Raw genomic sequence first — 55802 nt, 5'->3', positions numbered from 1 at the left:
GCGCATGCCGCGGTTCTTGGGGAAGCAGAGCTGGCGGTAGTCCCAGTACGTGAAGGGGTGGTCGTACTTGAGCGGGCGGGGCACCACGTCGCTCAGCCCGAGCTCGCGCAGTCCGGCCAGCGCGGCCCGCTCGGGCGCGGTGACGTGGGTGAGGCCCTCGAAGGCGGCGGCGTTCCAGACGTCGTCGTCGGTCGGCGCGATGTTGAAGTCACCGAGCACGGCGAACGGGCGCTCACCGGCCGCGTCCCCGGCGACCGCGTCCTGGAGCGCCTCCAGCCAGTTCAGCTTGTACGCGTAGTGCTCATGGGCGACCTCGCGGCCGTTGGGCACGTAGACCGACCAGACGCGCACGGGGCCGCAGGTGGCGGAGATGGCCCGGGGCTCCTGGACGCCGTCGTACTCGGGGCCGCCGGGCAGGCCGCCCACGACGTCGTCGAGGCCGACGCGGGAGACCACCGCCACGCCGTTCCACCGGCCGTCGGCGTGGACCGCGGACTCGTAGCCCAGCTCCCGCAGCTGGTCGGTGGGGAACTGCTCGGCGGTGCACTTGGTCTCCTGGATGCACAGCACGTCCGTGCCGCTGCTCTCCAGCCAGGCGAGCAGCCGGGGCAGCCGGGCGGTGATCGAATTGACGTTCCAGGTGGCGATGCGCATGTCCGCCAGCCTAACGGTGGGGTGTGACAGTCACAGACTCGTCGAGTCGCCGGGCGCCAGCCTGCCGTGCTCGGTGCCGCCCAGGGCGCCGATCTGGTTGTCGTAGATCGGGCGCGCCAGATCGGTGAGGAGCGCGTCGTGGATGTCGATCGCGCGCTTCGGCTTGACCTCGCGGATGTAGTCGATGACCTCGGAGATCTTGTTCCAGGGGGCGTGGACGGGGAGCATCAGCGTGTCCACGGGGTGCTCGGGGACGGTCAGGGCGTCGCCCGGGTGGAAGACCGATCCGTCGACCAGGAAGCCGATGTTGGTGATCCGGGGGATGTCCGGGTGGATGACGGCGTGCAGTTCGCCGTGGACCTGGACGTCGAACCCGGCGGCGGTGAAGGTGTCGCCGTGGCCGACCGTGTGGACACGGCCGGGGAAGGCGGCGGAGAGCTTCTCCGCCACGCTCCTCAGCGTCCAGATCTCCGCGCCGGGGTTGGACTCCAGACCGGCCCGCAGCCGCTCCTCGTTGAAGTGGTCGATGTGCTCGTGCGTGACCAGAAGGGCGTCGGCGCCGACGGCGGCGTCCTCCTCGCTGAAGGTGCCGGGGTCGATGACGAGCGTCCGCCCGTCCTTCTCCAGCCGGACGCACGCGTGCGACTTCTTGGTCAGCTTCATGGAATCCCACCTCTGACGCCGGTACGGGCGTCACCCTACCCTCGCGGGGTGGTCTCCTCCCTGATCACCTGCTGGACCACGCGGAAGGCGCTGTTCGCCGCCGGCACCCCGCAGTAGACGGCCGTCTGCATCAGCACTTCCTTGATCTCGGCGGGGGCGAGGCCGTTGCGCAGGGCGGCGCGGGTGTGCAGGGCGAGCTCCTCCAGATGGCCGCCGGCGATCAGGGCGGTGAGGGTGATGCAGCTGCGCGTACGGCGGTCGAGGCCGTCGCGCGTCCACACCTCGCCCCAGGCGTAGCGGGTGATCAGTTCCTGGAAGTCGGCGGTGAAACCGTCGCCGGTGCCGAGGGCGGCGTCGACATGGGCGTCGCCGAGGACTTCGCGGCGCAGCTTGAGCCCGGCGTCGTACGGGTCGGGGCGGCCGCCGGCGGCGTCGTGCGGGACGGGCTCCGGGGCGGGCGCGATCTCGGCGACGGGGGCGGCGGGGGCCGAGAGGGCGGGCATCGGCGGGGGCGCGGGGATCGCGGGCAGGGTGTCCACCCACGCCGTCGCGAAGTGGCTGACCAGCAGGTCGGTTACGGCCGCGGGCTGCTCCACGGGGGCGAGGTGGGAGGCGCCCGGGACGACGGCGAGAGGGGCGTCCGGGATCCCGGCCACGAGCGTGCGGGCCTCGGCGGGGCCGGTGACCTGGTCCTCGGAGCCGACCAGGACGAGGGTGGGGACACCGATGCGGCCGAGGTCGACCCGTACGTCGAAGGCGGCCAGGGCTTCGCAGGCGGCGATGTAGCAGCCGGGGTCGGTGGTGCGGACCATCTGCACGGCCCATTCGACGATCGCGGGCTGGGCGGCGGCGAATCCCGGGGTGAACCACTGCTCGGGGGCGGTGCGGGCCATCGGGTCGAGGCCGTTGGTGCGGACGATGACGCCCCGGTGGCGGAACTCGTCGGCGGTGCCGAACCGCGGCGAGGCGGCGATCAGGGCGAGGGAGGCGACCCGGTGCGGGGCCCGCAGGGCGAGGTCGATGCCGATGGCGCCGCCGATGGAGCAGCCTGCGTAGCCGAAGCGCTGGACGCCGAGCTCGTCGAGGGTGGCGAGCAGCCGGTCGGCGAGGCCGGAGACGGAACGCGCGGGGTGGGCGGGGGCGCCGCCGTGGCCGGGCAGGTCGAAGCGGATCACCCGCCACTGGCGCGCCAGCTCGGGTATCTGCCGGTCCCACATGTGCAGCGTGGTGCCGAGCGAGGGGCCGAGGATGAGGACCGGGGCGTCGTCGGGGCCGTCGCTGCGGTACTGCAGGGTCCTGGATGCCTGAGGGAGGTCCTGGGCCTGCTGATCCTGGGTCGGCGTCGTCGGAGCCGGGGGCGTCTGCGTCTCACTCACGCGCGCCAGGGTAATGAGCCGACCTGCGGCTTTGGGTCAGGGGGTGGTGGTGGAGACGACGTAGACGCGCGGTGCGGCAGGATCGGTGAAGTCCACGGTGATGTTCTGTGTGGGCCGTGGATCTTCGCGGTGGATCGTGGTACCGGCCCAGTCGTGGGCGTCCGGGAAGTGCCAGCCGACGACGTCGGCGTCCCGGCCGGTGATGGTGACCTCACCGGGTTCGAGCCGGTCACGGCTGGAGCCGACGTGCAGCAGGAAGTCGTCGAGGTTGGCGGCGCTGGTGGTGAACTGCACGTAGAGCCGGCTGGACTTCCAGTTGCTGGTCTCGAAGTAGGAGACGCGGCTGGAGCCGGCCGGGATGGGGACCTCGAAGATGCGGCGCTTCATCAGGGAGGGCCAGTAGTCCCGCAGCCCGGTGGCGGAGGACTCGGCCTCCTTGTCGCGGCCGCTGTCACGGCTCTGTTCGGCGGAGACCACGAGGTAGCCGGCCGGGATGCCGATGAGGAGCACGATCACGATCGCGGTGAGCCAGCGGCGTCCGATCATCCGGCGCCGGCCCTCGGGAGGCTTGCCGGCGGGGTCCGCGTCGGGGGACGTCGTCTGGTGGGGCACGGTCATGGTGTGGGGTCCTGGGTGTTGCCGTCGGTGCTGGTGGTACGGGTGACGCGGGCGGCGCTGCCGTTGCGCAGGGCCTGGGCGTAGCGCTCGTACCGTTCGTGCCGCTCGACCCGGCGGCGGTTGGCGCGGCGGAAGCGGCGCGCGACGAGCCGGGCGAGGTCGGCCGCACCGACCATACCCGCCTCGGGGCCGAGCTGGGCCTTGGTGATCCTCGCCTCGGGGCGGTAGCCGCGGCCGGTGAGGTGGCGGCGGAAGGCGTCCCGGGCGGGCCCGATCAGCAGGTCGTCGGCGGCGCTGACGCCGCCGCCGATCACGAAGCAGGAGGGGTCGAGGGCGGCGGCGAGGTTGGCGATGCCGACGCCGAGCCACTGGCCGATGTCCTGGAACAGCTCGACGCACATGGCGTCGCCCTCGCGGGCCAGCTCGGTGATGAGCGGGCCCGTGATATCCGGGACGTTGCCCTTGACCCGCTCGATGATGTTGTACGCGACCGGGGAGTCGGCGGCGGCCAGTTCCCGGGCCTCGCGGACCAGGGCGTTGCCGGAGCTGTACTGCTCCCAGCAGCCGCGGTTGCCGCAGGGGCAGCGGTGTCCGCCGGGGACGACCTGCATATGGCCGAACTCTCCGGCGACGCCGTACTTGCCGCGCTTGACCTGGCCGCCTTCGAGGATCGCGCCGCCGATGCCGGTGCCGAGCGTGATCATGACGAGGTGGTCCTCGCCGCGGCCGGCGCCGAACCGCCACTCCGCCCAGGCGGCGGTGTTGGCGTCGTTGTCGACCATGACGGGGACGGCGAGCCGAGCCTGGAGGGCGTCGCGCAGCGGTTCGTTGCGCCAGGCCAGATGGGGGGCGAACAGGACCGTGGCCCGTTCGGCGTCGACCCAGCCGGCCGCGCCGATGCCGACGGCGTGCACGTCGTGCCGGTCGGAGAGGTCCAGGACGAGTTCGGTGATGGTGTCCTCGACGACCTTGGGGCTCTTGGACTTGTCCGGCGTCTCGGTCTTGATCTTCTCGAGGATGACCCCGTCCGCGTCGACGACTCCGGCCATCACCTTCGTACCGCCGATGTCGATGCCGACGGTGGGGACCCGGGGGGCGGTGAGATGGGAGCGCCGCTCGCGGGTGCCGACGGTCCGCAGGACGGTGGCCCGGGCGGAGCCTCGGTTGTTGAGGTCGCGGTACGTACTCATCGGTTCGATTCTGCCAGGTACCCTCCGGCGCCGGTCACGACGACGAGGGGCGCTCGAGTTCGTGGCGCAGGTCCTCCAGCTCGCTGCCGCCGGCCATCTGGCGGGTCAGCTCGTCCAGGGTGATGGAGTCCTTGGTGTGGCTGCCGGACATGCTGCCGCGCTTGAGCAGGACGAAGCGGTCGCCGACGAGATAGGCGTGGTGGGGGTTGTGGGTGATCAGTACGACGCCGAGTCCCGCGTCGCGGGCGGCGGCCACGTACTTGAGGACCACTCCGGACTGCTTGACGCCGAGCGCGGCGGTCGGCTCGTCGAGGACGAGGACCTTGGCGCCGAAGTGGACGGCGCGGGCGATCGCCACGCACTGGCGTTCACCGCCGGAGAGGGTGCCGATCGGCTGGTCGACGTCGCGCAGGTCGATCCCCATGCGCAGCAGTTCCGCGTGGGTGGTGCGGCGCATGCGGTCGACGTCGAGGCGCTTGAAGGGGCCGGCGCCCTTGGTCGGTTCGGAGCCGAGGAAGAAGTTGCGCCAGACCGGCATCAGGGGGACGACGGCGAGGTCCTGGTAGACCGTGGCGATGCCCCGGTCGAGGGCGTCGCGGGGGTTGGCGAGGGAGGTCTCCTCGCCCTCGACGCGGAAGGTGCCCGCGTCGTGGCCGTGCAGCCCGGCGATGATCTTGATGAGGGTGGACTTGCCGGCGCCGTTGTCGCCGAGCACACAGGTGATCTCCCCCGCGTGGACCTCCAGGGAGACCCCTTCGAGGGCGCGGATGTTGCCGTAGTACTTGCTGACGCCGTCGAGTTCGACGAGCGGGGTCTGCCGGGCGGTCATGCGGTCGCCTCCGCGCGCTTGCGGACCCAGGCGTTGAGCAGGGTCGCCAGAAGGAGCATGGCTCCGAGGAAGAACTTGAACCAGTCCGGGTTCCACTCCGCGTACACGATGCCCTTGCTGGTCATGCCGAAGATGAAGGCGCCGACGGCGGAGCCGATCGCGGAGCCGTAGCCGCCGGTGATCAGGCAGCCGCCGATGACGGCCGCGATGATGTAGATCAGCTCGTTGCCGACGCCCTCGCCGGACTGCACGACGTCGAACGAGAAGAGCAGGTGCTGGCCGGAGATCCAGGCGCAGAACGCCACGCCCATGTAGAGGCCGATCTTGGTCTTCACGACGGGGACGCCGACCGCGCGGGCGGCGTCGGAGCCGCCGCCGACCGCGAAGATCCAGTTGCCGAAGCGGGTGCGGAGCAGGATCCAGGTGGCGAGGGCGACCAGGGCGAACCACCACAGGATGGTGACCTTGAGGGCGACGCCGCCGAGGACGAGCTCGGACGCGAAGAGGGATCGGGCGGAGGTGAAGCCCTCCATGTCGGCGATGGTCTTGGTGGAGACCGTGCCGCTGATGAGCTTGGTGAGACCGAGGTTCAGGCCGGTCAGCATCAGGAACGTGCCGAGCGTGATGATGAAGCTCGGCAGCTTGGTGCGGGTCAGCATGAAGCCGTTGAAGAACCCGAAGGCCAGGGTGGTCAGGAGCGAGACGCCGACGCCCACCCAGACGTTCGCGGTCATCTGGAAGCTGAACATCGACGAGACGAGCGCCGCGCTGGTGACCATCACGCCCGCGGAGAGGTCGAACTCGCCGCCGATCATCAGCAGGGCGACGGGGACGGCCATGATGCCGATGGTGGAGGCGGCGTAGAGCACCGTGCCGAGACTGGCGGCGCGCAGGAAGCTGTCGGCGACCAGTGAGAAGAAGAGGAAGACGGCGGCGGCGCCGACGACCGAGCCCAGCTCCGGGCGGCCGAGGAGCCGGCGCAGCGGCGAGGTGTGCAGGAGCCGTTCGTCGATGGCGTCCTTGGCGGGCGGTGCGGTGGTGCTCATCGGGTCCCCCGCTCCGCGTACTCCTGGAGCTTGGCCGCGTCCTTGTCGTTGATGATCTGCGGGCCGGTCAGCACGGGGCGGCCGCCGCCGAGGACGTCGGCGTTGTAGCGGTAGAGCCAGAGCAGGTCCACGGCCTGGTAGCCCTGGAGGTAGGGCTGCTGGTCGACGGCGAAGCCGAGCGTGCCGGCGCTCAGGGCGGCGGCGACCTTGGCGTTGAGGTCGAAGGTGTCGATCTCGGCCTTGCTGCCTGCGGTCTTCCTGGCCTGGACGGCGGCGTCCGCGAAGGGCGCGCCGAGGGTGACGACGGCGTCGATGGCCGGGTCGGCCTGGAGTTTGGCCTCGATGGAGGCCTTCACGTCGGGCATGTTGGTGCCGTCGACGTAGAGGTTCTGGAGCTCTCCGCCGAAGGTCTTCTTCACTCCGGCGCAGCGCTGTTCGTGGCCGACGTTGCCCTGCTCGTGCAGGACGCACAGCGCCTTCTTCCGGCCGCGCTCGTCGAGCTCGTCGCCGACCGCCTCACCGGCGACGGTCTCGTCCTGGCCGATGTGGGTGAGCGCCCCGAAGGCCTTGGACTGTTCGGAGCCGGAGTTGACGGTGATCACCGGAATGCCGGCCTTGACGGCGCGGGCTACGGCGGCCTTCATGGCGTCCGGCTTGGCGAGGGTGACGATCAGTCCGTCGACCTTCTTGTCGACGGCCGCGTCGATCAGCTGGGCCTGTTCCTTGGCCTCGTCGCTGTGCGAGTAGAGGAAGTTGATGTTGTCCTTGACGGCGGCCTGCTTGGCGCCGTTCTGGACGATGTCCCAGAAGGTGTCGCCGTCGCCCGAGTGGGTGACCATCGCGAAGGTCCAGCGTGGGGTGTTCACCGCGGCCCGGCCTTCGGCGGCGGCCGCCTTGCGGGCGTCCTCGGCGCGCTTGCCTCCGGTGCTGCTGCAGGCCGTCAGTCCGGCCGCGAGCAGTGTCGCCGCCAGTACCGCGCCGATCGCACGTACCCCTGTCCGAGCGTTGGTCACGACGCGCCCCTCCTGCTGTTCCGCTGTCCCGCTTGCCCTGCTGTGTGCACTGCAGTATCGGTCATGCCGTTCCGGTTCTACGACTCTGATGCGAACGCGTCAATGCATTTGTCAGAACATTCTTACGGTCTGACCGAAACCTACGGTCGGACCAGAAGCTGGAACTCGAAGGAGTAGCGCGAGGCCCGGTAGACGTGCGAGCCGAACTCGACGGCCCGCCCGGTGTCGTCGAAGGTGGTGCGCTCCATGGTCAGCAGCGGCGCACCCTCCTTCTCGGTGAGCAGCTCGGCCTCGGCGGGGGTCGCGGCGCGGGCGCCGACGGTCTGCCGCGCGCTGTGCAGGGTGATGCCGGCGTCGCGCATCAGCCGGTACAGGCCGGTCGCCTCCAGGAGCTCGGTGTCCAGGTCGAGCAGGGCGGCCGGGAGGTGGTTGCGCAGCCGGGCCATGGGCTCGTCATGCGCGCAGCGCAGCCGCTCGACGTACCGCACGTCGCTGCCCTGGGGGATGCCGAGCGCGGCGGCGACCGGCGCGGTGGCCGGTTCGATCCGGTTGGCCAGGACGATCGTGGCGGGCCGCTGGCCGGCCGCCTCCAGGTCGTCGTAGAGGCTGCTGAGCTCCAGGGGGCGCTTGACCTGGCTGTGGACGACCTGGGTGCCGACGCCACGGCGGCGCACCAGCAGGCCCTTGTCGACCAGGGACTGGATCGCCTGGCGGACGGTGGGCCGGGACAGGCCGAGCCGGCCCGCGAGGTCGATCTCGTTGCCGAGCAGGGTGCCGGGGGTCAGGGCCCCGGTCTCGATGGCCGCCTCCAGCTGCTGGGCCAGCTGGAAGTAGAGCGGGACGGGGCTCGTACGGTCCACGCGGAGGGGAAGCGGCTGCGGCTGCTGGGGCACGGGCCGAGCCTAGTCGCCGCGCATGTTGACGGGAAGTCGTGAAGTTCGATTGTCAGGACAAACTCTTGACATGACGACTGCTCGGCACCACCTTGGGGCCATGCGCATCGGACTGATCGGAACGGGACGTATCGGAACTTTCCACGCGGGCGTTCTCAGCCGTCATGAGGCGGTGGAGTCGCTGGTGGTGGCGGACGCGGACACGGCCCGCGCGGCGCGGGTCGCCGAAACCCTTGGTGTGGACGTGGCGCCGGGCGTCGACGCGCTCTTCGCCGACGGCCTGGACGCCGTCGTGATCACCTCGGCGACCGCGGCGCACGCCGAGCTCATCGCCCGCGCCGCCCGCGCCGGGCTGCCGGCCTTCTGCGAGAAGCCGATCGCCCTCGACCTGCCCGGCACCCTCGGCGCGCTGGCGGCGGTGGAGGCGGCGGGCACCGAGCTCCAGCTCGGTTTCATGCGCCGGTTCGACGCCGGTTACCGGGCCGCCCGTGAGGCCGTACGGTCGGGCCGGCTCGGGCGGCTGCACACCGTCCGCGCCGCCACCTCCGACCCGGCGCCGCCGCCCGCGGCCTATCTGCCGCTCTCGGGCGGCCTGTACCGGGACTGCCTGGTCCACGACTTCGACATCCTGCGCTGGGTGACCGGCCGCGAGGTCACCGAGGTGTACGCGGCCGGCTCGGACGCCGGCCCGGCGATGTTCCGCGAGAGCGGCGACGTGGACACCGCCGCCGTCCTGCTCACCCTCGACGACGGCACGCTCGCCACGGCGACGGCGACCCGCTGCAACGGCGCGGGGTACGACGTACGGATGGAGCTGGCCGGGGAGCTGGACCAGATCGCCGTCGGGCTGGACGACCGCACCCCGCTCACCTCCGTCGAACCGCTGGGGCCCGCGCCCGCCGACAAGCCCTGGCCGGGCTTCCTGGAGCGGTTCGCCCCCGCGTACGAGGCGGAGCTGGACACCTTCGTCCGGCTCGTGCGCGGCCAGGCGGCCAACCCCTGCGACGGGCGCGAGGCCCTCACCGCGCTGCGGATCGCCGAGGCGTGCGAGCGCTCGCGCCGCGACCGCCGCCCGGTGCCGATCACGGAGGTACGGGCGGACGCCGGGCCGGCGGTCGGCAAGGTCACCGGCTGACGGTCACGGGTCGGGGTCACGGGTGGGGGTCCGCGGTCGACCCGCCGCCGCGCGCCTTCAGATCGACGACGGGGCCCGGGCCGGCCCGGGCCGCCTCACGCGCTCTCGTCGTCGAGCAGGCCCGCGTCATGGACGAGCAGCGCGATCTGGACGCGGTTGTTGAGGCCGAGCTTGGCGAGGATGCGCGAGACATGGGTCTTGACGGTCGGCACGCTCATGTAAAGGGCCGAGGCGATCTCGGCGTTGGACCGGCCCTGGCCCACGGCGACGGCCACCTCCCGCTCCCGCTGGGCGAGTTCGGCGAGCCGGACGCCGGCGGCGGCCCTGCGGGGGTGCTCGGCGGTGTCGGCGACATGGGTCATCAACTGCCGGGTGACGGCGGGCGACAGGACCGGGTCGCCGGCCGCCACGCGCCGTACGGACGCCACGATGTCGGCCGGGGCGGTGTCCTTGAGGACGAACCCCGCCGCGCCTGCCCGCAGCGCGCGCAGGACCTGCTCGTCGGCGTGGAAGGTGGTGAGCACGACGACGTCGGGGGCATCGGGCCGGGCCCGCAGCCGTTCGGTGGCGGTCAGTCCGTCGACCCGCGGCATCCGGATGTCCATCAGGACGACGTCGGGGGCGTGGGCGGCGACGAGCTCCGGGACCTCGGCGCCGTCGGAGCCCTCGCCGACGATCTCGATGTCCTCGGCGCCCCCGAGCATGAAGGAGAGGCCCGCCCGGACCAGCGGGTCGTCGTCGATGATGAGCAGCCGGATCGTCATGACGGCCACGGTAGCCAGGCGTGGAGTGCGAACCCGCCGTCGGGGGCGGCGCCGTGGTCCATCCGGCCACCGGCGAGGGTGGCGCGCTCGGTCAGCCCGATCAGGCCCTGGCCCGACCCCGGGACGTGGGGCACGGGGCCGGTGGGCGCGGGGTTGTGGACGCCGACGGTGAGCCCCTCGCCGGGCCGGCCGCGTACGGTGACGGTCACCTCGGTGCCGGGGGCGTGTTTACGGGCGTTGGTGAGGCCCTCCTGGGCGATGCGGTAGACCGTGCGGCCGGTGGCGGCGGGGACGGTGGCCGGGTCGCCGACGGTGTTGTCGAGGGCGACGGTCATGCCGGCCTGCCGGGATTCGGAGATCAGCGCGTCGAGGGTGGCGAGGGTGGGCTGCGGCCGGTCGCCCTCGCCCTGGTCGCCGGGGGCGCGCAGCACGCCGATGATCTCGCGGAGGTCCTGGAGGGCCTCGTGGGCGCTGTCGCGGATCACTCCGGCGGCGCGGGCGATCTCGGCGGTGGGGGCGTCGGGCCGGAACTCCAGGGCGCCGGCGTGCACGCTGAGGAGGGTGAGGCGGTGGGCGAGGACGTCGTGCATCTCCCTGGCGATGGCCTCGCGGGCGGCGCGCTGGGCCTGCTGGGCGCGGAGCTCCGCCTCGGCCTCGGCGCGGCGGGCCCGTTCGCGCAGCGCGACGACGAGCTGGCGCCGGGCGCGTACGAGCATTCCCCAGCCGGTGACCAGCAGGACGAGCAGGACGGCGATGACGACGCCGAGGACCGGGTGGACGGTCGGGTCGGGCCGGACGAAGACCTGGACGACGCCGCTCGCCAGGGCTGCCGAGGTGACGAGCGCGACCTGCTTGAACGGCCGGTGCACGGCGACGCCGAAGAGGGCGACGAGGAGGGCGCCGCCGGTCGAGGGGGCGATCGTTTGGGTCACGGAGAGGATCAGGGCGAGACCGACGGGCCAGCGGCGGCGCAGCCACAGGGCGCAGCAGGCGGCGGCGCCGACGAGCTGGTCGGCGAAGGTGATCACGTCCGAGTTGCCGTACTGCTCGCTGGCCTCGACGGAGAGCAGCCCGATGAAGGCGGCGAGGACGAACCCGACGGTGTCGACGATCCAGTCGCGTACGGTCCGGCGCGGGCGGCTTCGGCCGCGTCCGCCGGCCCGGTCCCCCGGCAGTTCGGGGTCGAGGGGGTCCGCCATGGCCGAGGGGAGCAGCCAGGGGTATTCCGTACGCGTCATGTCGACAAAGTTACGCAGGCGGGGGGCGTCCGGCGGGCTCGTGGCGGCGGGAAGCTACCAAAGTCGTACACGGCCACCGGCAGCGGATACTTTCGGCCCGGCGCCGCATTCCGAGGCAGGACGCGCGGGCCGGTCGCGGTGGATCACGCTCGGTCCATGAAGAAGATTCTGGAGCTCGTGGGCATGGCGCTGCTGATCGTGGGCGGTGCCGGGGTGCTGCGGGAGCTGACCGACGGATGGTTCTCGATCTTCGGTTTCACCCGCTTCCTCACCGACCACATCGGTTTCCTCCAGGGCCGTGAACTCTTCGCGCACATCGTGCTCGCGGTGCTCGGCTTCGCCATGCTGATGATCGCCGACCGGTCCTCGAAGGCCTGAGGTCGCGGGGTCGCTAGGCGGTGGCGGCGGCCCGGCGGCCCCAGCTGGTGCCGGCGAGGACGAGCACCGCGCCGAACAGGCCGACGGCGCCGAGGTGTTCGCCGCCGAGGGCGATGCCGACGGCCGCCGCCCACAGCGGTTCGGTGCCGAGCAGCAGGCTGACCCGGGAGGGCGAGGTGCGGCGCACGGCCCACATCTGTACGAAGAAGGCGAAGAGCGTGCAGAAGACGGAGAGGAAGAGCAGCCCGGCCCACTCACGGGGGCCGAAGCCGACGGCCACCGCCCACGGCGAGGCGCCGGTGCCGGGGACGGCGGCGAGCAGCGCGAAGACGGCGACCGCGCCGCCGAGCTGGACGGTGGTCAGGGAGAGGGCGTCGGCGCCCTGGACGGCCTTGATCCGGGACATGGCGAGGACGTGCGCCGTACGCGCGACGGCGGCCAGCAGGATCAGCAGGTCGCCGAGCGAGGGGGTGGTGAACCCGCCGCCCTGGGTGAGCAGCACGACTCCGGCGACCGAGAGCGCGGCCGCGGCGAGGAAGGCACGGGGCGGCCGGACGCCGGTCACCGCGGCCTCGGCCAGCGGTGTGAAGATCATCGTGAGGCTGATGATGAGCCCGGCGTTGGTGGCCGAGGTGTGGACGACGCCGTACGTCTCCAGGAGGAAGATCCCGCTGAGGACGAGCCCGAGCAGTCCCGCCCCGCGCCACTGCGCGGCGCTGAGGGCGCGCAGCCGTCGCCACCCGGCCGCCACGAGGACGGGCAGGACCACGGCGAAGCGCAGCACGAGGACGGCGACGACGGTGTGGGTGGTCGTGATGCCCTTGGCGGCCAGATAGCTGGCGCCCCAGACGACCGCGACGAGCAGGACGGGCAGGTCGGTGAGCCAGGCCCGGCGGGGGGCGGGCAGCGGTACGGACGCGGCGATCGTGGACACGGCGGGCCTGCTCCAACACGTCGGAAGAGGTGGAGACTTCGGCGGCTCGCACGGGGACGATCACCGTACCCGCGGCGTGGTCGGGGCGCCAGATGTTTCCTACACGTAGGAGCCGTACGCGGGCCGGCCCGCCAGTTCGTAGGTGTGGACGGCGATGCCGGAACCGGTGGTCCTGGCGTCGGTGTGCCGGAACGCGGTCGGCTGCGTGCCCTCGGCGAACAGCCGGCGCCCCTTGCCCAGGACGACGGGGAAGACCAGCAGATGCAGCGTGTCGATGAGGTCGTGCGCCATCAGGGACTGGGCGAGGCCGCCGCTGCCGTGCATCTGCACCTCGCCGTCGGTGGTGCGCTCCTTGAGCGCCCAGATCTCCTTGACGAGGTCCCCGCCGAGGACCGTGGTGCCCGCCCAGTCCGCCGAGCTCAGGGTGGTGGACGCGACGTATTTGGGCAGGGAGTTGAGCTTGGAGGCGATCGGGTCGTCGGGGTCGGTCATCCTGGGCCAGTAGCTCGCGAAGATCTCGTACGTGCGGCGGCCGAGCAGGAAGGCGGCGGGCCGCGAGAAGACGTCGTCCATGAAGGCGCCGAAGTCGTCGTCCGCGTACGGCACGGTCCAGCCGCCCTGGTCGAACCCGCCGCTGGGGTCCTCGTCCGGGCCGCCGGGTGCCTGGTAGACGCCGTCGAGCGAGAGGAACTGGGTGAGGGTGAGCTTGGCCATGACAGGTGCCTTTCTCTCCGGTCCATCGTGTCTCACAAGCTCCGACTCCACCGCTCGGGAAAAGTCATCGCCCTGCGGCCGGGTCGCCGTCCGACACCCGCCAGCGCCCGGGGTACGCGCCGAACGGTGAAAGTCGCGCGGGGCGCACCGGTGCTGTCGGGCCGGTGCGCCCTCGCGCGATCGGGCGGGGTGTCGTTACCCGCCCAGCTCCTGGTGGCGTGCGGTCAGCCGCGCCGAGCCCTCGGCCGTGAGGGAGCCGAAGAGACGGAGGCGGGAGATGCCGCCGTCGGGGTAGATGTCGATCCGGACGTGCGTACCGACCGCCGGGGTGCCGAGCACGAAGCGGTGGTTCGTGTCGGGCTGGAGGCGGGTGCGGGGCAGGACCTCGGTCCAGTTGTCCGAGCCGTCCGACACGGACAGCGACGCCCAGCCCGCGCTGTTGCCCTTGAGGTACGCGGTGTCGATCTCGACCGCGCGGATCTCCGACTCGGCCACCAGCTGGTAGCGGATCCAGTCGTTGCCCTTGTCACGGCGGCGGCGGGTCTCCCAGCCGTCGTCCATCTTGCGGGAGCGTCCCGGCTGGATGGTGTTGGTCGCCGGGGAGTAGAAGCGGTCGGAGGCGTCCTCGACCTGGCCGCCGTTCTCCAGGGCCACGAGGTCGAAGGTGCCGAGCACGTTCAGCCACGCCGGGTCGGGGGCGACCTCGCCGTACACGCGCAGACGGGCGATGCCGCCGTCCGGGTGCTGGTTGACCCGCAGATGCGTGAAGCGCTGCTCCACGTCGACGGAGAAACCGTTCGCCGCGTGACCGCCGATGGCCGTACGGGGTACGAGCGTCACCCACTTGACGTCGTCGGCGAGCAGGTCCTCGGGCGACGGGGAGCCCGCGACCGAGGTCGCCTCGACGGAGACGGCCTGCGGGTAGTTGCCACGGAAGTGCGCGGTGTCGACGACGATGCCGCGGATGACACCGGGGGCGCCGAGGCGTACGAGCGCCCAGTCGTGGTCCTCGTCGGTGGGGTGCGGCTGCTGGGCGGAGACACCACGGCGGCGGCGGGTCTCCCAGCCGTCCATGATCTTGCCCTTGTGCCCGAAGTGCTCGGGGTCGAACTCCGCGGCCTCCGGCTTGAGCATGTTCTCGCGCTCGGCGAAGAACTCGTCGTTGGCGGCGATCACGCCCGCGCCGAGCCGCCGGTCGGCGAGGTCGGCGTACTGCGTGAAGGGGAAGTCGGCGGTGCGGTAGTCGGCGTACGGGTCGCCGCCGCCGTAGGGGCTGGCGTCACCGGTGAAGCTCGGTATCGACGTCATGGTTCAGTTGTTCCTTTCGAGGAGCCGGCCGCTCGGCTCGGCGAGGCTGCCGTGGTCGGCGATGCGCTCACCGCGCAGCCAGGTGGACTTCACGACTCCGTGCAGGGTCTTGCCGGCGTAGGCGGTGACGCGGTTGCGGTGCTGGAGCTCGGCCGGGTCGACCGTGAAGGTCTCGTCGGGTGCGAGGACTGCGAAGTCGGCGTCGCGTCCGGCCTCGATCGCGCCCTTGCGGTGCAGGCCGGCCAGGCGGGCCGGGGCGGTGGACATCCAGCGGGCGACGTCGTCGAGGGTGCGGCCGCGGCGGCGGGCCTCGGTCCAGATCGCCGGCAGGCCGAGCTGGAGGGAGGAGATGCCGCCCCAGGCGGAGGCGAAGTCGGGGGTCTTGAGGTCGGCGGTCGACGGCGAGTGGTCCGAGACGATGCAGTCGATCGTGCCGTCGATCAGGCCCTGCCACAGGGCGTCCTGGTTGGAGGCCTCGCGGATCGGCGGGCAGCACTTGAACTCGGTGGCGCCGTCCGGGATCTCCTCGGCCGTGAGGGTGAGGAAGTGCGGACAGCTCTCGACGGTGACCTGGACGCCCTCGCGCTTGGCGGCGGCGATCAGCGGCAGCGCGTCGGAGGAGGAAAGGTGCAGGACGTGGACGCGGGCGCCGAGCCGGCGGGCCTGGGCGATCAGGTTCTCGATCGCGGTGTTCTCGGCGTCGCGGGGGCGCGAGGCGAGGAAGTCGGCATACTTCTCGCTGCTCTTCTGGGGCGCGTCGGCGAGGTGGTGCGGGTCCTCGGCGTGCACGATCATCAGCCCGTCGAAACCGGCGATCTCCGCCAGGGACTGGGCGAGCTGGTCCTGGTCGAGCGAGGGGAACTCGTCCACCCCGGACGGCGACAGGAAGCACTTGAAGCCGAAGACGCCCGCGTCGTGCAGCGGCCGCAGGTCCTTGACGTTGTCGGGCAGGGCGCCGCCCCAGAAGCCGACGTCGATGTGGGCCTTGGTCCGGGCGACCTCCTGCTTGGTCCGCAGGTGGTCGACGGTGGTGGTGGGCGGGATGGAGTTGAGCGGCATGTCGAGGAGGGTGGTGATGCCACCGGCGGCGGCCGCGCGGGTGGCGGTCCAGAAGCCCTCCCACTCGGTGCGGCCGGGGTCGTTCACATGCACATGGGTGTCGACGAGGCCGGGCAGGACGACGTCGTCGCCGAAGTCCTCCAGGCGGGCGCCGGCCGGCACCTCGGCGTCGTACGGCAGTACGGCCGCGATCCTTCCGTCGGCGACGGCGACCGATGCGGCGCGCGTCCCCCCGGGGGTGACGACGCGGGTCGAACGCAGTACCAGGTTCACGTCGAGGTCGGACACCCGTGCCCCTCTCATCCAGCAGAAATTCAACGAACTGTTGAAGGAGTCTTCACTTAGGACCGCGCGGCGTCAAGGACGCAGATCCAGCATCCGCCCGACTCGCGCCCCGCACGACCGAGCTCTTGGACGTTTCCATGAAGTGGAATGGAAATTTCGTACAGTAGAACGTAGCTCCGCACATGCGGGAAGGCCGGTACCGCCGCGAGCGGCCGCCGACACCGGACAAACACCCCCCTGACCGGCGCGGACGCCGGTACCGGGGCCGTGTGTCCGGAGGAACGGCCCGGTAGGCTGCTGACTTGCCCGCCTGCCCCGAAAGGACTTGACGTGCCGACGTCCAGCGCCAGCACCACCGACGCCAAATCCACCGGTAACTCCACCGGTGGCGTCCAGTCCCTCGAGCGCGCCTTCGACCTTCTGGAACGGATGGCCGACGCCGGGGGCGAGGTCGGGCTCAGTGAGCTCTCCGCCAGCAGCGGACTTCCGCTGCCCACCATCCACCGGCTGATGCGCACGCTGGTCGCCTGCGGCTACGTACGCCAGCAGTCCAACCGCCGCTACGCCCTCGGCCCCCGGCTGATCCGGCTCGGCGAGTCCGCCTCGCGGCTGCTGGGCACGTGGGCCCGTCCCTATCTCGCCCGCCTGGTCGAGGAGACCGGCGAGACCGCGAACATGGCCCTCCTCGACGGCGACGAGATCGTCTACGTCGCCCAGGTGCCGTCCAAGCACTCCATGCGTATGTTCACCGAGGTCGGCCGGCGCGTGCTGCCGCACTCCACCGGCGTGGGCAAGGCGCTCCTCGCGCACACCCGGGCGGAGGAGGTACGGGCGCTGCTGGCCCGTACCGGCATGCCCGCCGCCACGGAGAAGACGATCACGACGCCCGACGGCTTCCTCGCCGCTCTGGAGCAGGTTCGCAGCACGGGCTACGCGGTGGACGACAACGAGCAGGAGATAGGAGTCCGCTGCCTGGCGGTGCCGGTGCCCGACTCCCCCACCGCGGCGGCCATCTCGATCTCCGGCCCGGCGGGCCGGGTGACAGAGGCGGCGACGGAGAAGATCGTGCCGATCCTCCAGGAGGTCGCGCGGGAGCTGTCGACGGCGCTGGTGAACACCTCGGGCAACAACAACGGCTGAGCCAGGCCGACGAGCGTGCATGGAAGGGCCCCCGGCCAGGCCGGGGGCCCTTACTCATGTCTGACGGACGCGGGCGTGGGTCCCGGCCTGGGAGGCATCGGCCCCGGCCGATCGTGAGGTCCTGGCCCCGGGGTCCTGGGCCCGGAGCGGTGCCCATTGCGCGCCCTCCGTTCCGGGCGGTCCTCAACTCCGCTCGACCGTGGGCTCGGACAGCCGGCCGTCCTGGACGCTCACCGTCCGGTCCATCCGCTCCAGGTGTGCACGGTCATGTGTCACCAGGACCGTGGCCGTTCCCCGCTCCCGGGTGAGCGTCACCAGCAGGTCGAGTACGGCGGCTCCCCGCTCGTGGTCCAGGGCGCTCGTCGGCTCGTCGACCAGCAGCACCGCGGGGTCGTTCATCAGCGCCCGCGCGATGTTGACGCGCTGACGCTGCCCTCCGGAGAGCTGGTGCGGGCGGCGAGCCGCCAGGTCGGCGAGGCCGACCCCGTCGAGGAGAGCCAGGGCCCGGTCCCGTACTGCCTTCGTCCGGCGGCCGGAGAGATGGGCCATCACCTCCAGTTGCTCGGTGACCGTCAGCGAAGGCAGCAGATTGGGCTGCTGGAAGACGATCCCGATGCGTTCGCGGCGCAGCGCGGCCTTGCCTGCCCGGTCGAGGCCGGCGGTGTCCGTACCGTCCACGACGACCCGGCCGCGGTCGGGGCTCACCAGCGTCGCGGCGACCGCCAGGAGGCTCGACTTCCCGGAGCCGGACGGGCCGACGACGGCGGTGAGGGTGCCGGCCGGGACCTTGAGGGAGACGGAGTCGAGGGCCGTCAGGCGTCCGTCGCCGTCGGGGTAGGTGAGGGTCACGTCGTCGAGGTGCAGTGTCACCGTGCGCTCCCGAGTGCGGTCAGCGGGTCGACGGCGGTGATCCGCCGGATGGAGAGGGCCGCGCCCAGCACGCCGAGGACGATCATCACGGCGGCCGGGCCGAGCACGGTCAGCGGTTCGAGGACGAAGGGCACGTCGCCGCCGCTGACCACCGCGCCGATGCCGACGGCGAGCGCCGTCCCGAGCAGCGTTCCCGCCGCGAGCATCAGCACCGCCTGCCCGAGCGCGTCCTTGAGGAGGTACGGGGTGGAGGCGCCGAGCGCCTTCAGTACGGCCACGTCCGCGCTGCGCTGGATCGTCCAGACGGTGAAGAAGGCGCCTATGACCAGCGCGGAGATGACGAAGAGGAAGCCGCGCATCAGCTGCAGGGAGCCGTTCTCGGCCTGGTAGGACCCTATGGCGGTGAGGGCCTCGTCGACGGTCCGCGTCTGGGTGCCGGCGGCCCGGTCACCGGCCGCGAGGTCCACCCCGTCCGAGCCGTCCGAGCCGTTCGCGAGGGTGAGGGCGATGACGGTGGCCTGCTCCTTGGGCATGGTGCCGCTGTGCCCGAGCCGCTGCCAGTCGTCGAGGGAGGTCCAGACGACCGGTGTGTGACTGTACGAGGCGTCTCCGGCGACCGCCGAGACCGTCGCCTCCAGCGGGCCGAGCCGTACCCGGTCCCCGACCCCGGCCGCCAGCTCCTGTGCGGCCGACTCGGAGAGCACCGCCTTTCCGGGACCCAGCTTCGAGCTGCCGGGCGCGATCCGCGCCGAGGGTTCGGTACCGAAGGCGGAGACCGCCGCCGTACGGTCCCCGGCGGAGGCGTTCAGCGTACGGATGCCGATCGGCGCGGCGGCCCGCACGCCCGGCCGTCCGGCCCAGCTCCGCCACGCGTCCTCGGTGAGGGAGGAATTGGTGAACGACACCGACTGACCGGAGGGGGGCGCGGCGAAGGCGAGACGGTCGGCGGGCAGCCCCGTGATCGCCGAGATGTTCTCCCGCGCGAGCCCGGCCGTCAGCCCGGACAGCAGCCCGACGAGCAGGGTGATCAGCACGATCACCGTTCCCATCAGGGTGAACCGCCCTTTGGCGAATCTCAGATCTCTCCATGCCACGAACATGGTGACCAGACTCCTGTGCCTGGACGGGCGGCGGCATCGCGCCACGGATGGCTCCGCAATCAAACTTTCGGTTGAGTCCGGATTGTCGGCTCCGGCCTACCCTGGACGGACCATGGATCCCCGCACCCTCACCCCTGCCCTGCGCGCCCTGCGTCTGTGTCTGCATCTGCTGATGGCGGGGCTGCTGGCGCTGGCGGTGGTACGGGCGTGGGGCGACGGCGCTCCGGACGCCGGGGCGGTCCTGGCGGTGGCGGCGGTGACCGGCGCGGTGTACGCGGCCGGGTCGCTCCTGCCTGCCGTACGTCTGACGCGGCGGGCGGCCGCGCTCTGGCTCGCGGCGCTCGGGGTGTCCTGGCTTGTGCTGCTGTGGCTGACGCCGGACGCCCTGTGGGTGGCGTTCCCGCTGTACTTCCTCCAGCTGCATCTGCTGCCCGCGCGCTGGTCGCTGCCGGCCGCCGCCGTCACCGCGGCCGCCGCGATCGGTTCGTACGTGGGGCACGGCCGGCCGCTCAACCCCGGGGTCTTCATCGGTCCGCTGCTGGGCGCGGCAGTCGCGGTCGCGACCGTCCTCGGCTACCAGGCGCTGTACCGGGAGAGCGAGCGGCGCCGCCGGCTCATCGAGGAGCTGATCGCGACCCGGGCCGAACTGGCCGCCGCCGAACGGCACGCGGGCACGCTCGCGGAGCGCGAGCGGCTCGCCCGGGAGATCCACGACACCCTGGCACAGGGGCTTTCGTCCATCCAGCTGCTGCTGCGGGCCGCCGAGCGGACGCTGCCGGCGGCTTCCCCGGCGGCGACCCACATCGCCCGGGCCCGGCAGGCGGCGCAGGACAATCTCGCCGAGGCGCGGCGGTTCGTACGGGCCCTGTCGCCGCCGGACCTGGAGCACGGCTCGCTGGCCGGGGCCCTGGAGCGGCTGTGCGAGCCGGGTCCCGGGCCGCGGGTGCGCTTCTCGCTCAGCGGCACTCCGGTGGAGCTGCCCACGCCGTACGAGGTGGCGCTGCTGCGGATCGCCCAGTCCGCGCTGGCGAACACGGTCCGGCACGCGGGCGCCTCGCGCGCCGAGATCACGCTGACGTTCATGGACGCGTCGGTGACGCTGGACGTGGTGGACGACGGCAGGGGGTTCCGGCCGGAGGCGGTCGTCGCCTCGTCGGACGCCGGGTTCGGGCTGCCCGCGATGCGCTCGCGCGCCCAGTCGCTGGGCGGCACGTTCACGGTCGAGTCGGCGCCGGGCCAGGGTGCGGCCGTCGCCGTCACCTTGCCGTTGCACACCGCCGGTTCCGGCAGCCGGCCGGACGGCACCCTCGCGGACCGCACCGGCGCACACCGGGAGGCTTCCTGATGACCGTCCGTCTTCTGCTCGCCGACGACCATCCGGTGGTACGGGCCGGTCTGCGGGCGGTCCTGGACACCGAGCCGGACTTCACGGTGGTCGCGGAGGCGGCCACGGCCGAGCGGGCGGTGGAGCTGGCCGCCGGCGGGGGTGTGGACGTGGTCCTGATGGACCTGCAGTTCGGGGCGGGGATGCACGGCTCGGAGGCGACGGCCGCCATCACGGCGCGGGCGGGCGGGCCACGGGTGCTGGTGCTGACGACGTACGACTCGGACGCGGACATCCTGGCGGCGGTCGAGGCCGGGGCGAGCGGCTATCTCCTCAAGGACGCGCCGCCGGAGGAGCTGGCGGCGGCGGTCCGTACCGCTGCGGCCGGTCAGTCCGCACTGGCTCCGGCGGTGGCGCACCGGCTGATGGACCGGATGCGGACGCCCGCGGAGGCGCTGACGAAGCGGGAGCTGGAGGTCCTCCAGCTGGTGGGCGAGGGGCTGTCGAACCAGCAGATCAGCAAGCGGCTGTTCCTGAGCCAGGCGACGGTGAAGTCCCACCTGGTCCACATCTTCGCCAAGTTGGGGGTGGACTCGCGCACGGCCGCGGTGGCGACGGCGACGGCCCGGCGGCTGATCAGACGGTAGGGAGCTGCGTCCCGTCGTCGGGCCGGCGCGGGGGTTCGCCGAAGAGTTCGACGGCGTTGCGGACCTCCGTCAGCCCGTCGCGCAGCGCGCTGACCGAGCCGATCGACCCGACGATGAGCAGTAAGGAGCGGCGCATCCGGCGCACTTCGGGCACTCCGCCGAGCGCCATGGCGGCGAGTGCGGCGAGCTCGTCCTCGGCGATGCCACGGTCGGCGAACTCGGCGCGGTGCCCGGCCAGTTCACGGCGGAGCCGGGAGACCGCAGCGCTCAGCTCCGCCACTCTCGGGTCTTCGTCGCTGCCCGTCACACGCCTCTGCCCCATGCTCCGCAACACGGCTCTCTCCCCCTCGCACATCGTTGTGCGCGGGCAAGTTAACGCCACGGCGCGGTGTGGACGCCACTCCGCGGACAGAAACCGGACGGATTTGCGGGTGTGCGGTATGCAGTCACCCATGACACCGACATCCGACAGGGCACAGCCTGACGTGACGTCCGACGCGCCACAGCGTGGGGTGACACCCGACATGGCACAGCGTGGGGTGACACCGGACATGTCACCGCCCGGCGCCCGGCCCGTGGCCGGGCTGCTGCTGGCGGCCGGCGGGGGGCGGCGGCTCGGCGGACGCCCCAAGGCGCTGCTCCAGCACCGGGGCCGCCCGCTCGTGGAGCACGCGGTGCGTGTGCTGCGCGAGGGCGGCTGCGAGGTGGTCCATGTGGTCCTGGGGGCCTCCGCCGATCTCGTACGGGAGCGGGCCTCCCTCGCCGGGTGCGTGCTGGTGGACAACCCCCGCTGGGAGGAGGGCATGGGCTCGTCGCTGCGGGCCGGGCTCGCCTCGCTCGCCGGGACGGGGGCCGGGGCCGCGCTGGTGAGCCTGGTGGACCAGCCCGGTATCGGCGCCGAGGCGGTGGCGCGGGTGCGGGCCGCGTACCGCTCGCCGGACTCGCTGGCGGCCGCCTCGTACGACGGCAGGCGCGGCCATCCGGTGCTGTTCGGCGCGGACCGGTGGGCGGAGATCGGCGCGGGGGCGGTCGGCGACCAGGGCGCGCGGGACTATCTGACAGCGCACCGGGATGCGATCACGCTGGTCGACTGTTCGGATGTGGCCGAGCCTTTCGACATCGACCGTCCCGAGGACCTGGCGCGGCTGGACGGGATGGAGCACCTTGAGTGAACGAGGTGGCACTCAGAGCCAGGTTTTGTCGACCCGAAGAATCTCGACATCAACAAACCATTGAACTTCCACCATGAGGAAACTAGTATCCACTGCTCAGGAGCGCCCGATGTCCTCAGACGGCGCTCGCGGCCGTATCTCGGCGCCCGCGGCACTGCGTGCCGTCTGACGACGCTCGGCGGCCGCGGAGCACGACCCCAGCACCGCCCCTGAAGTCCGCTGAAGGAAGTGACAGTTCATGTCCGCACCAGCGCCGTCCCCGTTGGCCGTCGTCGATGCCGAGCCGCTCCCCCGCCAGGAGGAAGTGCTCACCGACGAGGCCCTGGCCTTCGTGGCCGAGCTGCACCGGCGGTTCACCCCGCGCCGGGACGAGCTGCTCGCCCGCCGGGCCGAGCGCCGCGCCGAGATCGCCCGCACCTCCACGCTCGACTTCCTCCCGGAGACCGCACAGCTCCGCGAGGACGACAGCTGGAAGGTCGCGCCGGCCCCGGCGGCCCTGAACGACCGCCGGGTCGAGATCACCGGCCCGACCGACCGCAAGATGACCATCAACGCCCTCAACTCGGGCGCCAAGGTCTGGCTCGCCGACTTCGAGGACGCCTCCGCGCCCACCTGGGAGAACGTCGTCCTCGGCCAGCTCAACCTGATCGACGCCTACGAGCGGAAGATCGACTTCACGGACGCCCGCACCGGCAAGTCGTACGCCCTGAAGCCGGCCGGGGAGCTCGCCACGGTCGTGATGCGCCCGCGCGGCTGGCATCTCGAGGAGCGCCACCTGCGCTTCGACGGCCGCCCCGTCCCCGGCGCACTGGTCGACTTCGGCCTCTACTTCTTCCACAACGCCCAGCGCCTGATCGACCTGGGCAAGGGCCCGTACTTCTACCTCCCGAAGACGGAGTCGCACCTGGAGGCGCGCCTCTGGAACGACATCTTCGTCTTCGCGCAGGACTACGTCGGCATCCCGCAGGGCACCGTCCGCGCGACCGTCCTCATCGAGACGATCACGGCCGCGTACGAGATGGAAGAGATCCTCTTCGAGCTGAAGGACCACGCCGCGGGCCTCAACGCCGGCCGCTGGGACTACCTCTTCTCGATCGTGAAGAACTTCCGTGACGGCGGCGCCAAGTTCGTCCTCCCGGACCGCAACGCGGTCACGATGACGGCCCCGTTCATGCGCGCGTACACCGAACTCCTCGTCCGTACGTGCCACAAGCGCGGCGCGCACGCCATCGGCGGCATGGCGGCCTTCATCCCGTCCCGCAAGGACGCCGAGGTCAACAAGGTCGCCTTCGAGAAGGTCAAGGCCGACAAGGACCGCGAGGCGAACGACGGCTTCGACGGCTCCTGGGTCGCCCACCCCGACCTGGTCCCGATCGCGATGGCCTCCTTCGACGCGGTCCTCGGCGACAAGCCCAACCAGAAGGACCGGCTGCGCGAGGACGTGTCCGTCGCCCCCGGTGACCTGATCGCCATCGACTCCCTCGACGCCAGGCCGACGTACGACGGCCTGCGCAACGCGGTCCAGGTCGGCATCCGCTACATCGAGGCCTGGCTCCGGGGCCTCGGCGCGGTGGCGATCTTCAACCTGATGGAGGACGCGGCCACCGCCGAGATCTCCCGCTCCCAGATCTGGCAGTGGATCAACGCGGGCGTGGTCTTCGAGAACGGCGAGCGCGCCACCCCCGAGCTGGCCCGCAAGGTCGCGGCCGAGGAACTGGCCGCGATCCGCGAGGAGCTCGGGGACGAGGCCTTCGGCCAGGGCAACTGGCAGCAGGCCCACGACCTCCTCCTGCGGGTCGCCCTCGACGAGAACTACGAGGACTTCCTCACCCTGCCCGCCTACGAACAGCTGGTCGGCTGAACGCACGGCAGCCGAGCGGCAGTTCGTCCGGCAGTCTCCGCCCCCTGGCGCACGCACAGCGCCAGGGGGCGGAGCTGTCTCATCCTCTGCTTCGCTCGAATACGCCGACCGAACGGACGGGCGGCGTGATCAAACCGAAATCTTCCGCTACCTAGCGGTAACAAGCCGGCACGTGTCAGATTCCGCCATGCCACCGGCGCCGGAGGCTGTTCCCCACCCCCCGCATGCCCCCATGCATTCGCGCAGGAGCACAGCCATGCCCGGATTCCGCACCAGACGCATGTCCCGGTGGCTCGCCGCCGCTCTCGCACTGCCGCTCGTCATTTCGGCCACCTCCGCTGCCTCGGCCGCATCGACCGCATCGACCGTCTCCGACAGCACCGCAGCGGCCTCCGCACTTCCCACCGCCGTCGTCACCATGGGCGACAGCTTCATCTCCGGTGAGGCGGGGCGCTGGCAGGGCAACAGCCTCACCGACAGCGGCAGCCGGGACGGCACCGACCGGGCCTGGACCGGCGCCGGATACGACCCGAGGCGTGTGTACGGTGACACCTCGGTCAACGGATGCCACCGCTCGGACTCCGCGCCGGTCTCCGCCCTCGCGGGGCGCGCCGACGTACTGGTCAACCTGGCCTGCTCCGGGGCGCGTACGGAGAACGTGTTCCGCACCGCGCATGGCGGCAAGGCCTACCGCGGGGAGGCGCCGCAGGCCGACCGGCTCGCCGCGGTCGCCGCGACGCACGACATCGAGCTGATCGCCCTCTCCGTCGGCGGCAACGACCTCGGGTTCACCGAGATCATCACCGCCTGCGCGAAGGACTACATCATCTGGTACTCGTACTGCCACGACGACCAGCAGCCCGTCGTCGACGCCAGGATCGGCCCGGCGATGGCGGGCGTCGGCAAGGCCGTCGACGAGATCCGCGCGGTGATGTCCGCCGCCGGGCAGGCCCCGTCCTCGTACCGGATCGTGCTCCAGTCCTACCCCTCGCCCCTCCCCCGCGGCGCCGAGAACCGCTACTCCGAGAGCGGCTGGGACCGGGTGACCACCGGCGGCTGCCCCTTCTGGGACGGCGACTCCGACTGGGCGCGCGACCAGCTCGTACCGCAGCTCGCCGACCGGCTGAGGGGCGTCGCCACGGCCAAGGGGACGGGCTTCCTGGATCTGCGGGGCGCCTTCCAGGGGCGTGAGGTCTGCGCCTCGGCGAGCCGGCAGGTGACGGCCACCAGGCCGGCGTCGGCCGCCACCAGCGAGTGGGTGCGCTGGATCGACAGCGACGGCACGCAGGGCCCGGTGCAGGAGTCGATGCACCCCAACCACTTCGGCCAGCTCGCCCTGGGACGCTGCCTCGCCCTGGCCTACGCCGCGTCCACCACGCGGCACGCCTGCCGCAACACCCCGGGCGCGGGCACCTCGGGCATGTATCTGGCCCCCTTGTCCTGACGGGTTCACGGCGCCGCGTGACGCCACCGGCCGCCTGGTCCTGCCGGGTGACGCGGCGACGGTGGCCCGGCTCGTGATGCACCGGCCGTGATGCACCGGCCGGGAATCACCGGCCCGTGACGACGACGGTCCGCTGGGCGGAGAAGTCACCCCAGCGCCCGTCCGGGAGCCGGGCGCGAATCTTGACGCTGTAGCGGGTGCCGGGCGGGTCGGTGACGGTGAGGGTGTACGTGACCGGGCCGGGCGGGGGCTGCGCGCCCCAGACGATGGTGGTGGCGAACGCGCCGTTGAGATGGAGCTGGTGCTCCTTGACCGGCGCGCCGGTCTCGGGTGGTGTCCAGGTCAGCACGATCTCGCCGGGGCGCGCGGTCGCCTTGAGACCTGTGGGCGCGGTCGCGGGCGGGGCGCCCGGCGCGGCGGCGGTGGTGAGGTCGACGGGGTTGCTGTCGGGCGAGGAGTTCTCGGCGGCGTCGCGGGCCCGGACGGTGAAGCTGTAGACCGTGCCGGGGCGCAGTCCGGTGACCCGGGCGGTCGTCACGTTCCCGGTGACGCTGTGGACGCGGGAGTCCTCCTGGTAGATGTCGTAGGCGGTGACGCCGGTGGCGTCCGTGGCCCGCGCCCAGGTCAGGGTCGCCGCGTTCCGGCCGTTGGCGGCGCCGCGCAGCAGGCGAGGCGCCGTGGGTGCGGTGCGGTCCTCGGGCGCGGCAGCCGGTGTGGTCACGGTGACGGCGGCGGTCTGCGGTGACCGGTTTCCGGCGGCGTCGAGCGCGCGGACGGTGAAGGTGTACGCGGTGGAGGGTGCGAGGCGCTCGATGTCGACCATGGTGCGGCCTCCGGTCAGGGTCTTGACCTTGACCCCTTTCTGGAAGACCTCGTAGGCGGTGACGCCGGTGTCGTCGGTCGCCGCCTCCCACATGACGTGGACGGAACTGGCGCTGCCGGCCTGCGCGGTGAGGCGCTGGGGCGTGGACGGCTTCTGGGTGTCCTTCACCTCGCCCGCCGAGCAGCCGCCGAGGAGGAGCAGGAGGGCCGCGACGGTGGTGGCGGTCACGGTGGCGGCTCGGGTCACGGTCGGGCCTCCGCTTTCCTCGACTCACCTTGAATGGTCCAGACCTATGGGACACCCAAGGTCATGCCCACTTCAAGAGCGCGGGCGCCCCCAATGAGAAGTCGGCGTTGTCAGTGGCGTGCGCTTCACTGGATTCGTCACTCTCCGTCGATGACAACTGGGGGAATCATGACGGACCGTACGACCTTTGTGTCTCTCGCCGGGCTGCGCGGGCGCGGCTGGACCGATGCGATGGTGCGGGACCTGCTCGGGGAGCCGGACGTACTGGGCCGCAGTCCGCGCCGTTGGTCGCCGGCGCCGGTGAGGCTGTATCTGGTGGCGCGGGTCCAGGCGGTGGAGCGGACGCCGGAGTTCCCGCGCGAACCGACCGCGTCGGGGCGGGGCTCCCCCGCCGTCCGGGTGGCGGCCGAGCGCCGCCGGGCCGCGGTGCTGGGGGCGATCCGGGCGGAGCCGATCCGGGTGCCGCGGCTGCCGGGGCCGGAGCTGGAGCGGCGCGCGGTCGGGCACCGCAGAGCGCTGGGCGACCGGGGCGGGGTGAAGCCGGGGGCGCTCGTGGGATGGCAGGTCAGTTATCTGATGCACGCGCTGTCCCGGTACGAGGCGCTGCTCGACGGGCTGTTCGGGTCCACGGGGCGGGCGGAGGCGGAGCGGCTGCTGCGCCGGAGGCTGTACGAGGCGATCGCGGCGGCCTATCCGGAGCTGGCCGGGGAGTGCCGCAGACGCGCGGAGCGGGTCGAGGGGGCCGACAGTGGTGGGGAGCGGCGATGAATCCGGGGGCGACAGGAGGTCTGCACATTCATGGAGACACAGATGCTTGATCTGGGACCGGTCGCACATGAGGTGGCGCGGGTGGCGGCGGCCGTCGGCGACGAACGGCTGGGGGACCCCACGCCCTGCCCCGACTACGTGGTTCGGGACCTGCTGGCCCATGTCGTCGGGCTGAGCGCGGCCTTCCGCGACGCCGCGCGGAAGGACCTGGGCGCCAATACGGCCACGGACCCCGGTTCGGCCGCCCTGGTCCTCGCGGACGACTGGCGGACGGCCCTGCCGCGCCGTCTCGACGAGCTGGTCGAGGCCTGGCGCGACCCGGCGGCCTGGGAGGGCGACACCCAGGCCGGGGGTGTGGACCTCCCGGCGGCGGTCGCCGGCCAGGTCGCCCTCAACGAACTCCTCGTCCACGGCTGGGACCTGGCCCGGGCCACGGGCCAGGAGTACCGGATCACGGACCGGGCGGCCCTGGAGTCCTCCCGCACCCTGCTCGCCCCGGACCCGGACGACCCGGACCGCGGCGGGATCTTCGCCCCGGTGGTCCCGGTCCCTGACGACGCCCCGCTCCTGGACCGCGTGATCGGCCTCAGCGGACGCCGCCCGGACTGGGAGCCGGGGCGATGAACACCCGACGCCATTTCCGGCTCAGCCGGACGGCGTCGGCGGCGGGGCGCTCAGGGCGCGGGCGATCCGGCGGCAGGCGGCCGGGACCGGGGCCACCACCGGTGTCGCGAAGCGGGTCTGGAGCCACCACGCCGCGTCGCCGAGCGGGCCGCCTCCGATGACGACAGTGTCGGCGGCGTCCTGGACAAGGCACGCCTCGACGGCCAGGGCGAGGCGTTCCCGCATCAGTTCCGGTGAGGCGGCGAGGAGTTGGGGGTCGCCGGCCGTCAGGCGCAGGCCGGTGTAGCGGTCGGTGAGGCCCAGCCGGTCGACGCCGGTGGCGATCGAGGCCGCGAGGCCGGGGGTGGTCGTCGCGATGCCGAAGTGGGCGCCCTGAGCCGCGGCCTCGGTGAGGGCGGATTCGGCGAGGCCGGCCACGGGCACGTCCGTGGCCGCCCGGAGTTCCTCGACGCCCGGGTCGCCGAACGCGCCGACCAGGATCGCCGCGCAGGCTCCCTCGGCCCGCGCGGCGAGGCCCGCCGCCACGACGTGCGGCACGGCGGCGGCCAGCGCGGGCTCGGTGACGATCATCGGGGGCCCGTCCGGCACGGTCACCGGGTGGACCTCGTACGCCTCGCCAAGGGCGCGGCGGGCGATCGCCGCCATCATCTCCGTCGTCGGCCGGGAGGAGTTGGGGTTGATGAGAACGACGACCGGCCGGTCACCGCCTCCGTCGAGGTGGGGACCGGCAGCCGGGGGTCGCCGTGTGCTCAGTGGACGGCCACCGCCGCCGGGGACGGTTCGGACGGTGCCGCCGCCTCCTCGCCGCCCTCGCCGCGCTTGCCGAGGTGGTTGAAGGCGAGGTTGAGGACGATCGCCACGACGCAGCCGGTGCTGATGCCGGAGTCGAGGACGACCAGCAGGTCCTTGGGGAAGGCGTGGTAGAACGACGGCGCCGCGATCGGGATCAGGCCGATGCCGACGGCGGCGGCCACGATCAGGGCGTTCTCGCCCTTCTCCAGCGCGGCGGTGGCCAGGGTCTGGATGCCGCTGGCGGCGACCGAGCCGAACAGGACGATGCCGGCGCCGCCGAGGACCGGCAGCGGCACCAGCGCGATCACGGAGGCCGCGATCGGACAGAGGCCGAGCAGGATGAGGATGCCGCCGCCGGCGGCCACGACGAACCGGCTGCGCACCTTGGTCATCGCGACCAGACCGATGTTCTGGGCGAAGGCGCTGCACATGAAGCCGTTGAAGAGCGGGCTGATGGCGCTGCCGAGGGTGTCGGCGCGCAGTCCGCCCTCGATGATCCGCTCGTCGGCCGGACGGTCGACGATCTTGCCGAGGGCGAGCATGTCCGCGGTCGACTCGGTCATGCAGACCAGCATGACGATGCACATCGAGATGATCGCGGCGATCTCGAACTGCGGGGCGCCGAAGTGGAAGGGGGTGGGGAAGCCGACGACATCGGCGCCCTTCATGGCGTCGAAGTTGGTCATGCCGAGCGGGATGGCGACAAGCGTGCCGATGACGAGTCCGAGCAGGATCGCGATCTGCTGGAGGAAGCCGCGCAGCAGTCGGCGCAGGGCGAGTACGACCACGAACGTCAGGGCCGCCATGCCGATGTTCTTCATCGACCCGTAGTCGGAGGCGGTCGAGTTGCCGCCCTGGGACCAGTTGAAGGCCACGGGGAGCAGGGAGACACCGATCAAGGTGATGACCGTGCCGGTGACCACGGGCGGGAAGAAGCGGACGAGTTTGGAGAAGTACGGGGTGAGGACGAATCCGAGGACGCTGGCGACGATGATCGCGCCGAAGATGACGGCGATGCCGTCGTATCCACGGTCCCTGCCGATGGCGATCATGGGAGTCACGCCGGCGAAGGAGACTCCGTTGACGAACGGCAGCCGGGCGCCGACGCGCCAGAAGCCGAGGGTCTGGAGCAGGGTGGCTATGCCCGCGGTGAAGAGGCTCGCCCCCATCAGGAACGCGGTGTCCTTGGCACTGAGGCCCACGGCGGGCCCCACGATCATCGGCGGGGCCACCACGCCCGCGTACATGGCGGCCACGTGCTGGAGGCCGCTGGTGAACATCTTCAGGGGCGGGAGCGTCTCGTCGACCGGGTGCTTCCGGCCTTCTGACGAGTCCGCTGGGGCATCTGCATCTTTACGAAACCTGGGCGTTGCGGCCACGGCGGTTCCTCCGGTCGGGTGCACGTCGGCGGTGACGCGGGTGTCAGGGAGGTGGTGCTAAGTGGTGCATGGTGCAGGTGGGGGGTGCGGTGGTCGCACGGATCCACTCGTGCCCCGTGGCTACGTGGACACGAGTCACCGTTCCGGGGGGCGCCGTACCTCTTTTCGTACGGCACCCCCCGGCGCGGCTGCCATGGGCCCCGCTCGGGTCCATGGCCGCCGGTCGAGGGCCGTCCCCCTCGACCGGACTACCTGGGGGTTCAGGCCTGGGCGGTGATCCGCGCCAGACGCTGGGCCTCGGCACGCGCGTCGCGGGCGATCGCCTCTTCGTCCGCGAACAGCAGCCGGTTGTTCTCCACGATCTGCTTGCCGTTCACGAACGAGGCTGTCACCGGGGCGGCCGCGCCGAAGACGATCGCGGTGACCGGGTCGGCGATCGAGGAGTGACCGAGGCCGTCGATCTTCCAGAGCACGAAGTCGGCGAGCTTGCCCGGCTCGAGGGAGCCGATCGAGTCGGCCCGGCCGAGGACCTGGGCGCCGCCGAACGTACCGAGGCGCAGGGCCTGGCGGGCGTCGAGGGCGGCCTCGCGGTGTGCGCCGAGGCGGTTGATCAGCAGGGCGTTGCGCAGCTCGGTGTGGAGCTCACCGGACTCGTTGGAGGCGGTGCCGTCGACGCCGAGGCCGACCGGGACACCGGCCTTGAGCATGTCGGGGACGCGGGCGATACCCGCGGCCAGACGCGCGTTGGAGGAGGGGCAGTGGGCGACACCGGTCTTCGTCCGGGCGAAGGCCTCGATGTCGGAGTCGTTCATGTGGACGCAGTGGGCCATCCACACGTCCTCGCCGAGGAAGCCGGTGGACTCGAAGTAGTCGGTCGGGCCCATGCCGAAGAGCTCGTGGCAGAACTTCTCCTCCTCCACGGTCTCCGAGCCGTGGGTGTGCATGCGCACCCCGAGCCGGCGGCCGAGGGCGGCGCCCTCGCGGAGAAGCTCGGTGGAGATGGAGAAGGGGGAGCAGGGGGCGACGGCGACCTGGGTCATCGCGTCGAAGGAGGCGTCGTGGTGCTTGTTGACGGTCTCCTCGGTGGCGATGAGCGCACCCTCGGTCGTCTCGACGGCGAAGTCCGGCGGCAGGCCGCCGTCCTTCTCGCTGCGGTCCATGGAGCCGCGGGCCAGGGTGAAGCGGACGCCCATGTCGCGGGCGGCACCGATGATGGCGCCGGACAGGTCGCCGGAGCCCTTCGGGAAGACGTAGTGGTGGTCCATGGCGGTGGTGACGCCGCCACGGGCCATCATCGCGAGAGAGCCCTGTGCGGCGACGCGGACCATCGACTCGTCGATGCGCGACCACGTCGGGTAGAGCGCGACCAGCCAGTTGAAGAGGTTGTGGTCGGTGGCCAGACCGCGCGTGATCCACTGGTAGAAGTGGTGGTGCGTGTTGATCAGGCCGGGCGTGACCAGGTGGCCGGTGCCGTCGATCCGGCGGACGACGTTCTCGAGGCCCTCGGTTGCCTTGCCGGCCCCGATGGACTCGATCTTGTTGTCGGCGACGACGATGTGACCGGAGGCGTACTCCGTGTCGTTGGCGTCGACGGTCGCGATCGCACAGTTCTCGATGATGACGCGCTGGGCTGCCGAAGGTGCTGCCATGGCGGTGCTTCCTTCATTCCTCTTGGGTGGTTTGGGCACGGCAGGACCCTAGGAGGATTTGAGTGCCGGGGCCGGGTGACGGCTCCGGGTGCCGAGATGGTGGAAGAAAAGATTGAGCGTGACCGCGACGAGTGCTCCGGCGCTGATGCCGGAGCCGAGCACGGTCTGTGCCCAGGCGGGGAAATCGGCGTAGAAGGTGGGAGCGGCGAGCGGGATGATGCCCGCTCCGAGTGCGACGGCCACCAGGATGATGTTGGAGCTGTCGTCGAGTCCGGCTTCCGAGAGTGTGCGGATGCCGCTGACCGCGATGGAGCCGAAGAGGACGATACCGGCGCCGCCGAGGACGGGCATCGGGACGGTCGAGACGACCGCGCCGAGGACGGGGAAGGCGCCGAGGACGAGCAGGGCCCCGCCCGCGGCGGCGACGACGTACCGGCTGCGCACCCTGGTGAGGCTGACGACGCCGACGTTCTGGGCGAAGGCGCTGGTCGGGAACCCGCCGAAGACGGGGCCGAGGAGGGTGGCGATGCCGTCGGTGCGCAGGCCCCGGGTGATGGTCCGGCCGTCGGTGCGGCGTTCGCAGATCTCGCCGAGGGCGAGCATGCCGGCGCTGGACTCGGTCATCAGGACGAGCATGACGATGCAGAGCGAGAGGATCGCCGCGGGCTGGAACTCGGGGGCGCCGAAGGCGAAGGGGGCCGGCAGCGCCGCGGTGGGCGCCGCCCGCAGGGCGCTGAAGTCCGCCATGCCGAACGGGATCGCGGCGAGGGTGCCGATGAAGAGCCCGAGCAGCAGGGCGATCTGCTTGACGAAGCCCTTGCCGAAGCGCTGGAAGAGCAGGATGACCACGAGCGTGAAGCCGGCCAGGGCCAGGTACTTCATGGCTCCGAAGTCGGCGGCTTCCCGGTTGCCGCCCTGGGCCCAGCCGACGGGCACGGGCATCAGCGTCACCCCGATGAGGGTGATGACGACGCCGGTGACGAGGGGCGGGAAGAAGCGTAGGAGGCGGCCGAAGAAGGGGCCGACGGCGAGGCAGAAGACTCCGGCGACCATCACCGCGCCGTAGATGGCGGGGAGTTGGTGTCCGGGGGCGCTGGTCTCGGCGATGGCGAGCATCGGCGCGATACCGGCGGAGGAGGCGGCGTTGACGAACGGGAGCCGGTTGCCCGCGAAGCCCGCTGCCCCGAGGGTCTGCAGGAGCGTGGCGAGTCCGGCGATCAGCAGGCCGGCCGCGATGAGCCGGGTCGTCCCGGCCGCGTCGAGGCCCACAGCCTGTCCGATGATGAGCGGAGGGGTGACCACGCCGGCGTACATGGCGGCGATGTGCTGGAGCGCGGCGGGGATGAGCCGCGAGGCAGGCAGCTTCTCGTCCACGGGGTGGACGTCCACCGGGCTCACCGGTGGGGCGTGACACGGGCCTTCGGGTGCCGGCCCCGATGCGGGTGTTGCGGGCGTTGCCATGGAAGTTCCCTCCGGTCTGGTACGTCCCCGCCCGACTGCGGGCGGGCGGGGACGTACTCAGTCCCGCGTCAGAGGTTGGTCATGTCGACCGGGATCTGCGGCTCGGCACCGTCCCGGAGGATGGTGGCCTCGATCAGACCGTAGGGACGGTCCGCCGCGAAGTAGACCTCGTTGTCGTTCTTCAGACCGAACGGCTCCAGGTCCACCAGGAAGTGGTGCTTGTTCGGGAGCGAGAAGCGGACCTCGTCGATCTCCGAACGGTGGTTGATGATGCGCGAACCCATCTGGTACAGCGTCTGCTGGAGCGAGAGGGAGTACGTCTCCGCGAAGGCCTCCAGCATGTGCCGCTTGGTCTGGGCGTAGGAGCGCTCCCAGTTGGGCATGCGCTGCTCGTCGTCGGTCCAGTTGAAGCGCCACCGGCCGGACACCTGGGTCGCGAGGATGCGGTCGTACGCCTCCTGCAGGGTGGTGTACTTGTCCTTGACGTAGCCCCAGAACTCCGAGTTGGTGGAGTTCATGACGATGAGGTCCTTGAGGCCGGAGATGACCTCCCACTTCTCGCCGTCGTAGGTGATCTGCGAGACGCGGGTCTCCTGGCCCTTGCGGACGAAGGAGTGCTTGACGTCGTCGGAGCCGATGAACTTCGAGTTGGCCTCGGAGGTCTCGATGCGCTCCCAGGCGTACTCCTCGATGCGGATGCGTGCCCGGTGGATCGGCTCCTGGCTCGTCACGAAGTGACGGGCGAGGTGGATGCCGAACTGCTCGGCGGACTCGATGCCGTACTCCTTGGCGAACGCGTACACCGTGTTCTTGGTGGTGTCGGTCGGAAGGCAGTTGGCGTTCGAACCCGAGAGGTGGACGTCCGACATGTCGCCGGAGAGGGCGACTGAGACGTTCAGGTCCTTGATGTGGTGGGTGTCGCCGTCCCGCGTGATCTTGACGACGCGGTTCTCTGCTTTGCCGTACTGGTTCTGGCCGAGAATCGTGGGCATGTCTGCTAGCTCCCTCGGTAAACGGAGTAGCCGAACGGGTTGAGCAGCAGCGGTACGTGGTAATGCTCACCCGGCTTGACGGCGAACGTGATCGCCACCTCCGGGAAGAACGCACCGCTGTCCCTTACGCGGGGGGCGTCCTGCTGCGCCTCGGCTTGCTTCTTCGAAAAGTACGCCTCGGTCTCGAAGTCGAGGCGTACGTGGGTGGTGCCCTCCGGCAGGGCCGGCAGGTCCTTGCAGCGTCCGTCCGCGTCGGTGGCCGAGCCTCCGAGCACGGCCCACTCCGCGTCGAAGCCGCTACGGGCCGACAGCGTGATGGCCACGCCTTCGGCGGGGCGGCCGATGCTCGTGTCCAGGATGTGCGTGGACACCGAGGCGGTGGTTTCCGTGCTCATGCGCTCTCTTCCTCTACGAGACGGGTCAGCCGGATGCGGTTGATCTTGCCCAGCTCGGTGCGGACGATCTCCCGTTCCTGGTCTGCCGTGTGGCCGATCCGCTCGCGGATCGCGTCCCGCATCTGCTCGCCGGTCCTGCCGGTGGCGCAGATCAGGAAGACATGACCGAACTTGTCCTGGTAGGCCAGGTTGAGTTCGAGCATGTCGGCCTTGAGCTCCTCGGAGGCCCCGGCCATCCCGCTCTGCTCGCGGGAGGAGGTCGGGTCCCCTGCCTTCGGACGACCGATCGGCGGGTGGCCCGCCATCGCGTCGGCCAGATCCCCGGCGGACAGCTCGGCCATGGCGGCGTCGCTGGCGAGGAAGAGGGCTTCGGCGGTGGCGTACGGGCGCTGGGCGAGAATCTTGCTCCCCCACGCCGAGCTGGAACACACCTCGTGGAGCGCGGCGACGGCGTCGCTCTCCGCCAGGGTGTTGAACCGGGCGAGGCCCGGAGTCGAACCTGAAGTCACGGGAGCCTCCGTGGCTGTTTTCCTGTGCTTGGACGGGCTGCGGATAGCTAACGCCCTCGCCCAACGCTCCGTCAACACTTTGTTGAAACTTCGGTGACACAGAAGCCGCCGTCCCGACATCTGGACGGGGGCCGACCGCGGAGCGTGCTCAGCTACTCACTCTTCGCCGCATTCTCCCTGTTCAGGTAGTTGTACACGGTGAAGCGGCTGACCCCGAGGGCGCCCGCCACCGTCTCGACGCCATGGCGGACGGAGAAGGCACCGCGTGCCTCCAGCGTACGTACGACGGCCTGCTTGGTCTTGCGGTCCAGCTCCGACAGCGGCTTGCCGTGCCGTCGCTCCATCGCCGCGAGGATGTGGTCCAGCGAGTCGGCGAGCTGCGGCAGCCGTACGGCGAGGACGTCCTCGCCCTCCCAAGCGAGGACGACGTCGTCGGCCGCGGCCTGCTCCGGCAGCAGAATCTGGGCGCCCATCGCGTCCACCAGCGGCTTCACCGCGGTGACCAGGGGGTGATCTCCAGGCTCGGTCACTTCTGGTCCTCCCCGATCACATTGACCTGCAGCGAGACCCGGGTGGCGCCCGCGCCCAGGGCCTGGCGGAGGAGGGCGTCGACCGCGGTGAGCACCGCTTCCGCGCCGCCTTCGGCCGTGTTGCCGAACGGACCCACGTCCACGGCGTCGAGATCGGCCCCCTGGATGACCTCACGGGCCACCACGGCGTGGGCCGGTGCCTCGTCGAGGTCGAAGGGCTCTGTCGTGAACTCCACTCTCAGTCGCTGCATGCCCCCACGGTATGCAATCGCGGCACCCGCGTGCGACGGACGGGGGCTACCGGCCCGTAGAGGAGGTGACCAGGACGGTCGCACATGTCGACAGGGAGGGGCGTACGCCATGAAAGCAGCGCACAGAGGCAGGGCGGTCCGGGGAACGGTGGCCGCCGCGGCGGCGATGGCTGCGCTGAGCGCGTCGCAGGCACCGGGGGCGTCGGCCTCGGCGGCCCGGGAGACCGTGCCGGCCGTGCCCGGGTCGAGCGTCTCCGGCGACTCGCCGTACCGCACGGAGCTGCCGCCGCTGCGGACGCCGGGCGTGGACGCGGCGGAGAAGGGGCGGCGCGTGGCGGCGGGCCGGACGTCGGAGGCGGGCGCGGCGGCGACGGGTGGCGGCACGCTGCCGGCCACGGTGTTCACCGCGTACCGGCGGGCGGAGGAGCGGTTGGCGGACAGCGCGCCCGGCTGCGGCCTGCGGTGGCAACTGCTGGCGGCGATCGGCCAGGTGGAGTCGGGGCAGGCCCGGGGTGGCCGGGTCGGCGCGGACGGTACGACGCTGACGCCGATCCTGGGGCCGCACCTGGACGGCAACGGGTTCGCGCTGATCCGGGACACGGACGGCGGCGCGTACGACGGGGACGCGGTGTACGACCGGGCGGTCGGCCCCATGCAGTTCATCCCGTCCACGTGGGCGGTCTGGGGCGCCGACGCCAACGGGGACGGGGTGGCCGACCCCGGCAACATCCACGACGCGGCGCTCGCGGCGGGGCGTTACCTGTGCGCGGGCGGGCGGAACCTGTCCGACCCGTACGACCTGGACCGGGCGATCCTCGGCTACAACCACTCGTCCGCCTACCTGCGGACGGTGAAGGCCTGGTTCGCGTACTTCCTGAAAGGCCACCGAGTGGTCCCGGACGTGGCTGGGGCGGGGGCGCACCCCGAGACGCCGTCGAAGGCGCCCGCGCGGCCGGCCGGCCCGGGTTCGGGTTCCGGTTCAGCTTCCGGTGGCGACGGGCGCGGTGCCCGGCCCTCGGCCGAGCCGTCGCGCAAGCCCGTGCCCACGGCCGCCCCTTCCCCGTCGCCGTCGCCCTCGTCGTCGCCGAAGCCGTCGCCGTCGCCGTCGACGACGCGGCCGGGCACCCCTACGGAACCTGCGCTTCCGGTTCCGGATGTCGAGGACGTCCTGCCTGGTAGGCCCGTGGGCAACGGTAAGGACTCGATGGCCGCCGCCCCCTCCACAACTCCGGATACCCAGCGGTAATGTCGCGGTCCGCCGGGCGGCAGGGACCGGCGGGTGAGCGCGAAGGGGCCCTCATGGCTACGGACAGGCACGCACCGTCCGACGGTGACCGCTGGCAGCGGGCGTGGAGCCACCGCGAGCAGTTGCTCAAGGTGGCCCGCCGCAGGTCCATGAGCCTGGAGGACGCCGAGGACGCCGTACACGAGGCGATGCTGCGGGCCGCCGAGCAGCCGCACCTCGACGACGAGCGCCTCGGCGCCTGGCTCACCACGGTGACCATGCGGCTGTGCGTCGACCGCCACCGGCAGGTCCACCGCGAGGCCGACCCCGGCCGGGCGGCCGCGCTGGTGCCGCCCGGCCCCGCGCCGGTGGACGAGCTGGTGTGCGACCGGGCCGAGGCGAAGTGGCTTGCCGTACGGAGCGGGGAGCTGCCCGCGCGGCAGGCGGAGGCGCTCTGGCTCAAGTCCGAGGACCTCGACGTGGGCCAGGTCGCCCGCAAGATGGGCCTGAGCTACCGGACCGTCGAGTCCCTGCTCGCCCGGGCCCGCCGCACGCTGCGCAACTCCCTGGCGGCCACGCTGGCACTGGCCCTGTGGCTGTGCGGGCGCGGCCGGCCGCGCGGCACTCAGTTGGTGGTGGCCGCCGCCTCGACAGCGGCCACCATCGCCGTGGCCGGGTTCGTGGTGCCGTACGCCCACGACTGGGCCCCGCCCGCCGTCGCCCCGGCCACGTCCGGGGCCGCCGACGTACGTACCACCGACGGCGCCCGCCCGCCATTCGCGTCCCCGGACACCCCGGCGGCCTGGGAACGGCGGCCCGCGCCGCCGGGCACCCGGAGCGGCGCCCCGTCCTCGTCCCCGCTGCTCCCGGACCCTGCGCTCCCGTCCCTCCCGCCACTGCCGCCGCTCCCTGACGCGGCCGTCCCGCCGGTACCGGAGGTGCCGGCGGTGCCGCAGGTGCCCGAGGTGCCGAAGGTGGTCCTCCCCTCCGTACCGGACCTTCCGTCGGGGAACGTCACCACGCTCGACACCCCATCGACGCCGGCCGCGCCCTCCATACCCCCGGCGCCCACGCCGCCCGTGCCCCGGTCGCCGACGCCGCCTCCGGCACCCTCACCGCCGCTCCCGGCCGGCGCACCCGATCCCCGCGAGCCCTCCGTCGGCCTGCCTTCCGGAGGTCGGTGACCCGGCCCGGTTTCCGCCCTGGTTTCCGCCCGGTAAAAAACTTGCGACTCGTCGCGACGGACGGGCCGCCCCTCCCCGTAGAGCAGATGTCGGAGCTGCTCCACGGCTGAAGGGTGAACCGGATGGGTGTCGAGATCTGTGTGGAAGGGCTGACCAAGTCCTTCGGCCACCAGGTCATCTGGCAGGACGTCTCGCTGACGCTGCCCGCCGGGCAGATCTCGGTCATGCTCGGGCCCTCGGGCACGGGCAAGTCGGTGTTCCTCAAGACGCTGGTGGGGCTGCTGAAGCCCGACCGGGGGTCGATCGTGATCGCGGGCCAGGACATCACCGAGCTGCGAGAGCACGACCTGTACGAGGTGCGCAAGCTGTTCGGCGTGCTGTTCCAGGACGGCGCGCTGTTCGGGTCGATGAACCTGTACGACAACATCGCTTTCCCGCTGCGCGAACACACCCGCAAGCCCGAGAGCGAGGTCCGGCGGATCGTCCTGGAGAAGATGGACATGGTCGGGCTGATCGGTGCCGAGGAGAAGCTGCCCGGCGAGATATCCGGCGGTATGCGCAAGCGGGCCGGGCTGGCACGGGCGCTGGTCCTCGATCCGGAGATCATCCTCTTCGACGAGCCGGACTCGGGCCTCGACCCGGTGCGGGTGGCGTACCTGAACCAACTGATCGTCGACCTCAACGCCCAGATCGACGCGACCTTCCTGATCGTCACGCACGACATCGCCTCCGCCCGCCAGGTGCCGGACAACATCGGGCTGCTGTTCCGGCGTGAGCTGGTGATGTTCGGGCCCCGGGAGGAGCTGCTGACCAGCGAGGAGCCGGTCGTACGGCAGTTCCTGAACGGGCGCATGCAGGGGCCGATCGGCATGGCGGAGGAGAAGGACGCCGCCCAGGTCGAGCAGGAGCTGGCCCAGATCGACGAGGTGGCCGCACCGGCCGTCATGACGCCCCGGCTGCTGCCGAGCACCGGGATCGACCGGCCCGACCGCTGGAAGGACATCGCCCGGCGCGAGCAGGAGGCGGTGGCGAAATGAGCCTCTCCCCCATCGGCGCCCTGCGGCAGTCGGGCAGCCTCTTCGCGATGACCCTGGACGTCCTGCGCACCCTCCCCCGGCGGCCGTTCCAGGTGCGGGAGTTCATCCAGCAGGCCTGGTTCATCGCGAGCGTCACGATCCTCCCCACCGCCCTGGTCTCGATCCCCTTCGGCGCGGTCATCGCCCTCCAGATCGGCAGCCTGACGCGCCAGCTCGGCGCCCAGTCGTTCTCGGGCGCGGCCTCCGTGCTCGCCGTGCTGCGCGAGGCGTCGCCGATCGTGACGGCGCTGCTGATCGCGGGCGCGGGCGGCACAGCGATCTGCGCGGACCTCGGGGCGCGCAAGATCCGCGAGGAGATCGACGCGATGCAGGTGCTGGGGATCGACCCGATCCACCGGCTCGTCGTCCCCCGGGTCCTGGCGTCGATGGTGGTGGCGGTCCTCCTCAACGGCCTGGTCTCCGTCGTCGGCGTCGCGGGTGGCTACTTCTTCAACGTCGTGCTCCAAAACGGCACGCCCGGCGCGTATCTCGCCTCCTTCACCTCGCTCGCGCAGATCTCCGACCTGTGGGCGGCCGAGTTCAAGGCGCTGGTCTTCGGCGCCATCTCGGCGATCGTCGCCTCGTACAAGGGGCTGACGGCGAAGGGCGGGCCGAAGGGCGTCGGCGACGCCGTGAACCAGTCCGTGGTGATCACCTTCATGTTGCTGTTCGTGACCAACTTCGTACTGACCGCCGTGTACTTCCAACTCGTTCCGCAGAGGGGTTGACGCATGGCTCTGTTGCACCGCCTGGAGGAGCTGGGCGCCCAACTCGTCTTCTACGGCCGCTCGCTGGCCTGGACCGGCCGCACCCTGCGCCGCTACAAGAAGGAGGTCCTGCGGCTGCTGGCCGAGGTGAGCTTCGGGCGCGGCGCGCTCGCGGTGGTCGGCGGCACGGTCGGGGTCATCGCGTTCCTGTCCTTCTTCACCGGCACGGAGGTCGGGCTCCAGGGGTACGCGGCCCTCAACCAGCTCGGCACGTCGAACTTCGTGGCGTTCCTGTCCGCGTACTTCAACACCCGGGAGATCGCCCCGCTGGTGGCCGGGCTCGCGCTGTCGGCGACCGTCGGGGCCGGGTTCACCGCCCAGTTGGGCGCGATGCGGATCAGCGAGGAGACGGACGCGCTGGAGGTGATGGGTGTCCCCTCGCTGCCGTTCCTGGTCACCACCCGGATGATCGCCGGTTTCGTGGCGGTGATCCCGCTGTACGTGGTGGGGCTGCTGTCCTCGTACTTCGCCGCCCGGACCATCACTACCGGCTACTACGGCCAGTCGGCGGGCACGTACGACCACTACTTCCAGCAGTACCTGCCACCGGTGGACGTGCTGTGGTCCTTCGGCAAGGTGATCGTCTTCGCCGTCGTGATCATCCTGGTGCACTGCTACTACGGCTACTACGCGAGCGGCGGCCCGGCCGGGGTCGGTGTCGCGGTGGGCCGCGGCGTGCGCACCTCCATCGTCGCCATCAACGTCCTTGACTTCTTCCTCAGCCTGGCGATCTGGGGCGCCAGCACGACGGTACGGATTGCGGGGTAGGTGCCGATGCGTACGCCTGTGAAACTGCGCCTGTACGGGGTGGTCTTCATCGCCGCCCTCGCCCTGCTGCTGTCGCTGTCCGTCGCCGTCTACCAGCAGGTGTTCACGTCCGTCGTGCGGATCACGCTGGAGGCCGGCACGCTCGGCAACCAGTTGGAGCCGCGCGCCGACGTCAAGCTGCGCGGGCTGCTGGTCGGCGAGGTCCGCGAGGTGCGGGCCGACGGCGAGAAGGCCACCCTGGACCTCGCCCTCAAGCCGGAGCACGTGTCGCGCATCCCGGCCGATGTCCGGGCGCGGCTGCTGCCGAAGACGCTGTTCGGCGAGAAGTACGTCGATCTCGTCGCCCCTCCGGGCTCGCAGGCGCGCCCCATCCGCGCCGGCGACGTCATCAGCCAGGACCGCACCAGGGCCGGCATGGAGGTGCAGCAACTGATGAACGACCTGCTGCCGCTGCTGAGGACGGTGAAGCCCGCCGAACTGAACGCCACGCTCTCCGCGTTCGCCACCGCGCTGGAGGGCCGGGGCGACCGGATCGGCGACAACCTCGTACGCGTCGAGGACTACCTGAGCAAGCTGAACCCGCACATGCCGTCCATCAAGGAGAACATCTCGCGGTTCGCCGATGTGGCCGAGGTGTACGGGGATGCCGCGCCCGATCTGATGAACATCCTGCGCAACACCATCACCACCAGCCGCACCCTCGTCGAGAAGCAGGACCAGCTCGCCGCCCTGTTCACCTCCGCGGCCACCATGTCGGGCACCGCCGACGCGTACCTGGACGAGAACGGCGAACGGCTGATCACCCTGGGCCGCGTCTCCCGCCCCACGCTGGCGCTGTTCGCCCGGTACGCACCGGAGTACCCGTGCCTGCTCAAGGGCCTGGTGAGGCAGGAGGAGGCGGCGGAAGAGACCTTCAGAGGCGGAGAAATGCGCATCACCCTGGAAATCGTCCGCCCCCGCCCGGGGTACGAGCCCGGCGAGGAGCCTCGCTACCGCGAGCGGTCGGGCCCCGACTGCCGTGGGCTTCCCGGCCCCGGCGTCCCGGCCGGGCACACCAAGCTCGACGACGGTACGCGTGACGTGCGCCCCGGCGACGGGCCCGTCGCCCACCAGTCGTCCGCCACGGCGGCCGAGCAGCGGGCCGTGAGCTCGCTCGTGGCGCCCGTCATGGGCGTACCGGCCGACGAGGTGCCGGCGGTGGCGACCCTGCTCTTCGGCCCGATGGCCCGGGGGACGGCGGTGAGCGTCGCATGAGCCGGACGAAGAGCGCACGGAGCACGGCGGCTCCATTGATCAAGTTCGGCCTGTTCGCGGTAGTGACGATCCTCGCGACGACGCTGCTCGCGGGCACCATCGTCAGCATCTCCTTCACGCCCGAGCACACCTACAAGGCCGTGTTCAGCGATGTGACGAGCCTGGAGGAGGGCGACGACATCCGGGTGGCGGGCGTGCGGGTCGGTGAGGTGGAGGACATCGCCATCAAGGACCGGACGCTGGCGGAGGTCACGTTCACGGTCACCGAGGACCGTCCTCTGCTCAGCAGCACAGGCGCCGTCATCCGCTACCGCAGCCTGGTCGGGCAGCGGTACATCGCGCTGACGGAAGGCGCGGGCGACGGCACCCGACTGCCGCCCGGCGGGACGATCCCGCTGTCGCGCACCCAGCCGGCGCTGGACCTGAACGCGCTGCTGAACGGGTTCAAGCCGCTGTTCGCGGCGCTCAGCCCGAAGGACGTCAACCAGCTCGCCACCGAGATCATCAAGACGCTCCAGGGCGAGGGCGGCACGGTCAACAGCCTCCTCGCGCACACCGCCTCCCTGACGACCACGCTGGCCGACCGGGACCAACTGATCGGCTCCGTGATCAGCAACCTCAACACGGTGCTGGCGACGCTCGACAAGCGCGGCGCCCGCTTCTCGGGGCTCATCCAGCAGCTCCAGAGGGTGATCTCGGGGCTGTCGGCGGACCGCAAGCCCATCGGGGAGTCGCTGGTGAACATCAACAACCTGACGGAGGCCACGTCCGGCCTGCTCGAGGACGCCCGGCCGCCGCTGAAGGCCGACATCGCCGAGCTGACCGAGCTGACCGGAACGCTCAACGAGAACGAGAAGACCGTGGAGGGCGTGCTGAAGCGGCTGCCGAACAAGCTCAACAAGCTGACGAGGACCGCCTCGTACGGCTCGTGGTTCAACTTCTACCTCTGTGACTTCGACGGCCGGATCGTGCTGCCGAAGACCAAGGAGGTCATCACCCCCGAGCTCCACGTCGCCCGGGCGAGGTGCGCATGAAACGGCCCCGCATGATTCCGTTCCGCGACCGGAACCCGGTGACCATCGGGGCGGCCGGCCTGACCGCGCTCGCGCTGCTGACCGTCGCCGCGTTCAACGCCGACAGCCTGCCGCTGATCGGCGACGGCGAGACGTACAGCGCGGCCTTCTCGGAGGCGGGCGGCCTGAAGCCCGGCGACGAGGTGCGCATCGCCGGAGTGAAGGTCGGCAAGGTCGACGAGGTGGACCTGGACGGCGACCACGTCAAGGTGGTGTTCCGGGTCAAGGGCGATCCCGCGTTCGGTACGAGGACGGGCGCGGCGATCCGCATCAAGACGATCCTCGGCGCCAAGTACCTGGCGCTGGAGCCGAAGGGGCCGGGGCAGCTCCGGCCGGGCAGCGAGATCCCGCTGAACCGGACGACACCCGCGTACGACGTCGTGGCGGCCTTCAGTGACCTGACCAACACGACCGAGCAGGTCGACACCGAGCGGCTGGCGACGGCCCTGGACACCATCTCCACCACTTTCGAGGACTCCCCCGCCGAGGTGCGGGCGTCCATCCAGGGCCTGTCGCGGATCTCCCGTACGGTCGCCTCCCGCGACCAGGCGCTGCGCGAGCTCCTCGCCCACGCCAACGGGGTGAGCGGGGTGCTCGCCGAGCGGTCGGGCGAGTTCTCCAGGCTGGTCAAGGACGGCGACAAGCTGTTCACGGAGATCGCGAGACGGCGGGCGGCGATCCACGCGCTGCTCAAGAGCTCCGCTGCCGTGGGGATCCAACTGTCCGGGCTCGTCAAGGACAACAACAAGGAGATCGGGCCCGCGCTGAAGGGCCTGAACCAGGTGGTGGCGATGCTCGAACGCAACCAGGCGAGCCTGGACCGCTCCATCAAGCTGATGGCCCCCTACGTCCGGGTCTTCACCAACACCCTCGGCAACGGGCGCTGGTTCGACAGCTACATCCAGAACATGGTCGCCGCTCCGGTGGTCCCGCGCACGGGAGGTTCGTCGTGAAAGTGCCACGCGTGAAGGTGCCGCGCCTGAAGGCGCCGGGTACGAAGGCGCGCCGGGCGGTGGCGGTCGTCGTCGCCCTCGCGGTCGTCGCCACGGCCACCGTGGTGCTGTGGCCCACCGCCGAGCCCGTCCGGATCACGGCGTACTTCCCCCGGACGGTCGGCATCTACCCAGGCTCGGACGTGCGGGTGCTGGGGGTGCGGATCGGCGAGGTCAAGGAGATCACCCCGCAGGGCGAGCGGGTGAAGGTGACGCTGGAGTACGACGCCGGGCGCGAGGTCCCGGCGGACGCCAGGGCGGCCATCATCAACTCGTCGGTCGTCAGCGACCGTTACGTCCAGCTCCTGCCGGTGTACAAGGGCGGCGAGCGGATGCGGGACGGCGACGTCATCCCGGAGCACCGCACGGCCGTGCCGGTCGAGCTGGACCGGGTCTTCGACAGCCTGCGCACGACGGCGGATGCGCTCGGCCCGCGCGGCGCGAACAAGGACGGCTCGCTGTCCCGGCTGCTGGGCGTGAGCGCGGACAACCTTCAGGGGCAGGGCGCGAACCTGCACCAGACCGTGGAGGACCTGTCCCTGGCCGTGACGACGCTGTCCGACGGGCGCCAGGATCTGTTCGGGACGGTGCGCAACCTCCAGGTGTTCACGGCGGCGCTTGCGGCCGACGACAAGAGCGTCCGGTCGTTCAACGACAGCCTGTCGAAGGTGGCCGACCAGCTCGCGGCCGAGCGCAAGGACCTGGCGGCGACGCTGCGGCACCTGGGCGTGGCGCTGGCGGACGTGTCGGAGTTCGTACGGAAGAACAAGAAGTCCCTGACGTCGAACGTGGAGGGGCTGTCCAAGGTCACCAAGGTGCTGGTGACGCAGCGCGCCGCGCTGGCGGAGGTGCTGAAGGTGGCGCCGACCGGGCTGTCGAACCTTCAGAACGCCTACAACCCGTCCTCCGGGACCCTCGACACCCGTAACAACCCCGACCAGCCCCAGGACCCGGCCTCGCTGCTGTGCTCGCTGCTGAGCACGACGGGCGAGGCGAAGGCGGCGGACTGCGCCGAGCTGAAGAAGCTGTTCGCCTCCCTTCCGGAGCTGGGTTCGGCGCCGCCCGCCGCGCCGGCCGCCGGGACCGGCCCGGTCGACCGGACGCTGGGCGGAATCCTGGAGGAGGACGTATGAGGCACCTCCGGGTGACCGTCGCGGTGTGGTCGGCGGCCGGTTCGCTGCTGCTGACGGGCTGCGACTTCGACGGGCTGCACGACGTGCAGTTGCCGGGCGGCGCGGCCGCCGACGGCGACGCGTACCGGGTGACGGTCGAGTTCCGGGACGTCCTGGACCTGGTGCCGCAGTCGGCGGTGAAGGTCAACAACGTGACCGTCGGCGCGGTCGAGAAGGTGGAACTGGACGGCTGGCACGCGCGCGTGCGGCTGCGCGTCGACGACTCGGTGAAACTGCCGGGCAACGCGGTCGCCGAGCTGCGCCAGACCAGCATGCTCGGCGAGAAGTACGTGGCCCTGTCCGCGCCCGTGGACGTGGCGCCCGCCGGGCGGCTGAAGGACGGGGCACGCATCCCGCTGTCCCGCAGCGGCCGCAACCCGGAGATCGAGGAGGTGCTGTCCGCGCTGTCGGCGCTGCTCAACGGTGGCGGCGTGGCCCAGCTCAAGACGATCACCACGGAGCTCAACAAGGCCCTGGAGGGCCGGGAAAACCGGGTCAAGGCGCTGCTGGGCGAACTGGACACGTTCATCGGCGGGCTCGACGCTCAGCGCACGGAGATCGTCCGCGCCCTGAGCGGCATAGACCGGCTCTCCAAGCGCCTGGCGGCGGAGAAGAAGACGATCGCGGCCGCCGTCGACACCGTACCGCCGGCGCTGAAGGTGCTGGCGGACCAGCGGACCAAGCTGACCGCGATGCTCACGTCCCTGTCGGCGCTGAGCACGACCGGGACGAAGGTGATCAACGCATCGCGTGACGACGTGGTCGCCAACCTGCGGGCGCTGCGGCCCATCCTGGAGCAGCTCAACAAGGCGGGCGACGATCTGCCGAACGCGCTGGAGCTGCTGACGACGTATCCGTTCCCGCGCAACTCCGTGGACGCCATCAAGGGCGACTACGTCAACCTCAAGATCACCGCCGATCTGGACCTGGCGAGCATCTACGGCAATCTCCGCGACCAGCCGGCCAAGCCCGGGATCCCGGCTCTGCCCGGTGTCCCGGACGCTCCCGGCCTTCCGGAGGTGCCGGGCGTGCCCGAGGTGCCCGGGGTTCCCGTGCCGGAGGTCCCGGGTGACCCGAAGGCCCCGGACGTCCCGGGCGTACCGCAGCCGGTTCCGCCGCCACCGGGGCCCTCCCGCCCCTCGGACGACGGCGATCCGCTCTGCCCGCCGGTGTGCACGGTGGCGCACATGTCCGCGTCCGCGGGGGAGCGGGACGGTATCCCGGCCGGGACGAACGTCTCCCTCGCGGAGCTGATGCTGAAGGGGATGCTGCTGTGATCACCCGTACGGTCAAGGCCCAGCTCGTCGCCTTCGCCACCGTGACGGCCGTGGGCGTGTCGTACGTCGGCGCCGAGTACACGGGGCTGGTCGACGCCCTCCTGGACCGCGGCTACACCGTGAACGCCGACTTCGCCGACTCCGGGGGCGTGTTCAAGGGCGCCGAGGTCACCTACCGGGGGGTGCCGGTCGGCCGGGTCGGCGAGCTGCGGCTGACGGACGGCGACGGGGTGACGGTGGTCCTGGACATCGAGGACGGGGCGCGCATCCCGGCGGACACGCTGGCGGTGGTGGCCAACCGGTCGGCGGTCGGCGAGCAGTACGTCGACCTCCAGCCGCGCGGTTCGGGCGGCCCCTACCTGGGAGACGGCTCCACCATCGCCCGCCGCGACACGCGCGTGCCGCTGCCCGCCACGGACCTGATTGTCAGCCTGGACCGGCTGGTGAACTCCGTCGGCAAGGACGACCTGCGCATCACGGTCGACGAGCTGGGCAAGGCCTTCTCGGGCACCGGTCCGGAGCTGAGCAGGCTGGTGGACTCGGGGAACCTGCTCGTGGAGTCGGCGTCCGACTCGCTGCCCCAGACCGTGTCGCTGATCGAGGACTCGCGCACGGTCCTGAAGACGCAGGCCGACAAGGGCTCGGCGATCCGCTCCTTCTCCGAGGACCTGGCCGCGCTGACTGCCGAGCTGAAGTCGAGCGACGGCGACATCCGGCGGCTGATCGGCGCCGGGGCGCCCGCGGCCCAGGAGGTGAACTCGCTGCTGACGACCACCCGGCCCCACCTGCCGGTCCTGCTCGGCAACCTGATCAGCGGCGGCCAGATCACGGTGGCCCGGCTGCCCGGGGTGGAGCAGGCGCTGGTCACGTTCCCCGTGGTGGTGGCGGGCAGTTACACCGTGATCCCGGGCGACGGCACCACCCACTTCGGGCTGGTCGCCGGCCAGGACGACCCGCCGGCGTGCCGGCAGGGGTACGGGACCCAGCGCCGCGACCCGGCCGACACCGCCGAACGGCCGGCCAACACCGCCGCGCGCTGCTCGGCCCCGCGCGGCGCCGCCACGTCCGTGCGCGGCGCGCAGCACGCGCCCGGCCCCTCGGGGGACTCCCGCGCGGGCCGGGGCGCCGACCCGGCCGCGCACGTCACCCCCTACGACCCGGCGACCGGCAGGGCGGCCGGGCCGGACGGAACGACCGTCGAGATCGGCTCGACCGGCGGTGAACAGAGTGTGTTCGGAAAGGACTCGTGGCAATGGCTGCTCGTCGGACCCATGGCATGACAGGCGCGCCGTTCGCCTCCGCGATACGCCGCCTGCGGGAGGCCGCCCGCCGGGGCAGGGCGCTGTCCGCGACGCTGGCGGGGGTGACCCTCCTCGTGACGGCCCTGTCCGGGTGGCTGGCGCTCCAGGTGTACGAGCAGCGCACCGAGGAGCAACGGCGCCAGGACATCCTGGCCGCGGCGCGCCAGTCGGCGCTCAACTTCACCTCGCTCGACTACCGGCACTACGACCGGGACAGCGCGAACGTGCTGAAGGGCGCCACCGGTGACTTCAAGGACCAGTTCGCGGCGCAGACCGCCGAGCTGACCAAGCTGGTGGCCGCGAACAAGTCGGTGTCCCAGGGCCAGGTCCTGGAGGCGGGCATCACCCGCGCCGACGACCGCAGCGCCCGCGTCCTGGTGGTCGCCGACAGCAAGGTCACCAATACCGCCGCCCCGCAGGGGCAGGCCCGTACGTACCGGCTCCAGCTCGACCTCGTCCACGAGGGCGGGCGCTGGCTGACGTCCGACGTCGAGTTCGTCGGCTGATCCGGCCGAGTCGGCTGAAAGGACCCTTCTGATGGCGAACACGAGTCTTCGAGGCCGGGGCGGCGCCGGCTCCCCCGCCCGCCGCTCCCTGTCGGCCGCCGCCCGCGCGGCCGCGAAGCGCAGCGAGCGCACCGAACGTCCCGAGGGGGGTGTGCCGGCCGTGGTGGCCGGCCGCACCCTCCGCCCCGAGGACCCGCCTCCGGCCGGCCGGGCGCCGGAACCGGACTGGGAGGCACCGGGCTGGGAGGGCGCGGACGAGGAGGCGGCGGAGGCGCCGGCACGGGCGCCCGGACGGAGGCGGGGCCTGCTGTGCGCCCTCCTGGCGCTGGTGGCCATGCTGGGGCTGGTCGCGGCCGTCCTGCTGGCGCTGGAGTACCGGGACGGGCGGGAGGCCGAGCGGGCGCGGGCCGAGGCGGCGGCGGCCGCGCGGCGGGCGGCGCCCGTCGTCCTGTCGTACGACCACCGGCATCTGGACCGGGACTTCGCGGCGGCACGCGGCCACCTCACCGGCGCGTTCCGGGACGAGTACCGGAGGACCACCACGAGCGTGGTGGCGCCGACCGCGCGGAAGTACCGGGGCGTGGTCAAGGCGACGGTGGTGGAGCCGCCGGGCGGCGGTGACCCGGCCGTGTCGGTGGTGTCGGCGTCGCCGGACCGGGCGGTCGTGCTGCTCTTCGTGAACCAGGTGACCACGAGCACCCAGGTGTCGGGTCCCCGCGTCGACCTGAACCGGGTGCGGATGACCCTCGCACGTACGTCCGGCGGCTGGAAGGTGAGCGCCGTGGACGCGTTGTAGCAGGTTGTAGCGGTGTACAAGCCTCCAAGGCGCCTTTCGGGCCACGCCCGGAAGGCGCCTTTCTTGTGCGCCGTTTTGTGGGCCGCTCTTGACAGCCCTCCCCCACTCCAGGCAATCTTCCGTTAAGCAGAAACGAACTTCCGCAATACGGAAGGAGCGCCGAACCCCTCATGGGATACACGGACCAGCGCTTCGATGTGAACCTTTCGATCCTCTTCACGGAACTCCCGCTGCTGGAGCGCCCTGCGGCCGCCGCCGCCGCGGGCTTCGGCGCGGTCGAGCTGTGGTGGCCCTGGATCGACACCGCCACGCCCGCCCAGAGCGAGCTCGACGCCCTCAAGAAGGCGCTCGACGACGCCGGCACCCAGCTGGTGGGCCTCAACTTCTACGCCGGGCAGCTGCCCGGTCCGGACCGCGGCGCGGTCTCCGTCCCCGGTGAGGAGTCGGAGCGCTTCCGCGCCAACATCGACATCGCCGCGGACTTCGCCGCCTCGGTCGGCTGCAAGGCGCTCAACGCGCTCTACGGCAACCGGGTCGAGGGTGTCGACCCGGCCGTCCAGGACGAGCTCGCCCTGGAGAACCTGGTCCTGGCGGCCCGCGCGGCCGACCGGGTCGGGGCGATCCTCCTGATCGAGACCCTCAACAAGCCGGAATCCCCGCTCTACCCGCTGGTGAGCGCGGAGGCCGCGATCGAGGTCGTCGACAAGGTCAACGAGGCCACCGGACTCGGCAACGCCAAGTTCCTGCTCGACATCTACCACCTGTCGATGAACGGCGAGGACGTCGGCCAGGCCATCGCGCGGTACGCCGACAAGACGGGGCACGTCCAGATCGCCGACAACCCGGGCCGTGGCGCGCCGGGCACCGGCGAGCTCCCCCTGGAGCAGCTCCTCGACGAGCTCAAGAAGGCCGGTTACGACGGCTGGGTCGGCCTGGAGTACAAGGCCGCCGACGCCGCCGCGTCCCTCGAGTGGCTCCCGGCCGAGGCCCGCGCCGCCCGCTGACTTCTTCCCGTACCACCAGTTTTTTGAGAGGCACCCTCATCATGAGCAATCTCCCCAAGGTCGCGTGGATCGGTCTCGGCATCATGGGCTCGCCCATGTCCGAGAACCTGATCAAGGCCGGATACCCGGTCACCGGCTTCACCCTTGAGCAGGACAAGCTGGAGCGCCTGGCCGCCGCCGGCGGTACGGCCGCCGGCTCGATCGCCGAGGCCGTCAAGGACGCCGACGTGATCATCACGATGGTGCCCGCCTCCCCGCAGGTCGAGGCCATCTCCTACGGCCCCGAGGGCATCCTGGAGAACGCCAGGTCGGGTGCGCTGATCATCGACATGTCGTCGATCACGCCGCAGACCTCCGTCGACCTGGCCAAGAACGCCGCCGAGAAAGGCCTGCGGGTCCTGGACGCCCCGGTCTCCGGCGGCGAGGCCGGTGCCATCGAGGCCGTACTGTCGATCATGGTCGGTGGCGAGCAGGCGGACTTCGACGCCGCCCTGCCGATCCTCGAGGCCCTGGGCAAGACCATCGTCCTGTGCGGCCCGCACGGCTCCGGCCAGACGGTGAAGGCCGCCAACCAGCTCATCGTCGCGGTGAACATCCAGGCCTGCGCCGAGGCTGTCGTCTTCCTCGAGAAGTCCGGCGTGAACCTCCAGGCCGCCCTGGACGTCCTCAACGGCGGTCTGGCCGGCTCCACGGTCCTGACCCGCAAGAAGGACAACTTCCTCAACCGGGACTTCAAGCCCGGCTTCCGTATCGACCTGCACCACAAGGACATGGGCATCGTCACCGACGCCGCCCGCAACGTCGGTGCCGCGCTGCCGGTCGGCGCCGTGGTTGCCCAGCTGGTCGCCTCCCTGCGCGCGCAGGGCGACGGCGGCCTGGACCACTCGGCCCTGCTCCGCGCCGTCGAGCGGCTCTCCGGCTCGCAGGTCTGATCCACAGATTTCCGGTCGGCGGCGGCGCTGACACCTGTCCTGTCGCGCCCAGGCGCCGCCGCCGACCGGAACACCACACCTCATTTTCAACAAACTGTTGACGAGAGGTTCGGGACGTACTTACGCTCCTGGCACCCTCAGCAGTGCAGCTCCCGTACGGAAGGTCTCCATGTCGAAGCGCGTGCTCACGACCGAGTCCGGCGCCCCGGTCGCCGACAACCAGAACTCCGCCACCGCCGGCGTCGGTGGCCCTCTCCTGCTGCAGGACCAGCACCTGCTGGAGAAGCTGGCCCGCTTCAACCGGGAGCGCATCCCGGAGCGCGTCGTGCACGCCCGCGGTTCCGGTGCGTACGGCTTCTTCGAGGTGACCGACGACGTCACCGCCTTCACCAAGGCGGACTTCCTGAACGAGATCGGCAAGAAGACCGAGCTCTTCATCCGCTTCTCCACCGTGGCCGACTCGCTCGGCGGCGCGGACGCCGTCCGTGACCCGCGCGGCTTCGCGGTGAAGTTCTACACCGAAGAGGGCAACTACGACCTCGTCGGCAACAACACCCCGGTGTTCTTCATCAAGGACCCGATCAAGTTCCCCGACTTCATCCACTCCCAGAAGCGCGACCCCTTCACGGGCAAGCAGGAGCCGGACAACGTCTGGGACTTCTGGGCCCACGCCCCCGAGGCCACGCACCAGGTGACCTGGCTGATGGGTGACCGCGGCATCCCGGCGTCGTACCGCCACATGAACGGCTACGGCTCGCACACCTACCAGTGGACCAACGAGGCGGGCGAGGCCTTCTTCGTCAAGTACCACTTCAAGACGAACCAGGGTGTGCGCTCGCTCTCCGCGGACCAGGCCGCCGAGCTCGTCGGCAAGGACGCCAACAGCCATCAGACCGACCTGCTGCAGGCCATCGAGCGCGGTGTGAACCCCTCCTGGACCCTGTACGTGCAGATCATGCCGGCGGCCGAGGCGGCGAACTACCGCTTCAACCCGTTCGACCTCACCAAGGTGTGGCCGCACGCCGACTACCCGCTGCAGCGCGTGGGCCGCCTGGTCCTCGACCGCAACCCGGACAACGTCTTCGCCGAGGTCGAGCAGGCCGCGTTCTCCCCGAACAACTTCGTGCCGGGCATCGGCCCGTCGCCGGACAAGATGCTCCAGGGCCGACTGTTCGCGTACGCCGACGCGCACCGCTACCGCCTCGGTGTGAACCACACCCAGCTGCCGGTGAACGCCCCCAAGGCCGCGGTGGCGGACAACTACGGCCGCGACGGCTTCATGGCCACCCGCAACGGCTCGCGCCACGACAAGAACTACGAGCCCAACTCGTACTCCGGCCCGGCCCAGACGGACGCGGCCCTCTCCGCCCCGCTGGCGATCAGCGGCTGGACGGGCACCCACGAGGCCCCGCTGCACGTCAAGGACGACGACTTCTTCCAGGCCGGTGAGCTCTACCGCCTGATGTCGGAGGACGAGAAGAAGCGTCTGGTGGCGAACATCGCCGGCGGCCTGTCCCAGGTCTCCCGCGAGGACGTCATCGAGAAGAACCTGGCCCACTTCCACGCCGCCGACCCGGACTACGGCAAGCGTGTCGAGGAGGCGGTCCGCGCCCTGCGCGAGGACTGATCGCTCCATGGACCGCGTACGGATCCTGACGGGAGGTCAAGATTCGTACGCAGTCCGGACCCCGGCCCGGATGAGGGGTGGCCGGCGGTCCGGACGGCGTGAGGACCGCGGCGGCGTGCGAGCCAGTGCGGTGGTAAGGGTGCCGGCCCCCTTCTTGACCTGAAGGAAGGGACCCGGCCAACCCGTCGCCGCTGCCGCGGTCCCAGCGACGGCCCGTATCCGGGCCCCAGTACCCCGCCCGGCGGCGCGAACGTCCTGTCGCGCCAGCCTCGCACCGTCGGGCGGCAACAACTCCCCAAGCTAGAGCGCGTGGTCGGTTTACGGTCCCGACCACGCGCTCTTCCCTTTGCCCGGTGACCAGGCGGACATACGGACGAGTGGCAGGACCGACCGCGAGCCGCTCCGCCCCGCAGTGGCCGCCCGCCCCTGTCGGGCGCACGATGAAAGGGGATCCGTGCGGCGGGGGCGACGGTGGGAGAGGGCTGTGGTGCGCTCCGAGCGGGATCATCGGGTCGATGTGCTCGTCGTGGGGGCCGGGCCCGTCGGGCTGACCGTGGCCGGGGAGCTGCGGCGGCGTGGGGTCGGCTGTCGGGTGGTCGATCGGCTCGGGGCGCGGCTTCCGTACGCCAAGGCCGTCGGCGTTCAGCCCCGCACCCTGGAGGTCTGGGACCGGATGGGGCTGGTCCGGGCGGCTCTGGAGGCCGCCGTGCCGATGCGAGGGCAGCTGCTCTACGTGAACGGCGCCGAGCGGGGCCGGATCGACCTCCGGCTGCCGCCCGAGGTGCCGTACACCTTCGCCGCACTGCCGCAGTACGAGACCGAGCGGCTGCTGGAGGAGCATCTCGCGCGGTTCGGGACCCGTATCGAGCGCGGGGTCGAGCTCGTGTCGTTCACCCAGGACGCGGACGGGGTGACCAGCCAGGTCACCACCGCGCAGGGCGGGCAGGAGGAGATCCGCTCGCGGTATCTGGTCGGCTGCGACGGGGCGCACTCCCTCGTCCGCAAGACGCTCGGCCTGACCTTCGAGGGTGACGCGTTCCCGGAGGAGTACATGCTCGGGGACGTGGAGGTCGACTGGGACCTGCCGTACGGGTACGGGCTGCGCGCCACGCACGTCGACGAGGGCGGCGCCGTCGACGACGTGCTCGTGTGCATCCCGCTGCCCGGCCGGTGCCGCTACCGCATGTCGATGCTGGTGCCGCCCGAACTGTCCGCCGCGTCCGCCGCCCAGAACCGTCCGGAGGGCGGAGAGCGGATCGCCCACGGTCTGGAAGGCGGACGCGTGCCCGGCCTGCCCCACATCCAGGCCGTCCTGGACCGGCTCTCGCCGCAGCCCACGACGGCGTCGACACTGCGCTGGTCCTCGGTGTTCCGCATCAGCCACCGGCTGGTGAACCGTTACGGCGAGGGCCGGGTCTTCGTCGCGGGCGACGCCGCGCACATCCATCCGCCGACCGGCGCGCAGGGCATGAACACCGGCATCCAGGACGCCTGGAACCTTGCCTGGAAGCTCGCCCTCGCCGTCGAGGGCGCCGCCGGCCCCGCCCTGACGGCCAGCTACGACGCCGAGCGCCGGCCCGTCGGCGAGGAGGTCGTCGGCCGTACCGTCCGGCACGCGCGCCAGGGCATCGAGGCCGACCAGGAGGACCCCGGCACGGTGATGCTGCGCGAGGCGCAGCTCCTCGTCGGCTACCGCGATTCCCCCCTCACCGGCCCGTCCGCCGACACGCCCGGGCCGCGGCCCGGCGACCGCGCCCCCGACTGCACCGGCCTGACGACGGAGCTCGCGACCTTCCCCATGCGCCTGTACGACGTCCTGCGCGACCGCGAGTACGTGCTGCTCTTCTACGTGGACGGGGAGGCCGGCGATCTCACGCAACTCGTCGCGGCAGCCCAGAACATGGCCAGGGACCGGCTGGACGCCTGTCTGGTCCTCGCCGACGGCGCGACCGGGCCGGACGGCGGGCATCTGCCCGTCTACCGCGACTCCCAGGGCGAGTTCGCCCGGCTCTACGCCGTCGACGGGCCCACCGCGTTCGTCGTCCGGCCGGACGGCTATCTGGGGGCGCGCTCTTCCCCGCCCGACCTGGCGGCCCTGTCCGCCCACCTCTCAGCGGTCTTCACCACGCCCTGAGGGGCACCTGACGGGCATCTGCCAGACAGCCAGTCGCTGGACAAACGTTCGCACCCGGCGTCACACTTGGCGCAGCAGCACATCTGTGCCCGTCGACCTACAAGGCCCCCGGAGATCTTCCGGGGGCCTTTGTCGTGCGGGCGCACATCCCAACTCTCCGCAGAAAGGCCACCGATGCGCATCACCGTGACATCCGGGGACCGGCAGGTGCACATCCACATCAAGGGCAACTCGGTCCGCAAGCTCCAGGAAGCCGAAGCCGCCGCCCAGCGCCTGCTCGACGCCGCGCCCAAGAGCCCGCCGAAGACCCCCATCGGCTTCACCGCCGAAGCCCCCGGCTGAGCACGCCCCACCGCTCCCGGTCCCCCAGCCCCGTGCCGTCCGGCCGGGGCTTTTCTCTTGCCCTGGAGGCCTCATGAAGCTGATCCGGCGGTCCGCGTGGGGAGCCCGCGCGTACCGCACACCCGGTGGCGCGACCCCGTACGCCCGGCCGCGCCGCGGGGTCAAGATCCACTACCTCGGCAGCCACTACACCGACCGTCCGCACGACCGCTGCGCCGCCCATGTCCGCTCCCTTCAGGACTCCCACATGGACGGCAACGGCTGGTCCGACATCGGCTACTCGTTCGTCGTCTGCACC

The 55802-nt window shown here is 71.5% G+C and carries 57 protein-coding genes (1 of these 57 running past the window's edge); 29 read left to right on the top strand and 28 right to left on the bottom strand.

All coding sequences use genetic code 11. The features are described 5' to 3' along the window. The 9 genes from IEZ01_RS25770 to IEZ01_RS25730 form a co-directional block, all read right to left on the bottom strand. A protein-coding gene (locus tag IEZ01_RS25770) for an exodeoxyribonuclease III (protein WP_189204003.1) crosses the window boundary here: on the bottom strand, positions 1-654 show its 5' portion. 126 nt of this gene lie to the left of the window's left edge; only the first 654 of its 780 coding nucleotides appear in the window; its start codon is at positions 652-654; the stop codon falls past the left edge of the window. 30 nt (positions 655-684) lie between these two features. After that, complete coding sequence (locus IEZ01_RS25765; protein ID WP_019890410.1) at positions 685-1317, bottom strand: MBL fold metallo-hydrolase; 633 nt, start codon at positions 1315-1317, stop codon at positions 685-687. 35 nt (positions 1318-1352) lie between these two features. Beyond that, a complete protein-coding gene (gene pcaDC / locus IEZ01_RS25760) occupies positions 1353-2693 on the bottom strand; it encodes a bifunctional 3-oxoadipate enol-lactonase/4-carboxymuconolactone decarboxylase PcaDC (RefSeq protein ID WP_019890409.1) in 1341 nt (446 codons plus the stop codon). Between the two features lie 36 nt (positions 2694-2729). Beyond that, positions 2730-3311: a hypothetical protein gene (locus tag IEZ01_RS25755; RefSeq protein WP_189204001.1), complete on the bottom strand. Its 582-nt coding sequence runs from the start codon at positions 3309-3311 to the stop codon at positions 2730-2732. Next, positions 3308-4501: an ROK family glucokinase gene (locus tag IEZ01_RS25750; protein ID WP_019890407.1), complete on the bottom strand. Its 1194-nt coding sequence runs from the start codon at positions 4499-4501 to the stop codon at positions 3308-3310. The genes IEZ01_RS25755 and IEZ01_RS25750 overlap by 4 nt, the downstream gene beginning before the upstream one ends. Before the next feature lie 34 nt (positions 4502-4535). Further along, positions 4536-5330 (bottom strand): ATP-binding cassette domain-containing protein, encoded by a 795-nt coding sequence (locus tag IEZ01_RS25745; protein ID WP_189203999.1) that lies wholly within the window; start codon positions 5328-5330, stop codon positions 4536-4538. Next, a complete protein-coding gene (locus IEZ01_RS25740; protein WP_019890405.1) occupies positions 5327-6376 on the bottom strand; it encodes an ABC transporter permease in 1050 nt (349 codons plus the stop codon). Before IEZ01_RS25740 ends, IEZ01_RS25745 begins: the two co-directional genes overlap by 4 nt. After that, positions 6373-7359 (bottom strand): sugar ABC transporter substrate-binding protein, encoded by a 987-nt coding sequence (locus IEZ01_RS25735; RefSeq protein ID WP_063828536.1) that lies wholly within the window; start codon positions 7357-7359, stop codon positions 6373-6375. The genes IEZ01_RS25740 and IEZ01_RS25735 overlap by 4 nt, the downstream gene beginning before the upstream one ends. Positions 7360-7529: 170 nt before the next feature. Beyond that, entirely contained in the window at positions 7530-8249 is a 720-nt protein-coding gene (locus tag IEZ01_RS25730; protein WP_189204053.1) for a GntR family transcriptional regulator, read from the bottom strand. 133 nt (positions 8250-8382) lie between these two features. Between IEZ01_RS25730 and IEZ01_RS25725 the strand changes: the two genes are divergently transcribed. After that, positions 8383-9417: a Gfo/Idh/MocA family protein gene (locus IEZ01_RS25725; protein ID WP_189203997.1), complete on the top strand. Its 1035-nt coding sequence runs from the start codon at positions 8383-8385 to the stop codon at positions 9415-9417. 95 nt (positions 9418-9512) lie between these two features. Here IEZ01_RS25725 and IEZ01_RS25720 read toward each other — a convergent pair whose 3' ends face one another. Together IEZ01_RS25720 and IEZ01_RS25715 are read right to left on the bottom strand one after the other, a co-directional pair. Beyond that, the gene (locus IEZ01_RS25720; RefSeq protein WP_040875735.1) at positions 9513-10181 is read right to left on the bottom strand and encodes a response regulator; all 669 of its coding nucleotides are present in this window, start codon (positions 10179-10181) and stop codon (positions 9513-9515) included. Further along, positions 10178-11419, bottom strand: coding sequence for a sensor histidine kinase (locus tag IEZ01_RS25715; RefSeq protein ID WP_189203995.1), 1242 nt, complete (start codon positions 11417-11419; stop codon positions 10178-10180). Before IEZ01_RS25715 ends, IEZ01_RS25720 begins: the two co-directional genes overlap by 4 nt. A 156-nt stretch (positions 11420-11575) precedes the next feature. On the opposite strand from IEZ01_RS25715, the gene IEZ01_RS25710 reads away from it, so the two are divergent. Then, positions 11576-11797, top strand: a complete 222-nt coding sequence (locus tag IEZ01_RS25710) for a hypothetical protein (RefSeq protein WP_019890399.1) — start codon at positions 11576-11578, stop codon at positions 11795-11797. A gap of 13 nt (positions 11798-11810) precedes the next feature. Here IEZ01_RS25710 and IEZ01_RS25705 read toward each other — a convergent pair whose 3' ends face one another. The 4 genes from IEZ01_RS25705 to allB form a co-directional block, all read right to left on the bottom strand. Continuing rightward, positions 11811-12731 carry a DMT family transporter gene (locus IEZ01_RS25705; protein WP_019890398.1) on the bottom strand — a complete coding sequence of 307 codons (921 nt, stop codon included), beginning with the start codon at positions 12729-12731 and terminating at the stop codon, positions 11811-11813. A 99-nt stretch (positions 12732-12830) separates the two neighbouring features. After that, positions 12831-13445 (bottom strand): dihydrofolate reductase family protein, encoded by a 615-nt coding sequence (locus IEZ01_RS25700; protein ID WP_019890397.1) that lies wholly within the window; start codon positions 13443-13445, stop codon positions 12831-12833. A 195-nt stretch (positions 13446-13640) separates the two neighbouring features. Next, complete coding sequence (alc, locus tag IEZ01_RS25695) at positions 13641-14753, bottom strand: allantoicase (RefSeq protein ID WP_019890396.1); 1113 nt, start codon at positions 14751-14753, stop codon at positions 13641-13643. A 3-nt stretch (positions 14754-14756) separates the two neighbouring features. Then, entirely contained in the window at positions 14757-16100 is a 1344-nt protein-coding gene (allB, locus tag IEZ01_RS25690) for an allantoinase AllB (protein ID WP_189203992.1), read from the bottom strand. Between the two features lie 327 nt (positions 16101-16427). Between allB and IEZ01_RS25685 the strand changes: the two genes are divergently transcribed. Further along, positions 16428-17237, top strand: a complete 810-nt coding sequence (locus IEZ01_RS25685; protein WP_019890394.1) for an IclR family transcriptional regulator — start codon at positions 16428-16430, stop codon at positions 17235-17237. A 183-nt stretch (positions 17238-17420) separates the two neighbouring features. On the opposite strand, the gene IEZ01_RS25680 is transcribed toward IEZ01_RS25685, so the two are convergent. Then, positions 17421-18107, bottom strand: coding sequence for an ABC transporter ATP-binding protein (locus tag IEZ01_RS25680; protein WP_019890393.1), 687 nt, complete (start codon positions 18105-18107; stop codon positions 17421-17423). Continuing rightward, the gene (locus IEZ01_RS25675; protein ID WP_028798130.1) at positions 18104-19207 is read right to left on the bottom strand and encodes an ABC transporter permease; all 1104 of its coding nucleotides are present in this window, start codon (positions 19205-19207) and stop codon (positions 18104-18106) included. The genes IEZ01_RS25680 and IEZ01_RS25675 overlap by 4 nt, the downstream gene beginning before the upstream one ends. A 112-nt stretch (positions 19208-19319) precedes the next feature. Here IEZ01_RS25675 and IEZ01_RS25670 point away from each other — a divergent pair, with 112 nt between their 5' ends. Further along, on the top strand, positions 19320-20552 hold the full coding sequence (locus IEZ01_RS25670) for a sensor histidine kinase (RefSeq protein WP_019890391.1): 1233 nt from the start codon (positions 19320-19322) through the stop codon (positions 20550-20552). Beyond that, positions 20552-21178, top strand: a complete 627-nt coding sequence (locus IEZ01_RS25665) for a response regulator (protein ID WP_019890390.1) — start codon at positions 20552-20554, stop codon at positions 21176-21178. The genes IEZ01_RS25670 and IEZ01_RS25665 overlap by 1 nt, the downstream gene beginning before the upstream one ends. Here IEZ01_RS25665 and IEZ01_RS25660 read toward each other — a convergent pair. Further along, positions 21168-21512, bottom strand: coding sequence for a DUF5955 family protein (locus IEZ01_RS25660; RefSeq protein ID WP_040875221.1), 345 nt, complete (start codon positions 21510-21512; stop codon positions 21168-21170). The genes IEZ01_RS25665 and IEZ01_RS25660 overlap by 11 nt on opposite strands. Positions 21513-21702: 190 nt before the next feature. Between IEZ01_RS25660 and IEZ01_RS25655 the strand changes: the two genes are divergently transcribed. From IEZ01_RS25655 to IEZ01_RS25645, 3 genes are all read left to right on the top strand, one after another. Further along, positions 21703-22350 carry a nucleotidyltransferase family protein gene (locus IEZ01_RS25655; RefSeq protein WP_189203990.1) on the top strand — a complete coding sequence of 216 codons (648 nt, stop codon included), beginning with the start codon at positions 21703-21705 and terminating at the stop codon, positions 22348-22350. Between the two features lie 238 nt (positions 22351-22588). Then, positions 22589-24211: a malate synthase A gene (gene aceB / locus IEZ01_RS25650; RefSeq protein ID WP_028798128.1), complete on the top strand. Its 1623-nt coding sequence runs from the start codon at positions 22589-22591 to the stop codon at positions 24209-24211. Between the two features lie 256 nt (positions 24212-24467). After that, complete coding sequence (locus IEZ01_RS25645) at positions 24468-25655, top strand: GDSL-type esterase/lipase family protein (protein WP_229833227.1); 1188 nt, start codon at positions 24468-24470, stop codon at positions 25653-25655. 106 nt (positions 25656-25761) lie between these two features. Here IEZ01_RS25645 and IEZ01_RS25640 read toward each other — a convergent pair whose 3' ends face one another. After that, positions 25762-26724 (bottom strand): fibronectin type III domain-containing protein, encoded by a 963-nt coding sequence (locus IEZ01_RS25640; RefSeq protein WP_019890385.1) that lies wholly within the window; start codon positions 26722-26724, stop codon positions 25762-25764. Positions 26725-26874: 150 nt separating this feature from the next. Here IEZ01_RS25640 and IEZ01_RS25635 point away from each other — a divergent pair, with 150 nt between their 5' ends. Continuing rightward, positions 26875-27492 (top strand): hypothetical protein, encoded by a 618-nt coding sequence (locus IEZ01_RS25635; RefSeq protein WP_229833226.1) that lies wholly within the window; start codon positions 26875-26877, stop codon positions 27490-27492. 42 nt (positions 27493-27534) lie between these two features. Next, complete coding sequence (locus IEZ01_RS25630) at positions 27535-28116, top strand: TIGR03086 family metal-binding protein (RefSeq protein WP_106960019.1); 582 nt, start codon at positions 27535-27537, stop codon at positions 28114-28116. Positions 28117-28137: 21 nt separating this feature from the next. On the opposite strand, the gene IEZ01_RS25625 is transcribed toward IEZ01_RS25630, so the two are convergent. The 9 genes from IEZ01_RS25625 to IEZ01_RS25585 form a co-directional block, all read right to left on the bottom strand. Further along, complete coding sequence (locus IEZ01_RS25625) at positions 28138-28797, bottom strand: aspartate/glutamate racemase family protein (RefSeq protein ID WP_028798365.1); 660 nt, start codon at positions 28795-28797, stop codon at positions 28138-28140. A gap of 68 nt (positions 28798-28865) precedes the next feature. Further along, on the bottom strand, positions 28866-30287 hold the full coding sequence (locus IEZ01_RS25620) for a nucleobase:cation symporter-2 family protein (protein ID WP_078513439.1): 1422 nt from the start codon (positions 30285-30287) through the stop codon (positions 28866-28868). Positions 30288-30547: 260 nt separating this feature from the next. Beyond that, positions 30548-31936 carry an 8-oxoguanine deaminase gene (locus tag IEZ01_RS25615; protein ID WP_189203988.1) on the bottom strand — a complete coding sequence of 463 codons (1389 nt, stop codon included), beginning with the start codon at positions 31934-31936 and terminating at the stop codon, positions 30548-30550. Between the two features lie 48 nt (positions 31937-31984). Continuing rightward, positions 31985-33397, bottom strand: coding sequence for a nucleobase:cation symporter-2 family protein (locus IEZ01_RS25610; RefSeq protein WP_189203986.1), 1413 nt, complete (start codon positions 33395-33397; stop codon positions 31985-31987). 68 nt (positions 33398-33465) lie between these two features. Further along, positions 33466-34389, bottom strand: coding sequence for a factor-independent urate hydroxylase (gene pucL / locus IEZ01_RS25605; RefSeq protein ID WP_019890378.1), 924 nt, complete (start codon positions 34387-34389; stop codon positions 33466-33468). Between the two features lie 5 nt (positions 34390-34394). Further along, positions 34395-34784, bottom strand: a complete 390-nt coding sequence (gene uraH / locus IEZ01_RS25600; protein WP_019890377.1) for a hydroxyisourate hydrolase — start codon at positions 34782-34784, stop codon at positions 34395-34397. Beyond that, positions 34781-35293 carry a 2-oxo-4-hydroxy-4-carboxy-5-ureidoimidazoline decarboxylase gene (uraD, locus tag IEZ01_RS25595; RefSeq protein ID WP_019890376.1) on the bottom strand — a complete coding sequence of 171 codons (513 nt, stop codon included), beginning with the start codon at positions 35291-35293 and terminating at the stop codon, positions 34781-34783. The genes uraH and uraD overlap by 4 nt, the downstream gene beginning before the upstream one ends. A 152-nt stretch (positions 35294-35445) precedes the next feature. Beyond that, positions 35446-35823: a helix-turn-helix domain-containing protein gene (locus IEZ01_RS25590; RefSeq protein WP_189203984.1), complete on the bottom strand. Its 378-nt coding sequence runs from the start codon at positions 35821-35823 to the stop codon at positions 35446-35448. Next, positions 35820-36074, bottom strand: a complete 255-nt coding sequence (locus IEZ01_RS25585) for a YkoF family thiamine-binding protein (RefSeq protein WP_078513438.1) — start codon at positions 36072-36074, stop codon at positions 35820-35822. Before IEZ01_RS25585 ends, IEZ01_RS25590 begins: the two co-directional genes overlap by 4 nt. Positions 36075-36183: 109 nt before the next feature. On the opposite strand from IEZ01_RS25585, the gene IEZ01_RS25580 reads away from it, so the two are divergent. From IEZ01_RS25580 to IEZ01_RS25490, 19 genes are all read left to right on the top strand, one after another. Continuing rightward, positions 36184-37320, top strand: a complete 1137-nt coding sequence (locus IEZ01_RS25580; protein ID WP_229833225.1) for a lytic transglycosylase domain-containing protein — start codon at positions 36184-36186, stop codon at positions 37318-37320. Positions 37321-37373: 53 nt separating this feature from the next. Further along, positions 37374-38483 (top strand): RNA polymerase sigma factor, encoded by a 1110-nt coding sequence (locus IEZ01_RS25575; RefSeq protein WP_189203982.1) that lies wholly within the window; start codon positions 37374-37376, stop codon positions 38481-38483. A 122-nt stretch (positions 38484-38605) separates the two neighbouring features. Next, complete coding sequence (locus tag IEZ01_RS25570) at positions 38606-39520, top strand: ABC transporter ATP-binding protein (protein WP_189203980.1); 915 nt, start codon at positions 38606-38608, stop codon at positions 39518-39520. Continuing rightward, positions 39517-40287, top strand: coding sequence for an MlaE family ABC transporter permease (locus IEZ01_RS25565; protein WP_019890371.1), 771 nt, complete (start codon positions 39517-39519; stop codon positions 40285-40287). The genes IEZ01_RS25570 and IEZ01_RS25565 overlap by 4 nt, the downstream gene beginning before the upstream one ends. A 3-nt stretch (positions 40288-40290) precedes the next feature. Then, positions 40291-41094: an MlaE family ABC transporter permease gene (locus IEZ01_RS25560; protein ID WP_019890370.1), complete on the top strand. Its 804-nt coding sequence runs from the start codon at positions 40291-40293 to the stop codon at positions 41092-41094. Between the two features lie 6 nt (positions 41095-41100). Next, on the top strand, positions 41101-42348 hold the full coding sequence (locus tag IEZ01_RS25555) for an MCE family protein (protein ID WP_189203978.1): 1248 nt from the start codon (positions 41101-41103) through the stop codon (positions 42346-42348). Continuing rightward, positions 42345-43382, top strand: a complete 1038-nt coding sequence (locus tag IEZ01_RS25550) for an MCE family protein (protein ID WP_028798124.1) — start codon at positions 42345-42347, stop codon at positions 43380-43382. Before IEZ01_RS25555 ends, IEZ01_RS25550 begins: the two co-directional genes overlap by 4 nt. A gap of 11 nt (positions 43383-43393) precedes the next feature. After that, positions 43394-44374 (top strand): MCE family protein, encoded by a 981-nt coding sequence (locus IEZ01_RS25545; protein WP_189204049.1) that lies wholly within the window; start codon positions 43394-43396, stop codon positions 44372-44374. 59 nt (positions 44375-44433) lie between these two features. Further along, a complete protein-coding gene (locus IEZ01_RS25540) occupies positions 44434-45546 on the top strand; it encodes an MCE family protein (RefSeq protein ID WP_028798123.1) in 1113 nt (370 codons plus the stop codon). Beyond that, positions 45543-46862, top strand: a complete 1320-nt coding sequence (locus IEZ01_RS25535) for an MCE family protein (protein WP_189203976.1) — start codon at positions 45543-45545, stop codon at positions 46860-46862. Before IEZ01_RS25540 ends, IEZ01_RS25535 begins: the two co-directional genes overlap by 4 nt. Then, entirely contained in the window at positions 46859-48142 is a 1284-nt protein-coding gene (locus IEZ01_RS25530) for an MCE family protein (RefSeq protein WP_019890364.1), read from the top strand. The genes IEZ01_RS25535 and IEZ01_RS25530 overlap by 4 nt, the downstream gene beginning before the upstream one ends. Continuing rightward, complete coding sequence (locus tag IEZ01_RS25525; protein ID WP_019890363.1) at positions 48139-48669, top strand: Rv1363c family protein; 531 nt, start codon at positions 48139-48141, stop codon at positions 48667-48669. The genes IEZ01_RS25530 and IEZ01_RS25525 overlap by 4 nt, the downstream gene beginning before the upstream one ends. A 31-nt stretch (positions 48670-48700) precedes the next feature. Further along, positions 48701-49465, top strand: a complete 765-nt coding sequence (locus tag IEZ01_RS25520; RefSeq protein WP_189203975.1) for an Rv1363c family protein — start codon at positions 48701-48703, stop codon at positions 49463-49465. A gap of 170 nt (positions 49466-49635) precedes the next feature. Next, on the top strand, positions 49636-50469 hold the full coding sequence (locus tag IEZ01_RS25515; RefSeq protein ID WP_189203973.1) for a TIM barrel protein: 834 nt from the start codon (positions 49636-49638) through the stop codon (positions 50467-50469). A gap of 41 nt (positions 50470-50510) precedes the next feature. Further along, entirely contained in the window at positions 50511-51401 is an 891-nt protein-coding gene (locus IEZ01_RS25510; protein WP_189203971.1) for a 2-hydroxy-3-oxopropionate reductase, read from the top strand. Between the two features lie 169 nt (positions 51402-51570). Further along, positions 51571-53028 (top strand): catalase, encoded by a 1458-nt coding sequence (locus tag IEZ01_RS25505; RefSeq protein ID WP_019890359.1) that lies wholly within the window; start codon positions 51571-51573, stop codon positions 53026-53028. A 484-nt stretch (positions 53029-53512) separates the two neighbouring features. Then, positions 53513-55162, top strand: a complete 1650-nt coding sequence (locus IEZ01_RS25500) for an FAD-dependent monooxygenase (RefSeq protein ID WP_189203969.1) — start codon at positions 53513-53515, stop codon at positions 55160-55162. A 174-nt stretch (positions 55163-55336) separates the two neighbouring features. Beyond that, positions 55337-55504 (top strand): hypothetical protein, encoded by a 168-nt coding sequence (locus tag IEZ01_RS25495; protein WP_019890357.1) that lies wholly within the window; start codon positions 55337-55339, stop codon positions 55502-55504. A gap of 73 nt (positions 55505-55577) precedes the next feature. Then, positions 55578-55802 (top strand): peptidoglycan recognition protein family protein (locus tag IEZ01_RS25490; RefSeq protein ID WP_506417165.1); only part of this gene is annotated, 225 nt, incomplete at its 3' end.

Origin of the sequence: Streptomyces purpureus, from assembly GCF_014648195.1 — a bacterium.
Lineage (GTDB): Bacteria > Actinomycetota > Actinomycetes > Streptomycetales > Streptomycetaceae > Streptomyces > Streptomyces purpureus.
The sequence above is the reverse complement of the archived record's forward strand: the minus strand, read 5'-3'. Positions and strand labels throughout refer to the sequence as shown.

Coding starts and splice junctions, on each gene's coding strand:
- IEZ01_RS25585 (WP_078513438.1), bottom strand. CDS start 36,074: ATGCAGCGACTGAGAGTGGAGTTCACGACAGAGCCCTTCGACCTCGAC.
- IEZ01_RS25610 (WP_189203986.1), bottom strand. CDS start 33,397: ATGGCAACGCCCGCAACACCCGCATCGGGGCCGGCACCCGAAGGCCCG.
- IEZ01_RS25725 (WP_189203997.1), top strand. CDS start 8,383: ATGCGCATCGGACTGATCGGAACGGGACGTATCGGAACTTTCCACGCG.
- IEZ01_RS25550 (WP_028798124.1), top strand. CDS start 42,345: ATGAGCCGGACGAAGAGCGCACGGAGCACGGCGGCTCCATTGATCAAG.
- IEZ01_RS25575 (WP_189203982.1), top strand. CDS start 37,374: ATGGCTACGGACAGGCACGCACCGTCCGACGGTGACCGCTGGCAGCGG.
- IEZ01_RS25615 (WP_189203988.1), bottom strand. CDS start 31,936: ATGGCAGCACCTTCGGCAGCCCAGCGCGTCATCATCGAGAACTGTGCG.
- IEZ01_RS25720 (WP_040875735.1), bottom strand. CDS start 10,181: ATGACGATCCGGCTGCTCATCATCGACGACGACCCGCTGGTCCGGGCG.
- IEZ01_RS25665 (WP_019890390.1), top strand. CDS start 20,552: ATGACCGTCCGTCTTCTGCTCGCCGACGACCATCCGGTGGTACGGGCC.
- IEZ01_RS25505 (WP_019890359.1), top strand. CDS start 51,571: ATGTCGAAGCGCGTGCTCACGACCGAGTCCGGCGCCCCGGTCGCCGAC.
- IEZ01_RS25560 (WP_019890370.1), top strand. CDS start 40,291: ATGGCTCTGTTGCACCGCCTGGAGGAGCTGGGCGCCCAACTCGTCTTC.
- IEZ01_RS25745 (WP_189203999.1), bottom strand. CDS start 5,330: ATGACCGCCCGGCAGACCCCGCTCGTCGAACTCGACGGCGTCAGCAAG.
- IEZ01_RS25710 (WP_019890399.1), top strand. CDS start 11,576: ATGAAGAAGATTCTGGAGCTCGTGGGCATGGCGCTGCTGATCGTGGGC.
- IEZ01_RS25630 (WP_106960019.1), top strand. CDS start 27,535: ATGCTTGATCTGGGACCGGTCGCACATGAGGTGGCGCGGGTGGCGGCG.
- alc (WP_019890396.1), bottom strand. CDS start 14,753: ATGACGTCGATACCGAGCTTCACCGGTGACGCCAGCCCCTACGGCGGC.
- IEZ01_RS25570 (WP_189203980.1), top strand. CDS start 38,606: ATGGGTGTCGAGATCTGTGTGGAAGGGCTGACCAAGTCCTTCGGCCAC.
- IEZ01_RS25520 (WP_189203975.1), top strand. CDS start 48,701: ATGGCGAACACGAGTCTTCGAGGCCGGGGCGGCGCCGGCTCCCCCGCC.
- IEZ01_RS25700 (WP_019890397.1), bottom strand. CDS start 13,445: ATGGCCAAGCTCACCCTCACCCAGTTCCTCTCGCTCGACGGCGTCTAC.
- IEZ01_RS25555 (WP_189203978.1), top strand. CDS start 41,101: ATGCGTACGCCTGTGAAACTGCGCCTGTACGGGGTGGTCTTCATCGCC.
- IEZ01_RS25675 (WP_028798130.1), bottom strand. CDS start 19,207: ATGTTCGTGGCATGGAGAGATCTGAGATTCGCCAAAGGGCGGTTCACC.
- IEZ01_RS25740 (WP_019890405.1), bottom strand. CDS start 6,376: ATGAGCACCACCGCACCGCCCGCCAAGGACGCCATCGACGAACGGCTC.
- IEZ01_RS25495 (WP_019890357.1), top strand. CDS start 55,337: ATGCGCATCACCGTGACATCCGGGGACCGGCAGGTGCACATCCACATC.
- IEZ01_RS25635 (WP_229833226.1), top strand. CDS start 26,875: ATGACAACTGGGGGAATCATGACGGACCGTACGACCTTTGTGTCTCTC.
- IEZ01_RS25670 (WP_019890391.1), top strand. CDS start 19,320: ATGGATCCCCGCACCCTCACCCCTGCCCTGCGCGCCCTGCGTCTGTGT.
- IEZ01_RS25515 (WP_189203973.1), top strand. CDS start 49,636: ATGGGATACACGGACCAGCGCTTCGATGTGAACCTTTCGATCCTCTTC.
- IEZ01_RS25525 (WP_019890363.1), top strand. CDS start 48,139: ATGACAGGCGCGCCGTTCGCCTCCGCGATACGCCGCCTGCGGGAGGCC.
- IEZ01_RS25645 (WP_229833227.1), top strand. CDS start 24,468: ATGCCCGGATTCCGCACCAGACGCATGTCCCGGTGGCTCGCCGCCGCT.
- IEZ01_RS25580 (WP_229833225.1), top strand. CDS start 36,184: ATGAAAGCAGCGCACAGAGGCAGGGCGGTCCGGGGAACGGTGGCCGCC.
- IEZ01_RS25535 (WP_189203976.1), top strand. CDS start 45,543: ATGAGGCACCTCCGGGTGACCGTCGCGGTGTGGTCGGCGGCCGGTTCG.
- IEZ01_RS25765 (WP_019890410.1), bottom strand. CDS start 1,317: ATGAAGCTGACCAAGAAGTCGCACGCGTGCGTCCGGCTGGAGAAGGAC.
- IEZ01_RS25750 (WP_019890407.1), bottom strand. CDS start 4,501: ATGAGTACGTACCGCGACCTCAACAACCGAGGCTCCGCCCGGGCCACC.
- IEZ01_RS25510 (WP_189203971.1), top strand. CDS start 50,511: ATGAGCAATCTCCCCAAGGTCGCGTGGATCGGTCTCGGCATCATGGGC.
- IEZ01_RS25545 (WP_189204049.1), top strand. CDS start 43,394: ATGATTCCGTTCCGCGACCGGAACCCGGTGACCATCGGGGCGGCCGGC.
- IEZ01_RS25655 (WP_189203990.1), top strand. CDS start 21,703: ATGGCACAGCGTGGGGTGACACCGGACATGTCACCGCCCGGCGCCCGG.
- IEZ01_RS25715 (WP_189203995.1), bottom strand. CDS start 11,419: ATGACGCGTACGGAATACCCCTGGCTGCTCCCCTCGGCCATGGCGGAC.
- pucL (WP_019890378.1), bottom strand. CDS start 34,389: ATGCCCACGATTCTCGGCCAGAACCAGTACGGCAAAGCAGAGAACCGC.
- IEZ01_RS25755 (WP_189204001.1), bottom strand. CDS start 3,311: ATGACCGTGCCCCACCAGACGACGTCCCCCGACGCGGACCCCGCCGGC.
- IEZ01_RS25565 (WP_019890371.1), top strand. CDS start 39,517: ATGAGCCTCTCCCCCATCGGCGCCCTGCGGCAGTCGGGCAGCCTCTTC.
- uraH (WP_019890377.1), bottom strand. CDS start 34,784: ATGAGCACGGAAACCACCGCCTCGGTGTCCACGCACATCCTGGACACG.
- aceB (WP_028798128.1), top strand. CDS start 22,589: ATGTCCGCACCAGCGCCGTCCCCGTTGGCCGTCGTCGATGCCGAGCCG.